Source organism: Achromobacter sp. UBA5777, assembly GCF_002418565.1.
GTDB classification, from domain to species: Bacteria; Pseudomonadota; Gammaproteobacteria; order Burkholderiales; family Burkholderiaceae_B; genus Achromobacter; species Achromobacter animicus.
Window position 1 is genome coordinate 1 of record NZ_DIEJ01000184.1, and the last position, 42,154, is coordinate 42,154.

37 protein-coding genes and 1 riboswitch are annotated in these 42,154 nt (G+C 65.4%); of the genes, 26 read left to right on the forward strand and 11 right to left on the reverse strand.

The features are described from left to right. Both B3446_RS14300 and B3446_RS14305 read left to right on the forward strand, forming a co-directional pair. A partial coding sequence (locus B3446_RS14300; protein ID WP_291382617.1) for an FCD domain-containing protein occupies nt 1–408 on the forward strand: 408 nt, incomplete at its 5' end. Between the two features lies 1 nt (nt 409). Continuing rightward, the gene (locus tag B3446_RS14305) at nt 410–1,042 is read left to right on the forward strand and encodes a flavin reductase family protein (protein WP_191577608.1); all 633 of its coding nucleotides are present in this window, start codon (nt 410–412) and stop codon (nt 1,040–1,042) included. A 4-nt stretch (nt 1,043–1,046) separates the two neighbouring features. Here the strand turns inward: B3446_RS14305 and B3446_RS14310 are convergent, their stop codons facing one another. After that, nucleotides 1,047–1,970, reverse strand: coding sequence for a LysR family transcriptional regulator (locus B3446_RS14310; RefSeq protein WP_175136844.1), 924 nt, complete (start codon nt 1,968–1,970; stop codon nt 1,047–1,049). Between the two features lie 124 nt (nt 1,971–2,094). Here B3446_RS14310 and B3446_RS14315 point away from each other — a divergent pair, with 124 nt between their 5' ends. The 12 genes from B3446_RS14315 (at nt 2,095) to B3446_RS14370 (ending at nt 15,846) form a co-directional block, all read left to right on the forward strand. Then, entirely contained in the window at nt 2,095–3,075 is a 981-nt protein-coding gene (locus tag B3446_RS14315; protein WP_239213509.1) for a tripartite tricarboxylate transporter substrate binding protein, read from the forward strand. A gap of 100 nt (nt 3,076–3,175) precedes the next feature. Next, nucleotides 3,176–4,597: a 3-isopropylmalate dehydratase large subunit gene (gene leuC, locus B3446_RS14320; RefSeq protein WP_291382622.1), complete on the forward strand. Its 1,422-nt coding sequence runs from the start codon at nt 3,176–3,178 to the stop codon at nt 4,595–4,597. Next, nucleotides 4,594–5,244, forward strand: a complete 651-nt coding sequence (gene leuD, locus B3446_RS14325; RefSeq protein WP_291382624.1) for a 3-isopropylmalate dehydratase small subunit — start codon at nt 4,594–4,596, stop codon at nt 5,242–5,244. Before leuC ends, leuD begins: the two co-directional genes overlap by 4 nt. Nucleotides 5,245–5,281: 37 nt before the next feature. After that, nucleotides 5,282–6,169: an alpha/beta fold hydrolase gene (locus tag B3446_RS14330; protein ID WP_291382626.1), complete on the forward strand. Its 888-nt coding sequence runs from the start codon at nt 5,282–5,284 to the stop codon at nt 6,167–6,169. Between the two features lie 90 nt (nt 6,170–6,259). Continuing rightward, on the forward strand, nt 6,260–6,496 hold the full coding sequence (locus B3446_RS14335) for a DUF1289 domain-containing protein (protein ID WP_191577613.1): 237 nt from the start codon (nt 6,260–6,262) through the stop codon (nt 6,494–6,496). Nucleotides 6,497–6,654: 158 nt separating this feature from the next. Beyond that, nucleotides 6,655–7,701 (forward strand): glycosyltransferase family 4 protein, encoded by a 1,047-nt coding sequence (locus B3446_RS14340; protein WP_291382628.1) that lies wholly within the window; start codon nt 6,655–6,657, stop codon nt 7,699–7,701. A gap of 61 nt (nt 7,702–7,762) precedes the next feature. Further along, nucleotides 7,763–7,897, forward strand: a riboswitch (S-adenosyl-L-homocysteine riboswitch). Nucleotides 7,898–7,997: 100 nt separating this feature from the next. Then, nucleotides 7,998–9,416, forward strand: a complete 1,419-nt coding sequence (ahcY, locus tag B3446_RS14345; RefSeq protein ID WP_191577615.1) for an adenosylhomocysteinase — start codon at nt 7,998–8,000, stop codon at nt 9,414–9,416. A gap of 123 nt (nt 9,417–9,539) precedes the next feature. Next, nucleotides 9,540–9,875, forward strand: coding sequence for a phage holin family protein (locus B3446_RS14350; RefSeq protein WP_056327402.1), 336 nt, complete (start codon nt 9,540–9,542; stop codon nt 9,873–9,875). 127 nt (nt 9,876–10,002) lie between these two features. After that, the gene (gene metF, locus B3446_RS14355; protein ID WP_056571275.1) at nt 10,003–10,845 is read left to right on the forward strand and encodes a methylenetetrahydrofolate reductase [NAD(P)H]; all 843 of its coding nucleotides are present in this window, start codon (nt 10,003–10,005) and stop codon (nt 10,843–10,845) included. A gap of 326 nt (nt 10,846–11,171) precedes the next feature. Next, nucleotides 11,172–12,086: a DUF4123 domain-containing protein gene (locus tag B3446_RS14360; RefSeq protein ID WP_291382632.1), complete on the forward strand. Its 915-nt coding sequence runs from the start codon at nt 11,172–11,174 to the stop codon at nt 12,084–12,086. 14 nt (nt 12,087–12,100) lie between these two features. Further along, nucleotides 12,101–14,923: a toxin VasX gene (locus B3446_RS14365; protein WP_291382634.1), complete on the forward strand. Its 2,823-nt coding sequence runs from the start codon at nt 12,101–12,103 to the stop codon at nt 14,921–14,923. A 176-nt stretch (nt 14,924–15,099) separates the two neighbouring features. Further along, on the forward strand, nt 15,100–15,846 hold the full coding sequence (locus B3446_RS14370; protein ID WP_291382636.1) for a DUF6708 domain-containing protein: 747 nt from the start codon (nt 15,100–15,102) through the stop codon (nt 15,844–15,846). A 241-nt stretch (nt 15,847–16,087) separates the two neighbouring features. Here the strand turns inward: B3446_RS14370 and B3446_RS14375 are convergent, their stop codons facing one another. Further along, nucleotides 16,088–17,086 carry a tripartite tricarboxylate transporter substrate-binding protein gene (locus B3446_RS14375; protein ID WP_291382638.1) on the reverse strand — a complete coding sequence of 333 codons (999 nt, stop codon included), beginning with the start codon at nt 17,084–17,086 and terminating at the stop codon, nt 16,088–16,090. A gap of 260 nt (nt 17,087–17,346) precedes the next feature. Next, on the reverse strand, nt 17,347–18,444 hold the full coding sequence (locus B3446_RS14380; RefSeq protein WP_291382641.1) for a LacI family DNA-binding transcriptional regulator: 1,098 nt from the start codon (nt 18,442–18,444) through the stop codon (nt 17,347–17,349). A gap of 225 nt (nt 18,445–18,669) precedes the next feature. Between B3446_RS14380 and B3446_RS14385 the strand changes: the two genes are divergently transcribed. From B3446_RS14385 to B3446_RS14415, 7 genes are all read left to right on the forward strand, one after another. Further along, on the forward strand, nt 18,670–19,761 hold the full coding sequence (locus B3446_RS14385) for a Gfo/Idh/MocA family protein (RefSeq protein ID WP_291382643.1): 1,092 nt from the start codon (nt 18,670–18,672) through the stop codon (nt 19,759–19,761). 31 nt (nt 19,762–19,792) lie between these two features. Further along, entirely contained in the window at nt 19,793–20,707 is a 915-nt protein-coding gene (locus B3446_RS14390; protein WP_175124945.1) for a sugar phosphate isomerase/epimerase family protein, read from the forward strand. Between the two features lie 132 nt (nt 20,708–20,839). Further along, complete coding sequence (locus B3446_RS14395; protein WP_291382646.1) at nt 20,840–22,018, forward strand: aldose 1-epimerase family protein; 1,179 nt, start codon at nt 20,840–20,842, stop codon at nt 22,016–22,018. Then, nucleotides 22,015–22,776: an SDR family NAD(P)-dependent oxidoreductase gene (locus B3446_RS14400; RefSeq protein WP_291382648.1), complete on the forward strand. Its 762-nt coding sequence runs from the start codon at nt 22,015–22,017 to the stop codon at nt 22,774–22,776. The genes B3446_RS14395 and B3446_RS14400 overlap by 4 nt, the downstream gene beginning before the upstream one ends. A gap of 32 nt (nt 22,777–22,808) precedes the next feature. Next, a complete protein-coding gene (locus B3446_RS14405; protein ID WP_291382650.1) occupies nt 22,809–24,002 on the forward strand; it encodes a CaiB/BaiF CoA transferase family protein in 1,194 nt (397 codons plus the stop codon). Beyond that, a complete protein-coding gene (locus B3446_RS14410) occupies nt 23,999–25,138 on the forward strand; it encodes an extracellular solute-binding protein (protein ID WP_291382652.1) in 1,140 nt (379 codons plus the stop codon). The genes B3446_RS14405 and B3446_RS14410 overlap by 4 nt, the downstream gene beginning before the upstream one ends. A 10-nt stretch (nt 25,139–25,148) precedes the next feature. After that, nucleotides 25,149–25,919, forward strand: a complete 771-nt coding sequence (locus B3446_RS14415; protein ID WP_191577626.1) for an enoyl-CoA hydratase/isomerase family protein — start codon at nt 25,149–25,151, stop codon at nt 25,917–25,919. Nucleotides 25,920–25,974: 55 nt separating this feature from the next. Here B3446_RS14415 and B3446_RS14420 read toward each other — a convergent pair whose 3' ends face one another. Beyond that, nucleotides 25,975–27,531: an AMP-binding protein gene (locus tag B3446_RS14420; protein ID WP_291382654.1), complete on the reverse strand. Its 1,557-nt coding sequence runs from the start codon at nt 27,529–27,531 to the stop codon at nt 25,975–25,977. A gap of 223 nt (nt 27,532–27,754) precedes the next feature. Between B3446_RS14420 and B3446_RS14425 the strand changes: the two genes are divergently transcribed. Beyond that, entirely contained in the window at nt 27,755–28,768 is a 1,014-nt protein-coding gene (locus B3446_RS14425) for a Bug family tripartite tricarboxylate transporter substrate binding protein (protein WP_291382656.1), read from the forward strand. Between the two features lie 25 nt (nt 28,769–28,793). Here B3446_RS14425 and B3446_RS14430 read toward each other — a convergent pair whose 3' ends face one another. Further along, nucleotides 28,794–29,705, reverse strand: coding sequence for a LysR family transcriptional regulator (locus B3446_RS14430; protein WP_191577629.1), 912 nt, complete (start codon nt 29,703–29,705; stop codon nt 28,794–28,796). A gap of 89 nt (nt 29,706–29,794) precedes the next feature. On the opposite strand from B3446_RS14430, the gene B3446_RS14435 reads away from it, so the two are divergent. After that, nucleotides 29,795–30,955, forward strand: coding sequence for an acyl-CoA dehydrogenase family protein (locus B3446_RS14435; protein ID WP_291382659.1), 1,161 nt, complete (start codon nt 29,795–29,797; stop codon nt 30,953–30,955). Further along, on the forward strand, nt 30,952–32,079 hold the full coding sequence (locus B3446_RS14440) for a CaiB/BaiF CoA transferase family protein (RefSeq protein ID WP_291382661.1): 1,128 nt from the start codon (nt 30,952–30,954) through the stop codon (nt 32,077–32,079). Before B3446_RS14435 ends, B3446_RS14440 begins: the two co-directional genes overlap by 4 nt. A gap of 46 nt (nt 32,080–32,125) precedes the next feature. On the opposite strand, the gene B3446_RS14445 is transcribed toward B3446_RS14440, so the two are convergent. The 5 genes from B3446_RS14445 to B3446_RS14465 form a co-directional block, all read right to left on the reverse strand. Next, nucleotides 32,126–32,989: a proteasome-type protease gene (locus B3446_RS14445; RefSeq protein ID WP_291382663.1), complete on the reverse strand. Its 864-nt coding sequence runs from the start codon at nt 32,987–32,989 to the stop codon at nt 32,126–32,128. 77 nt (nt 32,990–33,066) lie between these two features. Then, on the reverse strand, nt 33,067–33,870 hold the full coding sequence (locus B3446_RS14450) for a transglutaminase family protein (protein ID WP_191577632.1): 804 nt from the start codon (nt 33,868–33,870) through the stop codon (nt 33,067–33,069). 13 nt (nt 33,871–33,883) lie between these two features. Next, on the reverse strand, nt 33,884–34,858 hold the full coding sequence (locus B3446_RS14455) for an alpha-E domain-containing protein (RefSeq protein ID WP_191577633.1): 975 nt from the start codon (nt 34,856–34,858) through the stop codon (nt 33,884–33,886). A gap of 2 nt (nt 34,859–34,860) precedes the next feature. Continuing rightward, nucleotides 34,861–36,291, reverse strand: coding sequence for a circularly permuted type 2 ATP-grasp protein (locus tag B3446_RS14460; protein WP_291382666.1), 1,431 nt, complete (start codon nt 36,289–36,291; stop codon nt 34,861–34,863). A 307-nt stretch (nt 36,292–36,598) separates the two neighbouring features. Further along, complete coding sequence (locus B3446_RS14465) at nt 36,599–37,273, reverse strand: 5-formyltetrahydrofolate cyclo-ligase (protein WP_175186170.1); 675 nt, start codon at nt 37,271–37,273, stop codon at nt 36,599–36,601. Between the two features lie 69 nt (nt 37,274–37,342). Between B3446_RS14465 and B3446_RS14470 the strand changes: the two genes are divergently transcribed. Together B3446_RS14470 and B3446_RS14475 are read left to right on the forward strand one after the other, a co-directional pair. Next, on the forward strand, nt 37,343–39,481 hold the full coding sequence (locus tag B3446_RS14470) for a lytic transglycosylase domain-containing protein (RefSeq protein WP_409558276.1): 2,139 nt from the start codon (nt 37,343–37,345) through the stop codon (nt 39,479–39,481). Further along, complete coding sequence (locus B3446_RS14475; RefSeq protein ID WP_291382669.1) at nt 39,478–40,587, forward strand: CCA tRNA nucleotidyltransferase; 1,110 nt, start codon at nt 39,478–39,480, stop codon at nt 40,585–40,587. The genes B3446_RS14470 and B3446_RS14475 overlap by 4 nt, the downstream gene beginning before the upstream one ends. A gap of 125 nt (nt 40,588–40,712) precedes the next feature. On the opposite strand, the gene B3446_RS14480 is transcribed toward B3446_RS14475, so the two are convergent. Continuing rightward, complete coding sequence (locus B3446_RS14480; protein ID WP_291382671.1) at nt 40,713–41,906, reverse strand: class I SAM-dependent methyltransferase; 1,194 nt, start codon at nt 41,904–41,906, stop codon at nt 40,713–40,715. Nucleotides 41,907–42,154: the final 248 nt, after the last annotated feature.

Genomic DNA, 42,154 nt, shown 5'->3' on the forward strand with positions numbered 1-42,154 from the left:
CTGCTGCCGCTGACGGCGGCCCGCGCCACGCGCGCCGACTACGCCTCGTTGCGCAAGCAGTTGCGCGACGAGCACGCGCTGCTGCACCGCGCCGGGCAACCGGCCTGGGCACGGCAGGCCAGCGCGTTTCACGTGCGGCTGGGCGAACTGTCCGGCAACACCATCCTGCACGGCTACCTGGCCGAGCTGGTCTCGCGCTGCTCGCTCATCGTGGCGCTGTACGAGCCGCCCGGCAACGCCGCCTGCGAACACGGCGAGCACGTGCTGATCGTGGACATGATGGAGCGCGGCGACGTGGCCGAAGCCGTGCGAACCAACGACAACCACCTTGCGGACCTGGAACGGCGCATCAGCCTTGAGCGCCCGCAGCCCGCGCAAACCCTTGCCCAGATGCTGGGACTGGCCTGACATGGAAATCGACTTCGACGCTATCACCGAATATCAGCGCTACAAGCTGATGGCCAGCCTGATCGTGCCCCGTCCGATCGCGCTGATCACCACGCTGTCCGACACCGGCGTGGTCAACGCCGCGCCGTTCAGCATGTTCAACATGCTGGGCGAGGACCCGCCCATCGTGATGGTCAGCATCAACCGCCTGGAAGACGGCGGGCTGAAGGACACCGCGGTCAACATCGCGCGCGACCGCGAGTTCGTCGTTCACCTGACCGACGAAGCCATGGCGGAAAAAATGCACCGCTGCGGCGACCGCCTGCCATCCGATGTCAGCGAGCTGGCGCACGCGGGCCTGGACGCCGCGCCCAGCCACCGCGTCGCGCCGCCGCGCATCGTGCAGGCGCCCGTCGCGTTCGAATGCACGTTGTTCGAGACCATGGAGACCGCCAGCCGCCAGATCTTCATCGGCCAGGTGCGCTGGCTGCACGCGCGCGACGGCCTGATCGACACGGAGACGTGGCGCGTGCGCCTGCAGGATTACTTTCCGGTGGGCCGGTTTGGCGCCAGCTTTTACGTGAGGACGCGGGATCGCTACGCCATCGACGCGGAAAAGAACGCGCCGGCCAGCACGCCCATCGACGAAATCTGAGGCCTCACCACACGGCGGCGTCGGAGCCGGGCGCCCGCAGGCGGCGCGCAAAGCGTCGCGACAGGAAGTCCACGAACGCCAGCGTCTTGGCCGGCAGGTTCAGGCGTTCCGGGTACAGCGCGTGAATATCCGCGGGCGGCGTGCGCCAGTCGGTCAGCACTTCTTGCAACCGGCCCGCGCGCAGGTGCGCCGCCGTTTCCCATTCGGACCGCATGACGATGCCGTGGCCGTCCAGCGCCCATTCCAGCGCGCTTTGGCCGTCGTTCGAACTGACCGGGCCGCGTACCTTCACCGTTTCGGCGCGTGCGCCGGATTCCAGCCGCCAGGTGCCGTAGGCCACGTCGTTCTCGCGCACGACGATGCAGCGGTGGCGCTGCAGATCGCCGGGGGCGCGGGGCTCGCCATGTATCTCCAGGTAGCGCGGCGAGGCGCAGAGCAGGCGCCGGTTCGAAGCGATCCGGCGCGCCGTCAGCCGCGCGTCCGGCAGGTCGCCAAAGCGCACCGCCACGTCAAAGCCTTCCTCGATCAGATTGAGCGGCCTGTCGGTCAGGCGCATCTGCACTTCCACGTCCGGAAACTGCCGGCAGAAATCCGAGACGGCGGGCACGATGTGGGCGCGTCCAAAGCCGAACGTCGCGTTCAGGCGCAGCAGCCCCTGGGGTTGGGCGCGGGCGCTGGACACCGACCGTTCCAGCGCCTGCAGATCGGCCAGGATGCGTGCGCCTTCGGCCAGGTACAGCTCGCCTTCCTGAGTCACGCTGACGCGGCGCGTGGTGCGGTTCAGCAGACGCACGCCCAGCCGCTGCTCCAGCTTGGCCAACCGGGTGCTGACCGCGGGCGGGGTCAGCCCCAGTTCCCGCGCCGTGGCCGAGAGGTTGCCGTGCTTGACCACCAGCGAGAAGAAGGCGAGATCGGAGAGCGCGTCCATGGCGATTTATAAATTGAATTTAATAAAGATTTATAAATTCCACGAATTATAAGAACGAAACCGGCCTATACACTGGGTTCGCCGATACAGAGCCGCGCCACGCGGCCACACGAGGAGACCCGAAATGAAGATAGCCAGATTGGCCGGCGCATTGTGCGCGGCCGTTGCCGCATCCTGTTGGGCCCATGGCGCTGCGGCCAGCAATGCCTTTCCCGAACGCGCGGTGACGCTGATCGTGCCGTTCGCGCCGGGCGGCAGCGTGGACATCGCGGCCCGCCTGATCGCCGACGCGTGGGCGAAGGAACTGGGGCAGAGCGTGATCGTGGAAAACCGCGCCGGCGCGTCCGGCAACATCGGCATGTCGGCCGTGGCGCGCGCCGAACCCAACGGCTACACGCTGGGCATCAACACCATGTCGCTGGCGATCAATCCGGCGCTCTTCAAGAACATGCCATTCGACACCGCGAAGGATCTGCGCTCGGTGGGAACGGTGGGCACGTCCCAGCACGTGCTGACGGTCACCAATTCGTTGCCCGTCGCGTCGGTGAGCGAGCTGCTTACGTACGTGCGCGCGCGTCCCGCGAACGAACTGAGCTTTGGCTCGGCCGGCACCGGCAGCACGTTCCACATGGCCGCGGAGCTCTTCAAGTCCGTGTCCAAGACGCAGATCATGCACGTGCCATACAAGGGCGGCGGCCCGGCCATGCTCGACACGATCAGCGGCCAGGTGCAGATGAGCTTTCCGGTGCTGTCCGCCGCCAAACCGCAGGTCGACGGCAAGAAACTGCGCGCGCTAGGGGTGACCGGCACCAAGCGCTCGCCGCTGCTGCCCGACGTGCCGACCATCGCCGAGTCTGGTCTGCCTGGCTATGAATTCAACACCTGGTTCGTCGTCAGCGCGCCGGCCGGCACGCCGCAGGCGGTGATCGACACGCTGAACGCGAAGCTGGGGCAGGCGCTGAAAACGGACGCGCTGACGCAACGCATGCAGCGGGAGGGGTTTGAACCGCTGATCACCACGCCGGACAAGACCGACGCGATGGTGGCCGCCGAGATGACGCGCTGGTCCGGAATCGTCAAGGAAGCCGGCATCGAGGCGAACTGAACGCGCAGGATGCACTCGCAATAGCCGGCGGCGATACCGCCGGCCGCAATACCCGCCCGCGCGCACTGCGGGCGCCTCTTTCAAGCAAGGAAGCACAGACATGCCCGGCATGACGCTTTACGACAAACTGGTGGCCAGCCATGAGGTGGCCCGGATCGACGCGGAGCACGTGCTGCTTTACGTCGACCTGCACATCATGAACGAGTACACCAGCCCGCAGGCCTTCAGCGGCCTGGCCGCGCGGGGCCGCGACGTGTTGCGCCCGGGCCAGCAGATGGCGGTGGTGGACCACATCATCCCCACGCATCCCGTGCCTTCCGCGCTGCGCGTGATTGCGGACGATGCGTCGTCGCGGCAGGCGCTGAACCTGAAGCGCAATTGCGATACGCAGCACATCGCGCTCTTTGACACGACCGATCCGTTGCAGGGCATCGAGCACGTCATCGCCCCGGAACACGGCATGATCCTGCCCGGCATGGTGGTGCTGTGCGGCGACAGCCACACCACCACGTACGGCGCGTTGGGCGCGCTGGGCTTTGGCATCGGCACCAGCGAAGTCGAACACATTCTCGCGACGCAGACGCTGGTGTACCGCGTGGCGCGCAACATGAGGATCCGCATCGACGGCGCGCTGCCGGCACATGTGTCGGCCAAGGATCTGGTGATCTACATCGTGCATCGCATCGGCGCGCAGGGCGCGCGCGGCCATGCCGTGGAGTTCTGCGGCGAGGCGGTGGCCGCGCTGTCGGCCGAAGCGCGCATGACCCTGTGCAACATGACGGTTGAAGCCGGCGCGCGCGCCGCGCTGATCGCACCGGACGCCGTCACTGACGCCTACGTCACGGCGCAGGCGCCGCAGCTGCGCGGCGCAATGCTGGACGACGCGCGCGCCTGGTGGGCCACGCTGCGCTCGGACGACGACGCGCGCTTCGATGTGGAACACGCGTTCGACGCCGGCCGCATCGCGCCGTTTGTGACCTGGGGCACCAGCCCCGATCAGGCGATGCCGGTCGATGGCGCCGTGCCGGATCCGCAGGACGAGCCCGACGCGCTGGCCCGGCTGGCGCTGCAAAAGGCCATGGACTACATCGGCCTGGCCGCGGGCGCGCCCATCGCGGGCGTGCCGATCGACCGCGTCTTCATCGGTTCCTGTACCAACGGCCGCATCGAGGACCTGCGCGTCGTAGCCGATCTGGCGCGCGGCAAAAAGGTGGCGGCGGGGGTGCGGGCGATGGTGGTGCCCGGATCTGGCGCAGTGCGCGCGCAGGCCGAAGCCGAAGGACTGGCCGCCGATTTGATCGCGGCCGGCTTTGAATGGCGCCAGCCCGGCTGCTCGATGTGCCTGGCCATGAACGACGACGTGCTGCGCCCCGGCGAGCGCTGCGCGTCCACCACGAACCGGAATTTCGAGGGACGCCAGGGGCGGGCAGGGCGCACGCACCTGATGAGTCCCGCGATGGCCGCAGCGGCTGCGCTGGCCGGCCGTATCGTCGACGTGCGCACCTGGGGAGACGCCAAATGAATGCCATGACCGAAGGCGTAGCCGCGCCGCTGCCGTACTCCAATCTGGACACCGACCAGATCATGCCCAAGCAGTTCCTGCGCATCATCGACAAGGCCGGGCTGGACAAGGGTCTGCTGTACGACCTGCGCTTTGACGAAGCGGGCGCGCCGCGGCCGGACTGTGTGCTGAACCAGCCGGCGTACGCGGGCACGTCCATTCTGGTGGCGGGGCCCAACTTCGGCTGCGGTTCCAGTCGCGAGCACGCCGTCTGGGGCTTGCAGCAGTTCGGCATCCGGGCGGTCATCGCGTCCAGCTTCGGCGAAATCTTCTACTTCAACGCGCTCAACAACGGCCTCCTGCTGGTGACGTTGCCACCGGTCGAGGTCGACGCCTTGCTCTCGAAGGTGTCCAATACGGCGGCGGCCGGTGCAAACCGCGTCAGCATCGACGTGATGGCCGGGCAGGTGCGCGCGGCCGACGGCTGGACTGCGCACTTTGACCTGCCGGCGCGGCATCGGCATATGTTCGCGCAGGGGCAGGACATGGTGGGCGCGACGCTGCAGCAATTGCCCGACGTGGAGCGTTTTGAAGCCCGCCATTGGGCGCGCTTTCCGTGGATGAAGGACGTGGCGCGTCAGGTGCGCGACCGGCTGGACGCCGCCTAGCGCGTGACGTGCGCGACAACAAAAGGAGATGACGCAGATGACCGCCTTTTTCGACCTGCCGGTGCGGCGTTTTCGAGCCAACGGGGTGGACATCGCCGCCCGCATCGACGGCTCGGGTCCGCCGCTGTTGCTGTTGCACGGCCATCCGCAGACTCACGCCATCTGGCACGGCGTCTGGCGCGACCTGACGCGTCATCGGACCTGCGTGGCTGCCGACCTGCGCGGCTATGGCGACAGCGAGAAGCCCGCTGCCAGTGCCGATCACACCGCGCATTCGAAGCGCACCATGGCGGCAGACATGGTGGCGCTGATGCGCGGACTAGGCCATCACCGTTTCGAGATCCTGGCGCATGACCGCGGCGCACGCGTCGCGCACCGGCTGGCGCTGGACCACCCCGAGGCCGTCTCACGCATGATGCTGCTGGACATCGCGCCGACACTGGATATGTACGAAGGCACGACGCGCGCTTTTGCGCAGGCTTACTTCCACTGGTTCTGGCTGATCCAGCCGGCGCCAGTGCCGGAAACGATGATCGAGCACGATCCCATCTTTTACCTGCGGTCCGTGATGGGCGGCCGGCCGGGCGGACTGGCGCATTTTTCGGCCGAGTCCATGGCCGAATACGAACGCGCCGCGCGCCAACCCGGCTGGGCGACCGGCATTTGCGAAGACTACCGCGCCTCCGCCACGATCGACCTGGACCACGACAAGGCCGGCCGCGCGGCGGGCGAGCGCCTGCGCATGCCGGTGCGCGCGATGTGGGGCGAGCGCGGCGCCGTGGGCCGCAACTTCGATGTGCTGGCCCTGTGGCGCGCGGTGGCCGACAACGTGACCGGCGGCCCGCTGCCCGGCGCGCACTATCTGGCCGAGGAAACGCCGGACTCGGTGCTGGCCGAAGCCGGAGATTTCTTCGGCTGGCGATGAAGGGGCGGGGCGCACCGCCTGTCAATCAAGCCTCGGCAGACGATAGGGCTATCCAAAAAGGGACGCACCCCTGGTGTTAACCTTCGGCCCATGAATCGTTACTTCGCCGATCTTTCCGAATTGCCCGACGCCGAGGACGCCCAGCGCGCCTTCAAGATGTCGGATTCACCGTGCGTGGCGGTGTGCTCCACGCTGTTTGACGACATCTGCCGCGGGTGTGGGCGCACCGCCATGGAAGTCGCCAACTGGGTGTTCATGTCGGAAGAAGAAAAGCGCGAAGTCTGGATCCGCATCAAGGCGCAAGGGTATCCGCGGCGCAACAACTGACGCGTGGCGCACTGACGCGCCGCCGCGCCCGGGCATGACCGCGCCGCCATCCACATTGAAGCCGCGTTAAAGACGCGAAGCCGCGCGCTTGCGTCCCCGTCTTGGGCTTGTCACATGACGCAGGCTGAATAGCGCCATTGCCCACTTCCGGCTCCATCATGCGCATCGTTCTCGTCACGGATGCCTGGCATCCGCAAGTCAACGGCGTCGTCCGCACCTGGTCGACCATGCGGCAGATCCTCAGCGACTGGGGCCACGAGCTGATCGTGGTCAGCCCCGAGGGCAGCCGAACCATCCCCGCGCCCTCCGAACCCGATCTGCGGCTGTGCCTGCAACCCGGCCGGCAACTGCGCCGCATCCTGGGCGACACCATCCCCGACGCGCTGCACATTGCGACGGAAGGCCCGCTGGGTCTGGCCGCCCGGCGCATGGCGCTGCGGCGGGGATGGCGCTTCACTACGTCGTTCCACACCATGTTTCCGGACTACCTGCAGGCGCGCATGGGCATCCCTGCCGCGCTGCCGTGGCGCTACCTGCGCTGGTTCCACCGGCCGTCGCAATGCGTGCTGGTGCCCACGCCCACGGTGCGCGACATCCTGGTGCGGCGGGGCCTGACGAATCTGCGCGTCTGGTCGCGCGGGGTCGATCCGCGCAAGTTCCAGCCCTCGGCCAGCCAGGCGTTCCAGGACCTGCCCCGGCCGGTCTGGCTGAGCGTGGGCCGCGTGGCCAAGGAAAAGAACCTGGATGCGTTCCTGTCCCTGGATCTGCCGGGCAGCAAGGTGGTGGTGGGCGCGGGACCCGATGAGGCCCGCCTGAAAAAGCGTTTTCCGGATGCGGTCTTCCTGGGCATGCAGCGGGACGGTGCGCTGCCCGGGTATTACGCGGCGGCCGACGTGTTCGTGTTTCCCAGCCTGACCGACACCTTCGGGCTGGTGATGCTGGAGGCCATGGCCTGCGGCACGCCGGTGGCGGCCTTTCGCAGCGAGGCGCCGCTTGCCGTGGTCGAAGAGGGCGTGACGGGCCGGCTGGACGACGATCTGAAGCGGGCCTGCCTGGCCGCGCTGCCGCTGCACCGCGACGCGGTGCGCGCGCAGGCGCTGACCCGCAGCTGGGATTCGGTCGCTTCGGATCTGCTGGACGCACTGGTGCCGCTGACCCAGGATGATTCGCGCGGGGCGGCCAACGACTGGGCGACCACCACCTGAAACACACGCGCCGCCCGGATTTGCTAGCCGTGCGGCGCGCCAACCTTGTACAATGCCCGGCAATCCTGAGGAGCGTTGCGACGACCCTGCGGTCCCCCATGTGTCTTACCCATGCGGACCCCGGCTCGCCAGGCTCAGGAATCCTTGTTCAAGCGCCGCGCCCCGCGCGTCGCTACAGCAACGGCGCTCACCTTTGTCGCGTATGGCGGGAAAGGCGAGCACTCGACTGTCGTGGTGTATTCGCGTTGTCCGGCCATCTCGTGCGCCGTTCGTATTTCACGTGGAGCCTACACACCATGAACGCTGTGACTGATAAATCCTTTACCGACTACCTCGTCGCCGACATGTCGCTGGCCGGCTGGGGCCGCCGCGAACTGGCCATCGCCGAAACCGAAATGCCCGGCCTGATGGCCATCCGCGAGGAATTCGCCGCATCGCAGCCGCTCAAGGGCGCGCGCATCGCCGGCAGCCTGCACATGACCATCCAGACCGGCGTGCTGATCGAAACGCTGGTGGCCCTGGGCGCCGAAGTGCGCTGGGCCTCGTGCAACATCTTCTCCACGCAAGACCACGCCGCCGCCGCCATCGCCGCGTCCGGCACCCCGGTCTTCGCCGTCAAGGGCGAGACGCTGGAAGAGTACTGGCAGTACACCCACAAGATCTTCGAATGGCCCAATGGCCAGAACGCCAACATGATCCTCGACGACGGCGGCGACGCCACGTTGATGCTGCATCTGGGCACCAAGGCTGAAAAGGACATCTCGGTCCTGGCCAACCCGGGCAGCGACGAAGAGCGCATCCTGTTCGCCGCCATCAAGGAAACCCTGAAGCGCGATCCCAAGTGGTACTCGACCCGCCTGGCGCTGATCAAGGGCGTGACCGAAGAAACCACCACCGGCGTGCATCGTCTGTATCAGATGTCGCAAAAGGGCGAGCTGGCCTTTGCCGCCATCAACGTCAACGACTCGGTCACCAAGTCCAAGTTCGACAACCTGTACGGCTGCCGCGAATCGCTGGTCGACGGCATCAAGCGCGCCACCGACGTCATGGTCGCCGGCAAGATCGCGGTTGTGGCCGGCTACGGTGACGTGGGCAAGGGCTGCGCCCAGGCGCTGGTCGCGCTGCGCGCGCAAGTGTGGGTCACCGAAATCGATCCGATCTGCGCGCTGCAGGCCGCCATGGAAGGCTTCAAGGTCGTGACGATGGAAGAAGCCGCCGCCCACGGCGACATCTTCGTCACCGCCACCGGCAACTACCATGTGATCACGCGTGAGCACATGAACGCCATGAAGGACCAGGCCATCGTCTGCAACATCGGCCACTTCGACAACGAAATCGACGTCGCTGCCCTGGCCGACTGCCAGTGGGAAGAGATCAAGCCGCAAGTCGACCACGTCATCTTCCCGGACGGCAAGCGCATCATCCTGCTGGCGCAGGGCCGTCTCGTGAACCTGGGCTGCGCCACCGGCCACCCCTCGTTCGTGATGTCGTCCTCGTTCGCCAACCAGACGATCGCCCAGATCGAATTGTTCACGCGCAACGACGCCTACAAGTCCGGCGAAGTCTACGTGCTGCCCAAGCACCTGGACGAGAAGGTCGCCCGCCTGCATCTGAAGAAGCTGGGCGTCAAGCTGACGACCCTGCGCAAGGACCAGGCCGACTACATCAGCGTGCCGGTCGAAGGCCCCTACAAGCCCAACCACTACCGCTATTGATGGATGTAGCACAATAGGAAAATTCCGCGCCATGTCGGCGCGGGTTTTCCGGTCTGCGGGTCACGCCCGTCGCCGCCCGGCGCCGACGGGTCCGCGGAGCGTCAATACAGGAGTTCGAACATGGTGACACTGATACTCGTCTGGATCCTGAACGCAGTGGCCTTGCTGGCCGTTGCCTACCTGCTGCCCGGCATCACGGTGGCCAGTTTCGGTTCGGCGCTGATCGCCGCGCTGGTGCTGGGCCTGGTGAACATGCTGGTCAAGCCGGTCCTGGTGCTGCTGACGCTGCCCATCACGATCGTTACCCTTGGGCTCTTTCTCATCGTCATCAACGCCTTGCTGTTCTGGTTCGTGGGCTCCGTGCTCAAGGGCTTCCAGGTCAACGGGTTCTGGTGGGCCGTGGGCGGTGCCATCCTCTACAGCATCATTTCCGGTCTCCTGACCAAGCTGATCCCGTAGGGTAGAGCCCCCCCGAGCGCTGCGCGCTTCCCCCAGGGGCGTGCCTGCGGACCGGCGGAGCCCGGATCCGCGGCACCCCGCGGGGTCACACCGGCCGAATGCGGCGCTTAGTTATAAAAAGATTGATATGTCCGAATCGAACTCTCCTGCTTTCAGTCTGGAATTCTTTCCCCCGCGCGATCTGGCCGGCCAGGAGCGTCTGGTGCGTGCGGCCAAGCAGATGCTGGCCATCCAGCCCAAGTACGTCAGCGTGACGTTCGGCGCGGGCGGTTCCACGCGCGCCGGCACGGCCGACGCGGTGCGCACGCTGCGCAATCTGGGCTGCGATGCGGCGCCGCACTTGTCGTGCGTGGGCGCGTCCCGCCAGGATCTGCGCGACATCCTGCAGGCCTACAAGAACGAGGGCGTGCGGCGCGTGGTGGCCCTGCGCGGCGACCTGCCGTCGGGCATGGGGGGCGACGCGGGCGAACTGCGCTACGCCAATGAACTGGTGTCGTTCATCCGCGAGGAAACCGGCGACTGGTTCCACATCGAAGTGGCCGCCTATCCCGAAATGCACCCCCAGGCCGCCAATCCTTCGGCCGACCTGGACCATTTCGTGACCAAGGTGAAGGCCGGCGCCGATGCCGCCATCACGCAGTATTTCTTCAACGCCGACGCCTATTTCGACTTCGTCGACCGCGCCCGCGCCAAGGGCGTCAACGTACCGATCGTGCCGGGCATCATGCCCATCACGAACCACACGCAGCTGCTGCGGTTCTCGGAAATGTGCGGCGCCGAAGTGCCGCGCTGGATCCGCCTGCGCCTGGCTGAATTCGGCGACGACAAGGCCTCGATCCGCGCGTTTGGCGTGGATGTGGTGACCGAGCTGTGCCAGACGCTGCTGGACAACGGCGCGCCGGGCGTGCATTTCTACACGCTGAACAGTTCCGAAGCGCCGCTGGCGATCTGGAAGGAACTGACGGTGTAGGCAGTTGGCTGCGCGGCGGCTGCAGGCTTGGTGCCCGCCGCCATCGCAAAGGGCCTGCGACTCCGGCGGCTTCGATGAAACGGTCAGCCCGATCCCCACGACGCGATACGCGGAGTGGGGATTTTTCTTTTTGGGAAACTGCTCATCAGCAAGCTCGCGAATGAGCAGCGATTTGTTAACCGGTCCCGCACCTCTGACAAATCAGACCCGCTCTTCCGAGCTTTCGAACTATTCATATATCCAGGGGGACGGTCCCGCCTTAGATTGAACGGCTTTTCGTTCAATTGACGAGTGACACGCACATGGCGGGTGCAGCGAATGATTTGATGGACGAGGCGTCCCAGTGGACACGTCGCGTAGTAAAAGCGTTTCCGCGCCCCGACTGGGCAACGCTTGAACAGGAACCCCGGCCCTGGATTCTTCTGGACGGCGCGCACAGCGACTCGCTCGAGAACGACCTTCTGCAAATCAGGCGTGGATTCGAGTATCGCTGGGTCTGGCGCGATACGCCTCGGGAATACCGAAATCCAGGCTATCGCCATGGCCCCCTGCTAGTTCCGCTCGACGAGGCATTGTTCACCCACGCCGTCGAACATTGGCTCCGCCAGCACGCAGGAATCATCTTGGTGGCTCCCGACGATATCGACCTCCTCGCCGCCCACCTCCAACAGTTGCACCAACTGACGGGTACAGACGGATTTCCGCTCAGGTTCAGCCTTAACGGCGCGCGGGCGCTCGAAGAGTTCTGCGAAGGCTTGACGGCGCATTCCCTGTCCAGGCTGTTCGGCCCCATCCAACGCTTCATCTGGTATGCGGGCAACGAGCATCACGGCGAGTGGTTGGGTGCGGATTCTCCCGTACTCGGACAAGTCGCACCCGCGCTCGACGAGCCCATCGCTTTGACCAAAGCCGACGAGATCTCACTCGATCAGGCCAGCCTCGCGTGGTTCGTGCGGGACTGCGTGCGCAGTACTCGCCGACAAGCATCAGCGTACGACAACCCCGAGAATGAACCGGCGCTATGGCGGCGCACTGACCTGTTCGTCCGCGAGGCCGCGGATCAACTCGCGCTCACCCTCGAACGCGACATTCGCCATTACGTCGATCTGCGGTTTCGCTACCCGCAAGAATTTTTCGGGAAGGACAGCGTGCTTCGGGAAATCCTGATCGAACGGCACATTCCGGGAAAGCAGCGACTGGTGGACGCCGAAGCACGACTCTCTGCACTCGCGGCGCGGTAAAGGAAACCCATCGCGTGAACTTCAAAAAGGCACTGGGCTCCATCCGCCCGAACGAGAAACGCCTCGGCAAAGCCATCTCCCCACCGCCCTGTGAACGCGGCGTGCCCCTATATCCGCTGCGCTACGGCATTGCCGATGACGCGTGGGATAAGGAAGTGTTTCCCCGCCTGAGCACCGAGGGCTATCCCCCGCTCACTGCGGGCAAAGCGTACGGTTTGCGCACCTTGCGTCCGGGCACCTACGTCTACCTCTGCTACTTCGAGCATGGGCGTATGTGGACGCAGCACTACCAAGTCACTGAAGACGTCAAGTTCGCTCGCATCTGGTGGAGTTATGACGACGACCAGGATGCAACGCCGGGCAGGCTAAGCCGCCCCGATACGGTCGGCGCCACGACATATCTTTTTGCTCCTGACGCAGAGACCGCGGAAACCGTTCACATCCTGGTTAGCGACACGCTGCTGTCCCACCGCACCCTCTGGGCTATCGAGACCAACGAGGGAGGGCTTCGCGATGCGTTGAGCACGCAATGCAGGCCTGCGGGCAATGCATATCAAAACGACGTCTTCGACGCGACGCTGCTGGGACAGGCGGCGCCTGAACTCGTCTCGCCATCCGGATACGGCGTGCCCAAGCCTTTCGCATGGAGCGAGATCCAGTTCTCAGAAGAGGCGCCAAACCACCACAACGTATCGGGCAACATGTACATCGCGCTGCTGCCGCGCAAGGACTTCACGCCTCTGGTGGTGGCATTGCAGGATCCGATCGGAATCGCCAGCGAGCTTCATTACCTGATCACTTATTCCGTGAAGCTCAAGACGGAATACGCCGGACGGAACGCACACAAACTGCAGAGTGGAACCTTCATCAGCAATTATTTCGAGGGGATGAAGAAACAGGCTGCGACGAATCCAAACCTGGCCAAGACGCTCGTAAGGCAGCAAAACCTGGTGAACTACGCCGGCGCGATTTCGTTTCCTCGCATTTATGCCAAAGAAATAGAAACGTTCGAAAGCACAATTGCCAAAGCGGTACAGGATTCCCTTGCGTGGGTTCGCCTGATCGACTTATCGCAACTCTTGGGCAAGGCACTACGGTGCTTTGACCGCAGCGTGATCCACAACGCACACGATTATGAGGAAGCTGTTCTTCAGTGCATTGGCGGACTGGTGCACTCCAAAGATGGAATACAGGTACTGAACGACCTAGTCAGTTTGCCAGTCGACGAAAGCCCCTTTTGGCTCGCGCTGGCCAATGGCAGCGAACTGCTTCTCGCCCGTTTGAAGTCCAGTTCCGGAGAGATCGCCAAGAACCTTTTTAGTGTCATGGACAATCTTTTGGAACAGCACCAGCTGACCACAGCCTCCAACGCGCTAATCGGGCTCCTGCAGGCGCTGCCGGAATCCAAAGTGGCGGATGTACTGATGCCACGTCTGCGGCATGTGATGGAGGTCAGAGCCGGCGTCACCCTTGTCCGTTACGACGTTGGAATCGACGACCTGCTGCGAGCCGCTTATGAATTCCAGGGGTATCAAACGCTTGGCGAAGACGGATTGCGGGGGTGGAAGATGCCGTCCCCGAAGATCAATCAGGCAGACCCTGGTCAGAAAACATCAGTCTATGACTGGGTGAAGGTTGGTGAAACCACGTACCGCGAACTTCACGAGGCGCCAACGGACAAGCCAGCACTGCCGCCACCCACGCCTATTCATGTGAAAGGCAATCCATTCATCAATATGTTGAATCGCCTGCGCGGTCCAGGTGGACATCTGTTCTCCGGGCTGGGTGGATTTCTCGCGTTGAAGGGTCTTGCTGACGCTTGGAGAGAACTGGAAGGAGCCAATGATCGCGCTGTGACCATTGGCAGGCTGCTGGGCGCTGCGAGCGCAGTAGTTGGTGCAGGTATAGAAATTTCTATGTCAATTATTGCGGTCCAGGTTGGACGGCAAGGTAACGCCGCATTGGCGCTTAGATTGAAGACGCTTTCAGCGAAGCGAGGGGTCGCAGTCTTCGGCGCGCTAGGCACCGGACTCGTGGCTGCAGCTGACTCGGTGAGAGCATTCAACGCATTTAACGACAATAACGCTGAGCAAGGACGGATGTTGGTAGGTTCCGCGCTAGCCGGTGGAGCTCTAACAGTCGCGACCTGGGCAGGGGGAACGGCGACGGCGGCCACGCTTAGTAGCGGGGCCGCCGTCGCAGTGCTTGGGCTGAGTCCAGCTGGGTGGGTGATTGTCGCCGGTGTTGCCACATTGCTCATTGTCGGATTTGCCTTTGGCGCGGATATGAGTAAGCACGGACCGGCTGAACTTTGGCTAAAACATAGCGCTTGGGGCATCAGTGACCGTCATTACAACAATCGCGAGGAATTAGACGCTGTTCACAGCTTCTACTATCGCCCGCGCCTGACCCCGGAGTGGCATGCAGCCTCCAGCTTTCCCGTTGGCAACCTTCGCATCAGTTGCGAATTGCCCGGAATAACAGACATTCCTGCGGATAACTTTCAAACAAAGATGACTTTCATGTTGCGCGGAAAGCAGCTATCTCAGGTCGTCGGACCCGCTATTCATTCCATTGGCACGCACCCTGTCGACTATCACCGCGAATGCCTGGTCACGCCCTTGGGCAGCACTGGAAGAGAATGCGGTTGGTCAATCTTGATGCATAAGGACACGCGAGTTTTATTTGAATACCTGTACTTTCCTGATCCTGATGATCACCCCGGAACTGCGTTGCAGCAGCCAGACGCGCCAACGCCGATGATTTTTTCATCAAGCGGCTGGTTCACAGACTCCATTGACTCAACTAAGCTCGAACCTGTGCGAGCGCCAAAATGAGTCGCGCCATTAAGCTCCTCCCAAAGAGCGTTCGTATCGGTGGAACGCCCCTGTGCAGAGGTTCCTCGACGACCGACAGGCCAGAGCCAGATGGGGTTCGACGCGTCAACAACGCGTGCGTTGAACTCGAAACATACGCAAATTATGTCCAGCGCGGTGCGGCAGGCTCTATAGGCATGTCCATCATAATCAGCGTCACCACTTCCATTGCTGCAGTACTAGGAATCGGCGTTGACAACTTAGATAGGGAAACGTTGGTAGCCATATTCGCATGGCTTCCTGCCCTGACCGTCTTGGCCTCTATTTTTTACTTGGCTGGGGGTGCGCACAAAAGTCGCGGCGCTTTCATTCGTATTCATCGCGGCACTCGCAAACTCTATTTCATCTACCCAAGGGAAACGCGTCTTCACGTCTTGGACTGGGATCGACTTGAGGCGTTAGCCGGTTACATCCCAACTTTTTCGGCAAGCGGCTACGCCAGCAGACATCCACTTTATTTGATCGGAATAGACCACGCGATGAACCCGCCAACCGAAATCTGTGCTGCGTGCGGCAACCTCGGCCTGTTCGACGGAGACCGATCAGCCAAGTCGCTGTGGGCTTATCTTCAGGCCTTTATGGCCCACGGCCCCGGAGGCTTGCCCGAACCCGCGCCGCTGCCTACTCGACTAAGCCGAAAGCAGGAGACTCTTCAACCCTATCGAGACTGGTATGTCGGCTTGCGCCGAAGGTTCGCCGAGCCCTATGGCATGTTGAAAGCGCCGATCACTATCCCACTTTGGCTCGGCTGGCTCTTGATCAACGCTTTTCCCGACAGCGTGGAGGCGTTCATTCAGTACAACGTGCCCTACACGCCGTTCCCCACGGACATTGACCAGTTGTGCGGGTTCGACGAAACCCAACCCGGCCACTGGCGTCAGTGACGAGCGCCACAAACCGTAAAGGACTTGCAAGCAAGGCTGTTAAGGGCCTGGATTTTCGTGCCTGGCGACACCCCTCATCGTGGCGCGGGGACGTATATCCAATCGACTCCGAACACCGTGAAGAAAAGGGCCCGATTTACGCCAACGCTTTCTTGCTGGCACAAATCGGGCTGATCATGGCTTTTGGTTGGCGCGCTGGGTGCGCCTGATAATCGCGGCGCCTGAACGGGCGCCGCACGGATCAATCCGCGTAAACACCCGCCTTCCGAATCACGCCGCCCCACTTGTCCACTTCAGACTTCAACCACGTCTGCAGACCCTCAGGCGTCTGCTTGGCTTCCGGCACGATCTCGGCGCCCAGTTCGGCCATCTTCTGCGTGAAGACCGGATCCTTCAGCGCGGTGCGCAGCGCGGCGTTGAATTTGTCGATCGCCTCGGGCGGGGTGCCCTTCGGGGCATAGACGCCGTGCCACACCTTCACCTCGAAGTCCTTCAGGCCGCCTTCCTTGAGCGTGGGCGCGTCGGGGAGCGCTTTGATGCGGTCCAGCGTGGTGACGCCGTACAGTTTGACGCGTTCGGCCTTGATCTGCGGGATGGTCTGCGTGGTCTGGTCGCACAGCACGTCCACCTGTCCGCCCAGTAGGGCGGTCATGGCCGGCGCGGTGCCGGCGTAGGGAACCGTTGTGAACTGCACGCCCAGCGACTCCTGCAGCAGCATGCCGCACAGCTGCGACACGGCGCCCAAACCGGCGTTGGCCAGGTTGACCTTGTTGCCGTTTTCCTTGGCGTACTTGATGAAGTTGGCCATGCCGTCGGCCGGCAGATCCTTGCGGCCCAGCAGAGTCATCGGCACGTCGGCGACCTGGCCGACGTACGAGAAGTCGGTCAGCGGATTGAACGACAGCTTGCGGTACAACGCGGGCGCCGTCGCCATGCCGTTGTGGTGGATCAGGAAGGTGTAACCGTCAGGGGCTGCGCGCGCCACATGCTGCGAGGCCAGCGTGCCGCCGGCGCCGGTGCGGTTTTCGATGACGATGCTCTGTCCCAGCGTCTTGGCCATCGAGGCGCCCAGGCTGCGCGCCACGACGTCGGTGGGGCCGCCCGCGGCAAACGGCACGACCAGCGAAATCGGATGGTTGGGGTAGGTTCCCTGCGCGCCGGCATTGCCAAAGGCCAGGCAGGACAGGGCCAGCATGGGCCAGGCTGCACGCTTGAGGGCGCGCGCGTAACGGTGGGACATGTCTCGCTCCTTGTAGTCTCTTGGCCCGCGATGCCGCGCATGGCGGGCAGGCATCGGCAGTGTGGCGCGACAAGGGCGAGGTTGGGAATTCGCGGTTTCGCAAGCCGGGCTTCGGCGCGCGGAAAGGAGGGTTAACGTGGACTTGCCCGCAGAAGCGCTAAAAAGCGTGCGTGTAGTGCCTCGGATGGGCTGAACCTTGCCCGGGCCCGGGCCGGTGCGAACTGCGCGCACGGGTTCCAGACCGGGCCCGCGCCGGGCCGTCACGGCTCCGGTATGTTTTCCCGGAAGATCACCTGCAGCCGGGGTAGGTAACTAGGTTCGGGAGCACCCTTCACGGCCGCCACCAGCAGCTTGACGATTTCGCGTGCCTCGACGCGCGGGTTCTGGTCGATCACGGCGTCCATCGTGCGATCGAGCAGCAGGCGCCGCGTGGCTTCGGTGAGGTCGTGGCCGACGAAGACGATCCGAGGGGCGGAGGACGCCTTGTCCGGTCGGGCCGCGATCGGCCGGGCCGCGTTCGGCCGGGCCGCGTCCGGCCACGCGTCGGTCGACCATGCCTCAGCCGGCCGCGCCTCCTTCAGCGCCCGCGCGATGCCTTGATTGCCTGCGCCGATGTTGTAGATCGCGTGCGGCGGGTCTGTGCGCAGCAGATCCTGCGTGACGGCAAAGGCGCGGTCGCGGTCGTCGCCGATCTCGAGCGTGTGGGCGATGCGCAGGTGCGGAAACTCTTCGCTCAGCAGCGAGCGAAAGCCCATCTCGCGCTCTTCGTGGCCGCGATAGGCCAATGACCCCACGAACACCGCGACCTTGCGTTCGGTGTGCTGCGGCAGAAATCGGCCCAGCAACAGCGCGGCTAGGCGGCCTGCGGCGCGGTTGTCGATGCCCACGTACCCCAGGCGCGCCGAGATCGGAATGTCCGACACCAGGGTGCTCACGTGCACGCCGCTGTCGCGCAGCGCCATGATGGCGTCGCGCACCTGAGGATGGTCCAGCCCGACCAGGCCAACGGCCTGCGTCTGCTCGCGCAGCTCGTAGAGTTTTTTCGCGAGCTTGTTGGCGTCGAATCCCTCGATCAGATGCAGGCGGGCCTGCACGTCGGGACGGGCGGCGGCTTCTTCGAGCAAGTGCCGGCCCAGCGCGGTCATGAAGCTGTTGGTGCCCGCGGGTAGAACGAAATCGACCCGCACGTCCTGACTGGCGGCCTCGGCGCCCGGAACGAAGTAGCCCAGGCGATTGGCAATCGCCAACACGCGGTCGCGCGTCTTGCCGCGCACGCCGTCCCGGTCGTTCAGGACCCGGTCCACGGTGGCGGTGGACATGCCGGCTTCACGGGCAATGAGGGAAATGGTGGGGCGCATGCGGGATCAGGCTCTCGATACACCATCAGGACGATGGCAGCGCGGCCATCATAAGCCATCATTTGCAATCATTCGAGATCAAAAAGGTAACGCCGCGGTCCTATGAGCGCCCACCGTCTTTACCCCTGATTGTTTTGATGTGAATATCGCGGCTCAATACATCAAACACAGCACGGCAGGATGCCAGGCAGTCGACAGTGCATACCAGGCCGGCAGGAGGAGCACATGTCGAACCCTACCTTGGTGCCCGACCCCCCCGTCCGCGAACGGCGCTTTCGCATCGGTTGTATCGGCGCGGGCATGATCATGGCCGAGTGCCATCTGGCGGCCTATCAGCAGGCGGGCTTCACCGTGGCGGCGATCGCGTCACGCACCCGCAGCAAAGCGGCCGCGGTTGCAGAACGCTATGGCATCCCGCAGGTGCACGAAGACCCCCTGGCCCTGATCGCGGATCCGCAGATCGAGATCGTGGACATCGCGTATCCGCCCGACCAGCAGCCCGCGCTGATCCGCGCCGCATTGCGCGCCCCGCACGTGCGCGGCGTGCTGGCGCAGAAGCCCCTCGCGCTGTCGCTGGATGAAGCCCGCGCCCTGCGCGACGAGGCCCGGGCCGCCGGCAAGATCCTGTCAGTGAACCAGAACATGCGCTACGACCAGTCGATGCGCACGCTCAAGCAGCTGCTCGACCAGGGCGTGCTGGGCACGCCGGTTTTCGCGCAGATCGACATGCACGCCATCCCGCACTGGCAGGACTTCCTGCGCGGCTACGACCGCCTGACGCTCTCGAACATGAGCGTGCATCACCTCGATGTCCTGCGCTATCTGTTTGGCGAGCCAACCGAGATCACCAGCATCACCCGTCCCGATCCGCGCACCGAGTTCGCGCACCAGGATGGGCTGGTGAGCACGACGCTGCGCTTTGGCCACGGCCTGCTCGCGCTGTCGCTCGAAGACGTGTGGTCGGGTCCGCGGGCCGAGGGATACCCCGACGACCAGCACATCCGCTGGCGCGTGGAAGGCACCGAGGGCGTCGCGCGCGGCACCGTCGGCTGGCCGACCGGCGAGCCGTCGACCCTGAGCTACGCCTCGCGCGCGGCCGTGGGACATACCGACGGGCGTTGGGTGACGCCCACGTGGGACACGATGTGGTTTCCGCATGCCTTCATCGGCGTGATGGAGCAGTTGCAGTACGCGCTGGCCAGCGGCACCGAGCCTGCGTTGAGCGTGACCGACAACGTACGCACGATGGCGCTGGTCGAGGCCGCGTACACGTCCATCGCCGAAGGCCGCACGGTACGGCTGCCGGCTGTTGAATAACCAGACAGAAAAACAGACGGAGACAACCATCATGATTCAGACCGGAATTTTCTCGGGCTACTTTCCCTATGAGCTGGAGCGCACCGCCAAGGTGATCCGCTCGCACGGCTTCAACACCGTGCAGCTGGACCTGCATTTCAAGGACATGGAACTCGGCCCGGGGCAGCTGACCGCGCAGAAATGCACGCAGATCCGCGACACCTTCCGCAACTACAACCTGCCGGTGTCCTGCATCTCGGCCTACACCAACATCGTGCACCCCGATCCCGCCGAGCGCCAACGCCGCAACGGCTATCTGAAAGAGATCCTCACGCACGCACGCCAGTTGGGTTCGCCTTACGTGATCTCGGAAACCGGCACGTTTGACACTGAAAGCGATTGGGTGCATCACCCCAAGAACAAGACCGAGGAAGGCTGGGACCAGTGTCGCGCGGTGATCGCCGAGCTGTCGCAGCATGCCTACGACCATGGGGCGGTGTTCCTGCTGGAGACCTACGTGAACAACGTGGTGGGGTCGGTCGAGGAAACGCTGCGCATGTTTGCCGAAGTAGACCATCCGGGCCTGGGCCTCCTGATGGACCCGACCAACTTCTTCGAAGCGCACAACATCGACCAGATGGACCGCACGCTCAATCAGGTGTTTGACGCACTTTCCGACAAGATCTGCATCGCGCATGCCAAGGACGTGAAGCGTTCGGGCGATGACAAGTCGGAAAAGCACAGCGACATCGGTGACGACAGCGCGGCGGAAAGCCATACGTTCCGTGGGGTAGGGGAGATCGAGTTGCCGGCGCCGGGCCTGGGCGCGCTCAATTACGACCTGTACCTGCAGCGTCTGGCGAAGAAGCACCCCAACATTCCCATCATCATCGAACACCTGACCGAAGACGACGTGCCGCGCGCCAAGCAATTCCTCGACGAGCGGCTGCGCGCGAACGGTCTGTAGGCCGGCGCCGCAAGCAGTACCGGCGCGCCGCAAAGCCATCAACACGAACAGCGACCGCGGCGCGCCTCTTGAACACGATTCCGAACACCGACACCGGTGGACGCGCGCCCGCGCATCCGCCAGGGAGAACTCATGCCTGACATTTACGGGACCTGGATGACGCGCCGCGACGTAGAGGCGCGCACCGGACAGCTTGCGCAGTTTGCCGGCGTACGCCTGATGACGCTGGACGACGGGCTGGAGCGCGGTATCCGCATGCTGGAGTTCCGCAGCGGCACGGGCCTGCGGTTTACGGTGCTGGTGGATCGGGCGATGGATATCGCCGACTGCGAATATCGCGGTATGGCCATGGGATGGCAATCGCCGTCGGGATTTCGCAACCCTGGGCTGCATGACTACGAAGGCGAGGGCGGACTGGGCTGGATGCGTTCGTTTTCGGGGCTAATGATCACCTGCGGGCTGGATCACATCCTGTTCATGTACGACGCGCCGGCCGACAACTACGTGTACGGCCCGCGCAAGACGGCAAAGCAATCCATCCATGGCCGCGTCGGTACCATTCCCGCGCGGCTGACCGGTTACGGCGAACGCTGGGATGGCGATCGCTGCGTGCTGTGGGCCGAAGGCGTGGTGAGCCAGGGAACGGTGTTCGGCGAGCATCTCGAGCTGCACCGCCGCATCGAGATCGAGGTGGGCACCAACGACATCAAGCTGTCGGACCGTGTGGTGAATCGCGGCTTTTACCGCACGCCCCATATGCTCTGCTATCACATCAACCTGGGCTATCCGGTGCTGGACGCCGATTCGCGCTATCTGGCGCCGATCCGCGAGGTGGTGTGGGCCGCGCACGAGCAGGACTACCGCAAGCAGGGCGTGGGCTACCGCCGCATGCCGGCGCCGCAGCTGGGCTTTCATGAGCAGGTGTGGCAGCACGAGATGGCGGCCGCGGCCGACGGCAGCGTGCCGGTCGCCCTGGTGAACGATGCGCTGGGCCTGGGCATGCAGGTCAGCACCTACAAGCATCAATTCCCCTGCCAGTACCAATGGCAGAACCTGCAATCCGGCCAGTATGCGATGGGCATCGAGCCCTCCACCAACCATGTGCTGGGCCAGGGCGCGGCGCGCGAGCGCAACGAGCTCATCTGGCTCGAGCATGGCGACGAGCGCCGCTACGACACCACATTCAGCGTGCTGGGCTCGGCCGCCGACATCGCGGCCTGCGAAGCTCGTATCCGGGCAATCGCGGTGCAGCCCGAGAGCGACTATCCGCCGTTGTCGGGACGCTTTGCGCCCATCGCGGGGCGCACATGAGCGCGCGCTTCTCCTTGCAAGGCCGCCGCGTGCTCTACACGGGCGCGGCGGGCGGCTTTGGCGTGGACACCACGATTGCGCTGCTGGAGGCGGGCGCGCGTGTGATTGCGCTGGACAACCATGCCGGGCATATCGATCGCTTGCGCAGCACCGTACCGGCGCAGTTGGCCGGCCAGCTTCAGATCCTGCAGGCCGACCTAGCCGACGCAAACGCGCTGCAATCTCACCTTGAGCGGCTGACGGCCGAGGGCACGATCGATGTGGTCATCAACAATGCGGCAATCTATCCCTCGCGCCCGTTCGAGGAATACAGCGATGCCGAGCTGGCTCGCGTGCACCGTGTCAACGTGGAGGCCGCCGTGCAGATCGTGCGGGCCGCGCTGCCGGGCATGCGCGAACAGCATTGGGGCCGCGTGATCAACATCTCGTCGATCACCCTATCGGGCGGTTGGGAAAACCTGCTGCCCTACGTGCAGTCCAAAGGCGCCATGGTGGGCGCCACGCGCGCCTTCGCCCGCGAGTTCGGCAAGTGGGGCATCACGGTCAACGCCATCTCGCCGGGCGCATTTCCGACCGACGCCGAGAAAATCCATCCCGATCCCGAGGGCTACAACCGCATGGTGCTTGAACGCCAGTCGGTCAAGCGCCGCGGTCACGCCGGCGACATCGCCGCGGCCATCTTGTTCCTGGCCTCGGACGAGGCGGGTTTCATTTCCGGACAGACGCTGGCGGTGGACGGCGGCTGGGTCATGCACTGAGGCGCATTGGCGCCACGCAAAGGGTAGAAGCAATGAGCATTCTTTCTGGCTACAAGGTTCTGGACTGCTCCATCGCCATGGCGGGGCCGTTCGCGGCGCAGCGTCTGGGCGACCTGGGCGCCGACGTGATCAAGATCGAGCCGCCCACCGGCGAATGGCAGCGGCACGCGCCGGCCGGCGGCATCACGGGCAACAAGATCAACGTGTCGTTCCTCTCGCTGAACCGCAACAAGCGTTCGCTGGCGATCGATCTGAAGAGCGCCGGCGGCAAGGAGATCATCCAGAAACTCGCGGCGCAAGCCGATGTGTTCATCCAGAACTATCGTCCGGGCGTTGCCGGCCGTCTGGGCGTGGACTACGAGACCCTGTCGGCCCTGAACCCGCGCCTGATCTATGTATCGATGTCGGGCTTCGGCGAAGACGGCCCCTATGCCACGCGTCCCGGGCAGGATCTGCTGTTGCAGGCGATGTCGGGTGCGATGCTGTCGTCGGGACGGGCCGGCGAAGCGCCCCGCGCGGCGGGCCAGTATGTCGTCGACGCCGTCACCGCGTACTGCGCCTTCGAAGGCGTGCTGGCCGCGCTGCTGCATCGCGAGCGCACCGGCGAGGGCCAGAAGGTCGAGGTCAACATGCTGGATGCGATCACCACGATCCAGATGCAGGAGCTTTCGGTGTACACCGTGGGGCACAAGCCGCAGGTGCGCAGCGCCGAGCCGCATGCCCACGTGTACATCCGCGCGCCATATGGCACGTTCGCGACGACCGACGGTTATCTGGCGCTGGCAATGCCCGACATGAAGGTGCTGGCGCGCGTGACCGAAGAGCCGCGCCTGGCGGCGTACACCGATCGCGACGGTTGGGAAAAGCGCGACGAGATCTACGCGCTGGTGCGCGATACGCTGGCCAAGGCCTCGACCGCCGACTGGTTCGCCAAACTGGATGCCGCCGGCATCTGGTGCAGCCCCGTGTATGGCTATGCCGATCTAGTCGACGATCCGCAAATCGCGCACAACGGCACGTTCGTCGAATACGAGCATCCGACCGAAGGCCGGATCAAGACGCCGGGCTTTCCGATCCGCTTTTCCAAGACCCCGAGCCAGGTGGTGCGCGGTGCGCCGCTCACCGGCCAGCATACCGACGAAGTGCTGCGTGATTTTGGCTTCAGCGACAACGAGATCGCCGCACATGCGGCCTCGGGCGCGGTGCTGCGCGGGGCCTCGGAATGAGCGAGCTACCCTATCGCGGCCTGACCTGGGATCACCCACGCGGCTTCAATGCGCTGCACGCGGCGACCGCCCACACGCCGCTGGTGCACTGGGACAAGCAGTCGCTGGAGGGGTTCGAGTCGGCGCCGATTGCCGAACTCTGCGCCCGCTATGACCTGGTGGTGCTGGATCATCCGCATCTGGGCGAAGCCCTGGCGCACGATTGCCTGCAGCCGCTGGACACCGTGTTCGCGCCCGACGAGCTGGCGCGGATCGCACGCGACAGCATCGGACTGTCGTACGACAGCTATCGCATGGCTGACCGCCAATGGGCGCTGCCCCTGGATGCCGCCACGCAGGTGATGGCCACGCGCGCGGATCGGCTCGACGGCCCCGTGCCGCGCACATGGGATGCGGTGATGACGCTGTCGCAACGCAGCGGCTCGGTCGCGCTCAGCTGGGGCGGTCCGCATCCGTTTCTGTCGCTGCTGTCGATCGCCGCTGCCATCGCGCCCGACACCGACCTGCGGCCGCACGGCGCCTGGCACGACGAGGCGACGCTCGCCGGCGCGTGCGACGTGCTTACCGAATTGGCGCGACGCACGCCCGCGCACGCCCTGGCGTACAACCCGATCGCCTTGCTTGGCCACATGAGCGCGCGTGATGACATCACGCTCTGCCCGCTGGTCTATGGCTATGTGAACTACGCCACCGCCGCCGTCGCCAAGCCGCTCACGTTCCGCGACGCGCCCCAGGCCGACGCCGGCCGGCCTGGGTCGATCCTCGGCGGCACCGGGATTGCGATATCGCGGCGCTGCATCATGGGACCAGAGCTGCGCGCGCATCTGTTGTGGTTGCTGGCAGCCGATACCCAAAGCCGCTTCATCCCGCAGCACGAAGGACAGCCCAGCCATCGCGGCAGCTGGGCCGATGCAAACGTGAATGCGGCGAGCGGCAACTTCTACGCCAATACGGCCCGCACGCTTGAAGCCGCATCGATCCGGCCGCGGCACGACGGCTACATCGCCTTTCAGAGCGAGGCCTCGCAGTTCCTGCGTGATGGCGTCGCCGCCCGTGCATCGTCCCATGCATTGGCGCGCGGCCTGACCGAGCGTTTCGAGGCCAGCCTGGCCGCCACCCCAAGCACTCCGCAATAAGGATGTCGACGTGAGCGCACTCGTCAATCTCAGTATCGATGGCCATGTCGCCATCATCGAACTCAACCGCCCAGAGAAGCTGAACGCGATGACGCCCGAGATGGCCGATTTGCTGATCGCGGCGGTGGAGCAATGCAATGCCGACTCGCAGGTGCGCGCGGTGATCCTGACCGGCGCGGGTCCGAAGGCCTTCTGCGCCGGCTCGGACATTACCGAGCTGGACCGCTACGCGACGCCCTGGGATTTTCGCAACCGGCTCGACTACTGCGACTGCGTACGCATGTTGAAGAAGCCCACGGTGGCCGCGATCAACGGCTACACCTTCGGCGGCGGCCTGGAGATGGCATTGGCCTGCGATATCCGCATCGCCGCCGACAACGCGCGCCTGGGCGCGCCAGAGATCAAGCTGGGCTGGATCGGCGGCGGCGGCATGACGGCGCAGCTCGTCCATGCGATCGGCCCGAGCAACGCCGCACTCATGGTGCTGACCGGGGACCCCATCCGCGCCGAGCAGGCGCTGGCCTGGGGTCTGGTGAGCGAGGTGGTGCCGCAAGAACAACTGCGCGAGCGCGCGCAGGCGCTCGCCGCCACCATCGCCTCGCGCGCGCCGATCGCGGCCGAGACGGCACGCGTCAATCTGCGCGCCGCGCTGTCGATGCCGCTGGAAAAGGCCGTGGAATACGAGCGCGATCTGCAGGCGATCTGCTTTGCCACCGCCGACGCCAAGGAAGGCCGCAAGGCGTTTGAAGAAAAGCGCGCGCCGAAGTTCGAGCGGCGCTGATGTGAGGGGATGCCCACCGAGCGCCTGTTCGGTGGGCGGGGGGCGGGGGCGGGGATCAGCCCACCTTGCGTTCCTCATCGGCCCAGAATGCATCCCGCATCTGCTTTCTTGCGACCTTGCCATTGGCATTCTTTGGCAGTTCGGTCAGCAGTTCGACGCTCCGCGGCTTCTTGAAGTCGGCCAGTTGCTTGCGGCAATGCTCGATCAGGTCGGCCGGGGTCGCCGCTTCGCCCGGCTTGAGGACGATCATCGCCTTTACTGACTCGCCCCACAGTTTGTCGGGCACGCCGAACACGCAGGCTTCGTAAACGGCGGGGTGCTGGTAGAGCGCCTGCTCGACTTCCGTCGGGTAGATGTTGAAGCCCCCCGAGATGATCATGTCCTTCTTCCTGTCGACGATGTACATGAAACCTTCGTCGTCGGTGCGCGCCAGGTCGCCCGTATGCAGCCAGCCGTCGCGCAGCGCCTGCGCCGACAGTTCCGGTTCTTGCCAGTAGCCGGCAAAGACGTCCGGACCGCTGACGCTGATTTCGCCAATTTCGCCGGGAGGCACTTCCTGACCGTCTTCATCGACGAGCCGGACTTCGCTTTCGCCGAAAGGCCGGCCGCAGGACAGAAGGCGCTCCGGATGGCCGGCCATCGCCTCGGCGTGATCCAGCGCGCTTAGCAGAACGAGGCCGCCCGTTGTCTCGCCGGCGCCGTATCCCTGGCTGAGCTTGGGTCCCAATGCTTCCCAGGCTTCGCGGATGCGTGCAGGCGCCATCGGCGCGCCGCCATAGGAAATCTGCCGCAGCGCAGACAGGTCATGGCGATGCAGGTTCGGATGCGCGATCAGCATGTTGACCATCGTGGGCACCATGAAGCTGAAGGCGGCACGGTGACGGGCGGCTGAAGCCAGAAAGGCCTCGGGCTCGAAGCGATCGTGCAGCAGGATCGTGCCGCCTTGAAACAGGAACGGTTGCATGAACATGCCGCTGGCGTGCGTGATGGGTCCGGCCAGCGCCAGCACTTCGCCCGGATTGGCGCGCATGCGGCCCATGACGACCTTGCGTAGCGATGCCAGGCGGTTACCGACGGTCTGCATGGCGGCCTTCAGCTTGCCGGTAGAGCCCGAGGTGAAATGCAGCACGGCCAGGTCTTGCGGCTGCATGGACACATCCGGGTTGCGGTCGGCGGCGGCCTCCAGAAGGCGTTCGTAGGACCGCCAGCCGCCTTCGTCCCGGCTTCCGGTCACCACATGGTGGCGAACGGTTTCGAACGCGTGGCGGTTCGACTCGGCGTCCTCCAGATGCGCGGGATCCACGATGAACACGGAGGCCTGCGCGTTGTTGACCGAGTCCACCATCTCCTGCGCCGACAAGCGGGCGTTCAAGGCCACCTTGACCAATCCCGCCTTGTACAGGGCGCATTCCAGTTCGATGATCTCAGGGCAATTCCAGGCCTGGATGGCGACGCGGTCGCCTTTGGTCAGGCCCAGCCCGAGCAGTGCATTGGCCAGCCGATTGGAACGGGTTTCCAGTTGACCGAAGCTTATGCTGCGGTCGCCAAAGATAATGGCGGGACGGTCGCGCCAGTAGCGCGCGTTGCGGGTGGTGTATCGGCCTTGGTTCATGACGGCTCCGTGTCGAATTTGGCTTGCCGCTATGCTGCGCGGCGCAGCGCACGGCCGCATAACCGGGGCGCAAAACCTCATGCCGCTGCGTTATCGCGTCTGCGCGATTCCCGTGCGTTATGAAGATCGCCGGGTGTGGCATGACGCGGCGCGGGGCGCCGGGTTACCTCTATTGCCAAAGGGGAGGCGACGGTCCAACCCCGACAAGAGACAGGAGACAGGCGTGGACAAACGAGATGTTCGGTGGGGAGTGAAGGCGGTCCGTCGCATGGCCGAGGCGACCCTTGCGCTGGCGGGCCTGGCCACCATCACGTCGGCGCAGGCCGCGGACGGGGCGGGCAAGTATCCGGAAAAGCCCATCCGCCTGATCGTTCCGTTCACGGCGGGCGGCCAGTTCGACTACATCGCCCGGTTGGTATCGGCGCCGCTGGGCAAGGAGCTGGGGCAGACCATCATTGTCGAAAACGTGGGAGGCGGCGGCGGAAATCTGGGCGGCGGCAAAGTCGCCAGTGCGGCGGCCGATGGCTATACCCTGCTTGAATATGGCGGCAACTTCGCGATCGCAAAGCATCTGTCGCCCAAGCTGACGTACGATCCGATCGCCGACCTTGCGCCGGTATCAGGGTTGAGCATCGCGCCCCACGTGGTGCTGGTTAACAGCGCTTTGCCGATCAAGACGTTCGCTGAACTGCAGGCGTATGCCAAGGCCCATCCTGGCAAGCTCAGCTATGGCAGCCCGGGCGTGGGCTCGTCCATGCACCTGACGTTCGAAACCATCAAGCAGCATTTCGGGCTGGATGCCGTTCACGTGCCGTACCGCGGCGGCAGCAACGCGCTGAACGACCTGGCCGGCGGACAGATAGATGTGGGCATTGTGGCCGTTGCGCCGGCCATGCCATTCATTACGTCGGGCAAAATCCGCGCGGTAGCCGTCACCAGCGAAGCGCGGGCGGCGTCCCTGCCTGACGTGCCGTCGATCGCCGAACTGGGCTACGCAGGCTTCGACAGCGGCAGCTGGGCGGGCATCGCCGTGCCGAAGGGCACGCCGCCAGCGGTCGTGGAACGCCTGAATGCGGCGATCCGCCGGGTCATGGCCGACCCGCAAGTCTTGCAGGCGCTTGAGTCGCAGTCGTTCAAATCCATTGCCGGCTCGCCGGCCGACATGAGCAAGCTCATCGATCAGGAGTCCGCTCGGTATGGACCGTTAATCCAGCGCCTGGGTCTGACGGCGGAATAGCGGACGCCACGCGGCAAGCTGGGGATTACTTCGCCTGCGCGCGCCGTTGCGCGTGCTGGCGCAGGATCTCCAGCAGCCGCTCGGTCAGGGGCGACTGATAGCTATTGCGCCGCGTCAGCACGCCGATCTGGCGATGCCAGGTAAGGTCCTCCAGCGGCACGATCGCAAGGTCCTGGCCGGCGTGCGCCGACAGGGTCATTTCGCTGACCAGCGTCAGCAGGTCAGTGCCGTGCAGGATGCTCAGCAGGTTCGATACGGACGCATTGGACTCGATTGTCACTTCGGGCGGGGGCAAGCCGTGCTGCGCGAATCTGCTTTCCAACCAGCGGCGGGAGGCGGCTTGCGGGCCAGGCAGCATCCATTTGTACGGAGCAAGGTCGGCAAAGCGGATCTTGCGTCCGCTCAGCAAGGGATGGCCCGGCTGCGCCGCGGCATATAGCCGGTCTGCAAACAACGGTTCGCACTCGAATTCGGTCGCGGTGGCGGATTCAAACAGCGAGCTGATCGCAAAGTCCAGGTCTCCCTGGCGCAGGGCAGGAATCAACGCATCGTTCAGGCTGACCATGACCTGCACCTTGGCGGCGGGCCGCTGCGACAGCAATTCGATGCAGGCGGGATTGAAGAACGGCTCGGCCAATAGCGGCGTGACGCCCGCGCGTACCTGCCCGATGCTGCCCCGATGCAGATCACCAGCTTCCTGCATCGCGTCGTCAAGCTCGCGCCGGGCCTGGACCGACCGTTGATAGAACGCGCGTCCGGGGACGGTCAGCTCCATGCCCTTGGGTGTGCGCAGGAACAACTGGAGCTTCAGTTCGTCTTCCAGGCGGCGGATGCCCTTGGTCAGCGCGGGCTGGCTGATGCCGATGCTGTCCGCGGCGCGGCCCACGTGTCCCAGGCGGGCGACGGCCAGGAAATAGTCCAGATCTTCCAGTCTCATGATTCCGCATGGTTATCAAGATCGAAGAAAAGATAATCATGAGGATGACTGGCGCTGTCAAGCTGGGCACTACCTAGACAGGAGACATCATGCCCAACGACACACCGCTTACCCTGGCCGAACTGCGCGAGCGGCTGCGGCAGTATCTGCAGGACGAACTGCTTCCGCTGGAGCGATCGCTCAACCTGGGATACGAAGACAAGTTCGAGCGCAGCCTGGTGCAATCCGTATGGAAACGGTGCCGGACGCTCGGACTGTACGGTCCGCAGTTGCCGGTGGAACTGGGTGGGCAGGGCCTGTCCTATCGCGATCTGTGCGTACTGAAGGACGACGTCGCCGCTTCCGGCGCCATCCTGTTTCCGCACGTGCTGGGCGACTGGGGCGGCCCGTCGCGTATCGGCAATCTGGTGCGCCATGCCACGCCGTATCAGCTGGAGCGCTACATCATGCCCGTGATCCACGCCGAGCGCGGGGCCTGCTTTGCCATGACGGAACCGCAGTCGGGTTCTGACGCGACCCGGCTGCAGACCACCGCGGTCGAGGACGGCGACGATTACATCGTCACGGGCACCAAGCACTACATCACGGCGTCCATGTTTGCGGACTTTGCCATCACGATGTGCGTCACCGACCCGGAGGCAGGGACCGACGGCATCTCGGCGATACTGATCGACCTGGACAGTCCTGGCGTGCGGCTTGTGCACGACTGCGTGCCGATGACGGGTCAGTACGTGGACGCGGACATCGTGTTCGATCAGGTTCGCGTGCCGAAGAAAAATCTGATCGGCGCGCCGGGGCAGGGCTTCAAGATCGCCATGAATCGCATCAGCGTGAACCGGCTGCTGCATTGTCCGACGATGATCGGCCTGGCGCGTCAGGCCTTCAGGCTGGCGGTGGACTACGCCAAGCACCGCCAGCAGTTCGGCGGCCCGATCAGCCGCTTCCAGGCCATCCAGCACATGCTGGCCGACATGGCGACGGCGTTGTATGCCTGCGAACACATGGTGCTTGCCACGGCCGCGAAGGCCGACGCGGGCGAAGACGTGCGGGACGAGGCCGCCATGTGCAAGCTGTTCGTCTCTGAACGCTGCTTCGACATAGCCGACAAGGCCATGCAGATCCATGGAAACGTAGGCGTGACGAAGAACCACCCCGTCGAGTTCATATTCCGCCGCCTGCGCCTTTACCGGATCGTCACCGGCACCAGCGAAATCCAGCGCAATACGATCGCCAAGGGGATCCTGGCATGACACGAGGCGGCGGCTATCTCAGCGGGCTGACCGTGCTGGACCTGGGCCAGCTTCACCCGGGCCCCTATACGGCGATGCTGCTCGGCCAGCTTGGCGCCACCGTGATCAAGGTGGAAAAGCCGCAGGGCGACACGGCGCGTCAGCTCGGCGCGGAAACGTTTGCCAAGTACAACCGCGGCAAGCGATCCATCAGCCTGAACTTCACGCGCGAGGAAGACCGGAGCACGCTCCTGCAGCTGGCCGCGCGCAGCGACGTGCTGATCGAAGGCTTCCGGCCCGGCGTCATGGCCAGGATGGGGTTGGACTACACCCGCTTGGCGCAAGCCAATCCACGTATCGTGATGTGTTCGATCTCCGGCTTTGGCCAGACAGGCCCCTACGCGCAGCGGCCCGGCCACGATGTGAACTATCTGGCCCTGTCCGGTTACTGGGCCGTTCCATCGCAAGTGCGCGACGTGATGGGGCGCCCGCGCTTGCGCCTGTCGGATTATTGCGCGGCCATGCACGCCGCCTTGGCGATCCTGGCCGCCGTCGATGACGCGCGTGTCTCGGGCGTGGGCCAGCATCTGGACGTGTCCATCCATGATGCGCTGACCGCCTGGATGGCGCCGGCCCTGCAGGCGATGAACGGGCCCGCCGGCGCGTCCATCGATAACCTGCCGCATGTCATGCCCGACAACGACGTGTTCGAGACGGCCGATGGACGGCATCTTGCGCTGGGCATCTTGGAAGAAGCCTTCTGGCAAAACCTCTGCGAGGCGCTCGCGCCGGACTGTCCCGAACTGACCACGGAGACCTACCGGACGCGGGCAGGACGGCTGCGTGACAAGGGGGCGCTGAGCGACCGGCTGCGCGCATTGTTTGCCAGCCGCAGCCTGGATTATTGGGAAGGCGTGTTCCGTGGCCGCGACATTCCCTGGGCGCCGGTGCTTCGGCATGACGAGGTCTTCGACGATCCGCACGTACGCCATCGGGGCGTGGTTGCCGAGACGCTTGACGGACCCCGCGTGGCATTTCCGGTCAAGTTCTCAAAGCCGCTGCCCGTACAGCCGGCGGCAGTGCCTGAGCTGGATGGAAATCGGGATGAGATCCTGGCCTGGGCAACCGGACGCGGGCCGAGATAGGCGGGGTGCCATGGCCCCCCCACGTGCCATGCCCCCGTCACGCGATTCAGTTGGGCTGGTCCTTGCCCGGCTCTTCGGCCAGCACCTGCGGCGTCACGTAGGGGGCGTGGGCGGTGTTGACGGGCTCCATGCGCAGCGGCTGGTGTACGCGCGACGGCGGCACCAGTGAGCCGGGGGCGTCGGGATTGGTCCACGACGGATCCGGGATTTCCGCGAAGACCTGGCGCAGGCGTTCACCCCAGGTGCCGCGGATCATGCGGAAGTATTCGTTGTGTTCGTCGATGCTGGCAAAGTGCGTCACGCGCAACGCGTTGGCGCTGTACACCAGCAGGTCGAGCGGCACGCCGACCGAGATATTGGAGCGCAGCGTGGAATCCATGGAGATCAGCGCGCACTTGGCGGCCTCGTCCAGCGAGGTGTCCGGCTGCAGCACGCGGTCCAGGATGGGCTTGCCGTACTTGGCCTCGCCGATCTGGAAATACGGGCACTCCTGGCCGGCCTCGATGAAGTTGCCCGCCGAATACACCTGGAACAGACGGCATTGTTCGGTGCCGATCTGGCCGCCGAAGATCATGCTGACGTTGAAATCCACGCCCTGCTCGTGCAGGGCGGCGGCCTCGCTGCGGTAGACCTCGCGCACCGCCGCACCCACCAGCCGCGTGGCCGCGAACATGTCGGGCGCGTTCCACAGGGTGTCGGCGCCTTCTTCGCGCTGACGGGTCAGCACGTTCAGCACGGCTTGGCTGACCGCCAGATTGCCGGAGGTCATCAGGACCATGACGCGCTCGCCCGGCAGTTCGAAAACGGTCATTTTGCGAAAGACGCTGATCTGGTCGACGCCCGCGTTGGTGCGGGAGTCGGAGAGAAACACCAGGCCGGCGTCGAGGCGGGCGGCTACGCAGTAGGTCATGATCGGAAAGAGGGAAAAACCACCACGCATTGTATTGCGGCGCGGCGGGGCGGATGTAACGGCATACTGCTGCGGGCTTACTGCTGCGCGCCGGCCTGGACCTGGACGCTGATTTCCATCGATTCCTCGCCGCCGCCGGTGCGCACGCCGCGCACGGGCGAGGCCGAGTCGTAGTCCCGGCCCACCGCCAGCCGGCAATGGCATTCCGAGGCAAACTGATTGTTGGTGATGTCCACGCTGGTCCAGCCCACGTCGGGCAGCCAGACGTCCGCCCACGCGTGGCTGGCCGCATGCTCGGCGGTGGTGTACAGGTAACCGCTGACGTATCGCGCCGGCACCGCCAGACCACGTACGCACGCCAGAAAGAGGTGGGCGTGGTCCTGGCACACGCCAAGGCCCAGGGCCAGCACCTGATCGGCGGCTGTCGTGACGTCCGTGGTGCCGGGCACGTAGGCCACGCGTCCATGGATCGCCGCCGCCAGTTTCAGGATGTCGTCCGACGTCGACAGTCCATTCGGCAACACCGCCCGTGCAAAGGCCAGAATCGTTTCATCCGCCTGCGTCAGCCGCGTCGGCACGCAATAGGCGTGCACCGGCAGGCGGCTGTCTTCGCTGCCCAGCACGCCGCGCGTCAGCGGCGCCACCAGCACCTGGCCGGAGACGCGCAATTCGATGTCGCTGTGCGGCTGGTTCAGGGTCAGGGTATGCGTGATGTTGCCGAAGGCGTCGACCTGCTTGTCCAGTTCGCCGGGGGCTTCGATGTGCCAGCGCAGCACGCGCTGGTGCTCGTCGTCGCGCGGCGTCAGGCGCAGGGTCTGGATGCTGTAGTTGACCGGCGCCGTGTAGCGGTAATGCGTGACGTGCGTGATGATCTGCTTCATTGCCTCTCCCGTGTTAGGCCGACAGCGGCACCAGGAAGTCCTGGCTGATCCGGTTGCCCAGGTCGTTGATGCGGTCCAGGAAGCGATCCAGGTAGCGGTGCAGTCCGCTCGCCAGTATGTCTTCGACACGCCCGTACTGCAGCTCCGCACATAGCATGCCCGCGCGGCGCTCGGTTTCCGTGGAGCGCTGATTCGAGACGCGCGCCAGGTCGCCGGCCACCGCCCGCATCGAGGCCAGCAGTGATCGCGGCATGTCGCCATGCAGGATCAGCAGTTCGGCCACGCGGTCGGGCGTGATGACGTCACGGTACACCTTGCGGTAGATCTCCAGGCCGGACACGGAGCTGAGCAGCGCCGACCAGCGGTAGAACTCGCTTTGCACGGCGGCCGCGCCGGCCGGTTCCGCACGGCCGTCCTGCGCGCCCGCGCCGCCGCGTTCATGGAACTTCACGTCCAGCATGCGCGCGGTGTTGTCGGCGCGTTCCAGATGCATGCCGATGCGCATGAAGTACAGCGCCTCGTCTTCCAGCATGGTGGCGATCGTGACGCCGCGCGCCAGATGCGAGCGGAACTTCACCCACTCGAAGAACTCGCCCGGATTGCGCTCCAGCAGCCCGGTGTGCAGGTGCTTGAGCAACTCAAGCCAGGTGGTGTTGTAGGTTTCCCAGACTTCGGTCGTCAGGCTGCCGCGCACCGCGCGCGCGTTTTCGCGAGCGGCGCGCATGCAGGCATAGATCGACGACGAATTTTCCGGATCGCGCACCATGTACTGCAGCACGTCGTGCGGCGATATGGAGGCGTATTTGCTTTGGTACAGGCCCTGCAGCTCGGAAATGCGCAGCACGCCCAGCCACGAGCCTTCGCGCGTGTGCGTGTCCTGCGGCAGCAGCGACATCTGCAGGTTCACGTCCAGCATGCGGGCGGTGTTTTCGGCGCGCTCGGTGTAGCGGCACATCCAGAACAGGTTGTCGGCGGTTCGGCTCAGCATGATCAGTCCTCCAGCACCCAGGTGTCCTTCGTGCCGCCGCCCTGGCTGCTGTTGACCACCAGCGACCCCTCGGTCAGCGCCACGCGGCACAGGCCGCCCGGCACGGTGCGGATCTCCTTGCCGCACAGCACGTACGGACGCAGGTCCACGTGGCGCGGCGCGACGCCTGATTCCACGTAGGTCGGCGTGGTCGACAGCGCCAGCGTGGGCTGCGCGATGTAGTTGCCGGGGTTGGCGCGCACGCGGTCCCTGAACGCGTCCACGTCGGCGCGCGAGGCGGACGGCCCGACCAGCATGCCGTAACCGCCCGCGCCGTGCACTTCCTTGACCACCAGTTCGTGCATGTTGGCCAGCACGTGCGACAGCTCGTCCGGTCGGCCGCAGCGCCAGGTGGGCACATTCGACAGGATGGGTTCCTCGCCCAGGTAAAAGCGGATCATGTCGGGCACGTACAGGTACGTGGATTTGTCGTCGGCGATGCCGGTGCCGATGGCGTTGGCCAGCGTGACGCGCCCGGCGCGATACACCGACAAGAGGCCCGGCACGCCCAGCGCGGAATCGGCGCGAAACGCCAGCGGATCCAGAAAATCGTCGTCCAGCCGGCGGTAGATCACGTCCACCTTGCGCGGCCCGCGCGTGGTGCGCATGTAGACCGTGTTCTGTTCGACGAACAGGTCCTGGCCTTCGACGAGTTCGACGCCCATCTGCTGCGCCAGAAACGCGTGCTCGAAGTACGCCGAGTTGTACATGCCCGGCGTGAGCACCACCACGGTGGGGTCGTCGCCGCCCTGGGGCGCAACCTCGCGCAGGTTGTCCAGCAGCAGGTCGGGGTAGTGGGCCACCGGTTCGACCTTGATGCGGCCGAAGGCGTCGGGCATCAGCCGCATCGACATCTTGCGGTTTTCCAGCATGTACGACACGCCCGACGGCACACGCAGGTTGTCTTCCAGCACATAGAACTCGCCCGCGCCCGCCCGCACGATGTCCACGCCGGCGATGTGGCAGTAGATGTCCTCGGCCACGTCGACGTCCTGCATCTCGGGGCGGTATTGCGCGTTCAGGAAGACCTGCTCGGCCGGCACGATGCCGGCGCGCACGATGTCGTGGCCGTGATAGATATCGCGGATGAACAGGTTCAGCGCACGCACGCGCTGCTTCAGGCCCGCTTCGAGGAGCCGCCATTCGTCGGCGGGGATGATGCGGGGGATCAGGTCGAAAGGGATGAGGCGTTCGGTGCCGGCGGCGTCGCCCGCCACCGAGAACGTGATGCCGACGCGGCGAAAGCTGAGGTCGGCCTCGAGCCGGCGCACGGACATGGATTCGTCCGACTGCTCATTGTGCCAGCGCTCGAATGCCTGATAGTGGGCGCGGATGCGGTTTTCGCCGTCGCGCATTTCGTCATAGGCGGATGGGCGGGCGGGTCTGTCCATCATGGCTCCTCCGGTGCAGATGTATATCTACAAGCAACCCGCATGCCAGGTTTGGCGGCAGGCGGGGGCCATGGAGTCAATATGCGCTGGGGACGGGAGAATTGCCATCCCCACGGCGGACGACGCGACGAATAGGGGGACGGGCCGCGCCGCGGCGGGCGCGAGGGCGGGCGCACCACGCTGGTGCGCGCTTGTTAAGCGGCTGATGCGTCAGGCTGGTGCGTGGCCGGGTGCGTGGCCGGGTGCGTCGCCGGGTGCGCCAGAGGGGTGCATCGGACGGTTGCGTTGATTGCACCCGCAGACCGGCGTGTCAGTTCATCCGATACGAATGCAGGACCGATCCGCCTGTCTTGCCTTCCTCGAGGGGGGCGTGCGGCACCCAGCCGTCCTGGGTCAACACCGCGTCCAGCCGGACGTCGTGCGCGGCGGGGACGTATCCCGGTTCCAGCTCACCGCAGCTCCAGGCGATGCCGATGGCGGTGAAGGCGTGGCCGCGTTCGCGCAGGGCGGCGAGCGTGCGGTCGTAGTAGCCGCCGCCGTAGCCCAGGCGGTCGCCCTGTTCCGTGTAACCGAGGGTGGGCACCAGAACGACATCAGGCAGCAGTTCGGGACCGGCCACGGGCTCCTGGATGCCGTAGGGGCCGGCGCGCAGCTCGGCCTCGGGCGTCCAGGGCAGGAACGCGAGCGGCGCGTTGCGCTCGCGCACCACGGGCAGGGCGACGGTCATGCCGGCCTCGCTCCATTGCGTCAGCAGGGGGCGCAGATCGGGTTCGTCGGCCATGGGCCAGAACGCGGCGACGGTCGTTGGGGCCGGATTGCCCGCCTGCACGGCCTGGTCGCGGGCGACGTTAAGCCATGTGAACAGGCGCGCGCGCATGAGCAAAGCGCCCCGGCTGCGCTGGTCTTCCGGCAGGTCGGCGCGCAATTTTCGCAATCGCGTGCGCTCCTGGACTGCGGTATCCTCTTGAGTATTTTGCGTAGTCATGCTGTGGCTGTAACCGGGGGGTTGAAGATGAAGGCAAACATGCTGAAGACGAACTTGCGTAGGCTCAGCATGCGGGTGCGTCGAGAGACAGGCGCCCAGCAGCCACCACGGTATCAGAAATCCTTGCCGCAAGCCGCCGACGCCCGCTCCGGGCTGTACCGCGGGTTGCATCGCTTTCTCCCGCTGGTGGCGCTGTTCACCGCAGCCTGTGCGCCTGTTGATGCGCAGCAGCGCAGCGCCGCCGTCAATCCTCAGCCCCAGCCCGCCGTGCAGGCCGCTCAGCCGATGATCGCGGTGCCGCCCGTGGCGCTGGCAGGCCTGCCGCCTACTGCCGAAACCCCCGCGCTGGCCGCCGTGGTCGCCGCCCGCGAGGCCATGAGCCGCAAGCAGTGGTCCGTTCTGGGCGTGCTCGTGCCGCAGGCCAAGGGCGATCCGCTGGGCATGTACCCCGAATACTGGCTGCTGCGCTACCAGCTCTGGACGCCGCCCGCCTCGGGCCGTCCCGTCGCGGCCCTGCAGCAGTTCATCAACAGCAATGGCGACGCCTATCTGGCCGACCGCCTGCGCGGCGACTGGCTGCTGGCCGCCGCCCGCAGCGGCGACTTCGAAACGGTGCGCAAGCTGGCGCCCGTGAAGAACAGCAACGCGCAGATCGAATGCGCCATCCTTGACGGCAAGCACATGACCGGCCAGCGCGCCACCGCCGCGCAGGCGATGGCCGTCTTCGCGCCTGGCAGCGCGTGCTGGGCGCTGTACGACCAGCTTGTGGCCGACGGCATCCTGGGCTGGGAGCAGCTTGAACCGCAGCTGCGCGACGCCATCGAAGCCAACAAGACCACCGACGCGCGCAAGTTCGTGCAGTACATGTTCGAGCCGCGCGACGTAAAGACCTACGACGTCCTGATGAAGGACCCCATGAAGTGGCTCACGCGGCAGGACCGCATGCCGGTGGGCCGCAACGAAAAGGAACTGGTCACGATCGCGCTGGCCCGCCTGGCGCGGTCGGATGTCAGCGTCGCCGATTCCTATCTGCGCCGCGAATGGGCCAAGTCGATGTCCAAGCAGAACCTGGCCTGGGTGCGCGGGCAGTATGCGCTGGCCGCCGCGCTGGGCTTGGACAGCCGGGCCAACGACTGGTACCGCGAGGCCGGCCACGTCCGCATGACGGAATACAACGCCGCCTGGAAGGTGCGCGCGGCGCTGCGCCAGCCCAAGATCGACTGGAAGTGGGTCATCGAATCCATCGACGAGATGCCGGCCTCGCAGCAGGCCGAGACCGCGTGGGTGTACTGGAAGGCCCGCGGCCAGGCCGCGCAGGGCCACAAGGAAAAGGCCCAGGCCGCCTATGCCAGCATCTCCGACCGCTTCGATTTCTACGGCCAGCTCGCGGCCGAAGAACTGGGCCGGCGCATCAACGTGCCGCCGCGTCCGGCGCCCATCAGCGACCGCGAGATCGCCGAGGCGCGCGCCAATCCGGGCCTGCAGCGCGCCGTGCTGCTGTTCCGCCTGGGCTGGCGTGCCGAGGCCGTGCCTGAATGGAACTTCACGCTGCGCGGCATGAACGACCGTCAGCTCATGGCGGCCGCCGAACTGGCCCGCGCCGAGAACATCTACGACCGCGTGGTCAACACGTCGGACCGCACGGAAAAGGAATTTGACTTCAGCCAGCGCTTCATCGCGCCGTTCGAAGGCCGCGTTACCGCCAAGGCCAACGCCATCGCGCTCGATCCGGCGTGGGTGTACGGGCTGATCCGCCAGGAATCGCGCTTCATCATGGACGCGCGCTCGCATGTGGGCGCCTCGGGCCTGATGCAGCTCATGCCCGCCACGGCCAAGTGGGTCGCCGGCAAGATCGGCATGAGCGACTTCACCCCCGGCAGCGTCAATGATTTCGACACCAACACCGAACTGGGCACCAACTACCTGAACATCGTGCTGCGCGACCTGAACGGTTCGCAGATGCTGGCCAGCGCGGGCTACAACGCTGGTCCGGGCCGGCCGCGCAACTGGCGCTCGACGTTCACGCATCCGGTTGAAGGCGCCATCTTTGCCGAGACCATCCCGTTCACCGAGACGCGCACGTACGTCAAGAACGTGATGTCCAATGCCACGTACTACGCGGCGATGTTCACCGGGCAACCGCAATCGCTGAAGGAACGCCTGGGCAACATCGTGCCGGTCGGCACTGAAACCGCCGCGGCGCAATGACGCGGGATCCGGCCACCGAGGGCCTGCGCGCCTACATCGTCGGCGGCGCCGTGCGCGATGCGCTGCTGGGCCTGCCGGCGGGCGATCACGATTGGGTCGTGGTGGGCGCCACGCCCGAAGACATGACGCGCCGCGGCTTCATCCCGGTCGGCGGCGATTTCCCGGTCTTCCTGCACCCCCGCACGAAAGAGGAATATGCACTGGCGCGCACCGAACGCAAGTCGGGGCGGGGCTACAAGGGCTTCACCTTTTACACGGGCACGGACGTCACGCTGGAGGAAGACCTGCGCCGCCGCGACCTCACGGTCAACGCGATTGCGCAGGACGAGAACGGCCAGCTCGTCGACCCGCTCAACGGTGCCGATGACCTGCGCGCCCGCGTCTTCCGGCACGTGGGCGAGGCGTTCGAGGAAGATCCCGTGCGCATCCTGCGCCTCGCCCGCTTTGCCGCGCGCTTTGGCGATTTCAGCGTGGCGCCGGAAACGATGGAATTGTGCCGGCGCATGGTGGCGGCCGGCGAGGCTGATGCGCTTGTGGCCGAGCGCGTCTGGAAGGAACTGTCGCGCGGCCTGATGGCGCAAACGCCGTCGCGCATGCTGGGCGTGCTTGCCGAATCCGGCGCGCTGGCGCGCGTGATGCCCGAACTGCAGGGTGTGGAGGAAGTGCGGCCGCAGGTGGACCGCGCCGCGCAACAGGGCTTGCCGCTGGCAAGCCGCTACGCGCTGATGTGCCGCCTGACGCCCGAGCGCGAGGCGCTTGGCCGCCGGATGCGCGTGCCCACGGAATGCAACGACTATGCGCGGCTGCTGCCCGATGTGCTGGACGCGCTCGATGCATTGGATGGCATGCCGGACGGCGCCGATGCGCAACTTGCGCTGATGGAGCGCGCCGACGCCTTGCGCAAGCCAGAACGTTTTTTTGAATTGCTGGATGCTGCGGCGGTGTTGCGCGCGGTGGATATGCCCGCTTGGCAGGAACGGGTGGCGGCGGTGCGCGGCGTGGACGCGGGCGCCATCGCCAAGGCGTGCGCGGGCGAGCCGGCGCGCATCAAGGAAAGCGTGCGCCAGGCGCGACTGGCGCGTTTGGCGGATCTGCAGGCGGGCTGATTCGGCCGGCAGCTGCGGCACTCGCCGCAGTGGCCCATCGCAGCCGCTTGCTGCAGTACTCGTCGCAGTTACTCCCCGCAGTTACTCGCCGCAGCCGCTCAGCGCAGTCGGCCACTACTCGTCGCTTACAGCTTGCCCAGCCGGTCGCCGCGTGAAAACCCGCACAGCGGCGCCGTCATGCCGCGGCCGATGGCCAGCACCTTGAACAACTCGCCCATCTCGGCCTCGGACAGCAGCTTCTGCACCGGAGCCACTGCCTGCGCGTAGGCCTGGGCATCGGACGGGTCCAGCCCGGCCAGCAGATCCATCAATCCGGCGTTCATCAGAAACCGGGCCTGCGACGTGTAGCCCAGCACCTGCATGCCCGCCTCAAGGGCGGCTTCCGCCATCGCGGTGAAATCCACGTGCGCGGTGATGTCCTGCAGGCCCGGCGCGGTGAAGGGGTCGCCGTGCGCATGGTGGCGCAGATGGCACATCAGCGTGCCGCCCGCGCGCTGCGGATGGTAGTACTCGCTGCGCGGAAAGCCATAGTCGACAAGCAGGGCCGCGCCGCGCTCGAGCCAACTGCCCATCGCAGCGATCCACGCCTCGCCCTGCAGATTGATTTCGGACACATAGCCGGGCAGCGCCGGCATGCGCGCCGCCACGGCGGCGGCCAGGGCCGCCGGGGCCGGCCGATCTTCCCACGTGAACCCGCCGTTCGTATCCACGGTCACGCCGCGTTCCTGCACCTGACCCGCTTCGCTCCAGACAAAGAGCGACACTGGCATCGCGTCCAACACCTCGTTGGCCAGCACGCAACCCGAAAACGCGTTCGGCAGCGCATCCAGCCACTGCACCCTNNCCCTGTCGCCGAAAGGCGCCAGCCGTTCGGCCTGGCGGGCGCGCAGGTCCGCCGACACCTCCAGGATCCAGTAGCGCGTGTCGGCCAGGCCCAGCGCATCCAGTTCACGCAGCACCCCTTCGGCCAGCGCGCCGGTGCCGGCGCCGAACTCCAGCACGTCGTGCGTGCCGGTCTGGCGCAGCACCTCGGCCGCCTGGCGCGCGAGCGTGCGCGCAAACAGCGGCGTGAGCTGCGGCGCGGTCACGAAGTCGCCGGCTGGCGTCTTGCCGCCGTCGTCAGCATCGGCCAGCTTGACGTTGCCTGCCGCGTAATAACCCAGCCCGGGGGCATACAAGGCTTCCGCCATCCAGTGGTCGAACGGTAGCCAGCCGCCGTTGGACGCGATCGCGGCGCGCAGGTGGGCGGCGGTGGCATCGCTGTGCTCACGCGCGGCGGGGGAAAGGGGGGGCAGATTGGCGGGGGCGGGGCGTTGCATGGGCGACAGAGACGTGGGTAAACCGGCATTTTCCCAAAAAAAAACCCCACGGCATGGCCGCGGGGCTTTTTTGAATCAGGCGTGGGGATCAGCCGCGGCGATCATTCGACTTGCCGAAGCGCTTGGCGGGGGCGCCAGGACGCTTGTCGAACGAGGGCTTGCCACGGAAGCCGCCTTCGGGGCGATCACCGCCGCGGAAGCCGCCTTCGCGCTGCGGACGGTCGCCGAAGCTGGGACGGTCGCCAAAG

Excerpts from the sequence above, each read along its gene's own strand:
- B3446_RS14305 (WP_191577608.1), top strand. The coding sequence starts at position 410 with ATGGAAATCGACTTCGACGCTATCACCGAATATCAGCGCTACAAGCTG.
- B3446_RS14310 (WP_175136844.1), bottom strand. The coding sequence starts at position 1,970 with ATGGACGCGCTCTCCGATCTCGCCTTCTTCTCGCTGGTGGTCAAGCAC.
- B3446_RS14315 (WP_239213509.1), top strand. The coding sequence starts at position 2,095 with ATGAAGATAGCCAGATTGGCCGGCGCATTGTGCGCGGCCGTTGCCGCA.
- leuC (WP_291382622.1), top strand. The coding sequence starts at position 3,176 with ATGCCCGGCATGACGCTTTACGACAAACTGGTGGCCAGCCATGAGGTG.
- leuD (WP_291382624.1), top strand. The coding sequence starts at position 4,594 with ATGAATGCCATGACCGAAGGCGTAGCCGCGCCGCTGCCGTACTCCAAT.
- B3446_RS14330 (WP_291382626.1), top strand. The coding sequence starts at position 5,282 with ATGACCGCCTTTTTCGACCTGCCGGTGCGGCGTTTTCGAGCCAACGGG.
- B3446_RS14335 (WP_191577613.1), top strand. The coding sequence starts at position 6,260 with ATGAATCGTTACTTCGCCGATCTTTCCGAATTGCCCGACGCCGAGGAC.
- B3446_RS14340 (WP_291382628.1), top strand. The coding sequence starts at position 6,655 with ATGCGCATCGTTCTCGTCACGGATGCCTGGCATCCGCAAGTCAACGGC.
- ahcY (WP_191577615.1), top strand. The coding sequence starts at position 7,998 with ATGAACGCTGTGACTGATAAATCCTTTACCGACTACCTCGTCGCCGAC.
- metF (WP_056571275.1), top strand. The coding sequence starts at position 10,003 with ATGTCCGAATCGAACTCTCCTGCTTTCAGTCTGGAATTCTTTCCCCCG.
- B3446_RS14360 (WP_291382632.1), top strand. The coding sequence starts at position 11,172 with ATGGACGAGGCGTCCCAGTGGACACGTCGCGTAGTAAAAGCGTTTCCG.
- B3446_RS14370 (WP_291382636.1), top strand. The coding sequence starts at position 15,100 with ATGTCCATCATAATCAGCGTCACCACTTCCATTGCTGCAGTACTAGGA.
- B3446_RS14375 (WP_291382638.1), bottom strand. The coding sequence starts at position 17,086 with ATGTCCCACCGTTACGCGCGCGCCCTCAAGCGTGCAGCCTGGCCCATG.
- B3446_RS14380 (WP_291382641.1), bottom strand. The coding sequence starts at position 18,444 with ATGCGCCCCACCATTTCCCTCATTGCCCGTGAAGCCGGCATGTCCACC.
- B3446_RS14385 (WP_291382643.1), top strand. The coding sequence starts at position 18,670 with ATGTCGAACCCTACCTTGGTGCCCGACCCCCCCGTCCGCGAACGGCGC.
- B3446_RS14390 (WP_175124945.1), top strand. The coding sequence starts at position 19,793 with ATGATTCAGACCGGAATTTTCTCGGGCTACTTTCCCTATGAGCTGGAG.
- B3446_RS14395 (WP_291382646.1), top strand. The coding sequence starts at position 20,840 with ATGCCTGACATTTACGGGACCTGGATGACGCGCCGCGACGTAGAGGCG.
- B3446_RS14400 (WP_291382648.1), top strand. The coding sequence starts at position 22,015 with ATGAGCGCGCGCTTCTCCTTGCAAGGCCGCCGCGTGCTCTACACGGGC.
- B3446_RS14405 (WP_291382650.1), top strand. The coding sequence starts at position 22,809 with ATGAGCATTCTTTCTGGCTACAAGGTTCTGGACTGCTCCATCGCCATG.
- B3446_RS14410 (WP_291382652.1), top strand. The coding sequence starts at position 23,999 with ATGAGCGAGCTACCCTATCGCGGCCTGACCTGGGATCACCCACGCGGC.
- B3446_RS14420 (WP_291382654.1), bottom strand. The coding sequence starts at position 27,531 with ATGAACCAAGGCCGATACACCACCCGCAACGCGCGCTACTGGCGCGAC.
- B3446_RS14430 (WP_191577629.1), bottom strand. The coding sequence starts at position 29,705 with ATGAGACTGGAAGATCTGGACTATTTCCTGGCCGTCGCCCGCCTGGGA.
- B3446_RS14435 (WP_291382659.1), top strand. The coding sequence starts at position 29,795 with ATGCCCAACGACACACCGCTTACCCTGGCCGAACTGCGCGAGCGGCTG.
- B3446_RS14440 (WP_291382661.1), top strand. The coding sequence starts at position 30,952 with ATGACACGAGGCGGCGGCTATCTCAGCGGGCTGACCGTGCTGGACCTG.
- B3446_RS14445 (WP_291382663.1), bottom strand. The coding sequence starts at position 32,989 with ATGACCTACTGCGTAGCCGCCCGCCTCGACGCCGGCCTGGTGTTTCTC.
- B3446_RS14450 (WP_191577632.1), bottom strand. The coding sequence starts at position 33,870 with ATGAAGCAGATCATCACGCACGTCACGCATTACCGCTACACGGCGCCG.
- B3446_RS14455 (WP_191577633.1), bottom strand. The coding sequence starts at position 34,858 with ATGCTGAGCCGAACCGCCGACAACCTGTTCTGGATGTGCCGCTACACC.
- B3446_RS14460 (WP_291382666.1), bottom strand. The coding sequence starts at position 36,291 with ATGATGGACAGACCCGCCCGCCCATCCGCCTATGACGAAATGCGCGAC.
- B3446_RS14465 (WP_175186170.1), bottom strand. The coding sequence starts at position 37,273 with ATGACTACGCAAAATACTCAAGAGGATACCGCAGTCCAGGAGCGCACG.
- B3446_RS14470 (WP_409558276.1), top strand. The coding sequence starts at position 37,343 with ATGCGGGTGCGTCGAGAGACAGGCGCCCAGCAGCCACCACGGTATCAG.
- B3446_RS14475 (WP_291382669.1), top strand. The coding sequence starts at position 39,478 with ATGACGCGGGATCCGGCCACCGAGGGCCTGCGCGCCTACATCGTCGGC.